Origin of the sequence: Isoptericola luteus, assembly GCF_020297055.1 — a bacterium.
GTDB lineage: Bacteria > Actinomycetota > Actinomycetes > Actinomycetales > Cellulomonadaceae > Isoptericola > Isoptericola luteus.
On sequence record NZ_JAIXCQ010000003.1, the window covers coordinates 239,125 to 296,795 of the forward strand.

44 protein-coding genes, 2 tRNA genes and 1 pseudogene (1 of these 47 running past the window's edge) are annotated in these 57,671 nt (G+C 74.0%); 16 read left to right on the top strand and 31 right to left on the bottom strand.

From position 1 onward, the window contains the following. The 3 genes in view from LEP48_RS06075 to LEP48_RS06085 are tightly spaced (at most 29 nt apart) and all read left to right on the top strand, a layout consistent with a single transcriptional unit that may run on beyond the window. A protein-coding gene (locus LEP48_RS06075) for a DUF6623 family protein (protein ID WP_225564680.1) crosses the window boundary here: on the top strand, nucleotides 1-329 show its 3' portion. It extends 625 nt beyond the left edge of the window; only the last 329 of its 954 coding nucleotides appear in the window; its start codon lies beyond the left edge, outside the window; its stop codon occupies nucleotides 327-329. 17 nt (nucleotides 330-346) lie between these two features. Continuing rightward, complete coding sequence (locus LEP48_RS06080; RefSeq protein ID WP_225564681.1) at nucleotides 347-787, top strand: hypothetical protein; 441 nt, start codon at nucleotides 347-349, stop codon at nucleotides 785-787. A gap of 29 nt (nucleotides 788-816) precedes the next feature. Further along, nucleotides 817-1,263, top strand: a complete 447-nt coding sequence (locus LEP48_RS06085) for a DUF6623 family protein (protein ID WP_225564682.1) — start codon at nucleotides 817-819, stop codon at nucleotides 1,261-1,263. A gap of 9 nt (nucleotides 1,264-1,272) precedes the next feature. Here the strand turns inward: LEP48_RS06085 and LEP48_RS06090 are convergent, their stop codons facing one another. Then, on the bottom strand, nucleotides 1,273-3,135 hold the full coding sequence (locus tag LEP48_RS06090) for an ABC-F family ATP-binding cassette domain-containing protein (protein ID WP_225564683.1): 1,863 nt from the start codon (nucleotides 3,133-3,135) through the stop codon (nucleotides 1,273-1,275). Nucleotides 3,136-3,448: 313 nt separating this feature from the next. Here LEP48_RS06090 and LEP48_RS06095 point away from each other — a divergent pair, with 313 nt between their 5' ends. Then, entirely contained in the window at nucleotides 3,449-4,429 is a 981-nt protein-coding gene (locus LEP48_RS06095) for an acetylxylan esterase (RefSeq protein WP_225564684.1), read from the top strand. Nucleotides 4,430-4,469: 40 nt separating this feature from the next. On the opposite strand, the gene LEP48_RS06100 is transcribed toward LEP48_RS06095, so the two are convergent. From LEP48_RS06100 to LEP48_RS06135, 8 genes are all read right to left on the bottom strand, one after another. Beyond that, nucleotides 4,470-5,405: a 4-(cytidine 5'-diphospho)-2-C-methyl-D-erythritol kinase gene (locus tag LEP48_RS06100; protein ID WP_225564685.1), complete on the bottom strand. Its 936-nt coding sequence runs from the start codon at nucleotides 5,403-5,405 to the stop codon at nucleotides 4,470-4,472. Further along, complete coding sequence (gene rsmA, locus LEP48_RS06105; RefSeq protein ID WP_225564686.1) at nucleotides 5,402-6,328, bottom strand: 16S rRNA (adenine(1518)-N(6)/adenine(1519)-N(6))-dimethyltransferase RsmA; 927 nt, start codon at nucleotides 6,326-6,328, stop codon at nucleotides 5,402-5,404. The genes LEP48_RS06100 and rsmA overlap by 4 nt, the downstream gene beginning before the upstream one ends. A 42-nt stretch (nucleotides 6,329-6,370) precedes the next feature. Next, entirely contained in the window at nucleotides 6,371-7,705 is a 1,335-nt protein-coding gene (locus LEP48_RS18740; protein WP_225564687.1) for an aggregation-promoting factor C-terminal-like domain-containing protein, read from the bottom strand. Nucleotides 7,706-8,103: 398 nt separating this feature from the next. Continuing rightward, nucleotides 8,104-9,417, bottom strand: a complete 1,314-nt coding sequence (locus tag LEP48_RS06115) for a resuscitation-promoting factor (protein ID WP_225564688.1) — start codon at nucleotides 9,415-9,417, stop codon at nucleotides 8,104-8,106. Between the two features lie 176 nt (nucleotides 9,418-9,593). Next, nucleotides 9,594-10,787 carry an aggregation-promoting factor C-terminal-like domain-containing protein gene (locus tag LEP48_RS06120; protein WP_225564689.1) on the bottom strand — a complete coding sequence of 398 codons (1,194 nt, stop codon included), beginning with the start codon at nucleotides 10,785-10,787 and terminating at the stop codon, nucleotides 9,594-9,596. Nucleotides 10,788-10,848: 61 nt separating this feature from the next. Continuing rightward, entirely contained in the window at nucleotides 10,849-11,769 is a 921-nt protein-coding gene (locus tag LEP48_RS06125; protein WP_225564690.1) for a TatD family hydrolase, read from the bottom strand. Nucleotides 11,770-11,774: 5 nt separating this feature from the next. After that, a complete protein-coding gene (gene metG, locus LEP48_RS06130; protein ID WP_225564691.1) occupies nucleotides 11,775-13,397 on the bottom strand; it encodes a methionine--tRNA ligase in 1,623 nt (540 codons plus the stop codon). Nucleotides 13,398-13,497: 100 nt separating this feature from the next. Beyond that, nucleotides 13,498-14,709 (bottom strand): PQQ-dependent sugar dehydrogenase, encoded by a 1,212-nt coding sequence (locus tag LEP48_RS06135; RefSeq protein ID WP_225564692.1) that lies wholly within the window; start codon nucleotides 14,707-14,709, stop codon nucleotides 13,498-13,500. A gap of 126 nt (nucleotides 14,710-14,835) precedes the next feature. On the opposite strand from LEP48_RS06135, the gene LEP48_RS06140 reads away from it, so the two are divergent. Then, a complete protein-coding gene (locus LEP48_RS06140; RefSeq protein WP_225564693.1) occupies nucleotides 14,836-15,423 on the top strand; it encodes an isochorismatase family protein in 588 nt (195 codons plus the stop codon). A gap of 104 nt (nucleotides 15,424-15,527) precedes the next feature. Here LEP48_RS06140 and rsmI read toward each other — a convergent pair whose 3' ends face one another. After that, nucleotides 15,528-16,517, bottom strand: coding sequence for a 16S rRNA (cytidine(1402)-2'-O)-methyltransferase (gene rsmI, locus LEP48_RS06145; RefSeq protein WP_225564694.1), 990 nt, complete (start codon nucleotides 16,515-16,517; stop codon nucleotides 15,528-15,530). Between the two features lie 35 nt (nucleotides 16,518-16,552). Here rsmI and LEP48_RS06150 point away from each other — a divergent pair, with 35 nt between their 5' ends. Then, nucleotides 16,553-18,430 carry a dolichyl-phosphate-mannose--protein mannosyltransferase gene (locus LEP48_RS06150; protein ID WP_225564695.1) on the top strand — a complete coding sequence of 626 codons (1,878 nt, stop codon included), beginning with the start codon at nucleotides 16,553-16,555 and terminating at the stop codon, nucleotides 18,428-18,430. An 18-nt stretch (nucleotides 18,431-18,448) separates the two neighbouring features. On the opposite strand, the gene LEP48_RS06155 is transcribed toward LEP48_RS06150, so the two are convergent. From LEP48_RS06155 to LEP48_RS06175, 5 genes are all read right to left on the bottom strand, one after another. Then, nucleotides 18,449-19,990 carry a family 20 glycosylhydrolase gene (locus LEP48_RS06155; protein WP_225564696.1) on the bottom strand — a complete coding sequence of 514 codons (1,542 nt, stop codon included), beginning with the start codon at nucleotides 19,988-19,990 and terminating at the stop codon, nucleotides 18,449-18,451. A gap of 111 nt (nucleotides 19,991-20,101) precedes the next feature. Beyond that, on the bottom strand, nucleotides 20,102-21,715 hold the full coding sequence (locus tag LEP48_RS06160; RefSeq protein ID WP_225564697.1) for a serine/threonine-protein kinase: 1,614 nt from the start codon (nucleotides 21,713-21,715) through the stop codon (nucleotides 20,102-20,104). A 27-nt stretch (nucleotides 21,716-21,742) separates the two neighbouring features. Beyond that, on the bottom strand, nucleotides 21,743-24,268 hold the full coding sequence (locus LEP48_RS06165; protein WP_225564698.1) for a glycosyl hydrolase family 95 catalytic domain-containing protein: 2,526 nt from the start codon (nucleotides 24,266-24,268) through the stop codon (nucleotides 21,743-21,745). 177 nt (nucleotides 24,269-24,445) lie between these two features. Further along, nucleotides 24,446-26,125, bottom strand: coding sequence for a DUF5979 domain-containing protein (locus LEP48_RS06170; RefSeq protein WP_225564699.1), 1,680 nt, complete (start codon nucleotides 26,123-26,125; stop codon nucleotides 24,446-24,448). Nucleotides 26,126-26,362: 237 nt separating this feature from the next. Then, nucleotides 26,363-26,935 (bottom strand): TetR/AcrR family transcriptional regulator, encoded by a 573-nt coding sequence (locus LEP48_RS06175; RefSeq protein WP_225564700.1) that lies wholly within the window; start codon nucleotides 26,933-26,935, stop codon nucleotides 26,363-26,365. Between the two features lie 88 nt (nucleotides 26,936-27,023). Between LEP48_RS06175 and LEP48_RS06180 the strand changes: the two genes are divergently transcribed. Continuing rightward, nucleotides 27,024-27,461, top strand: a complete 438-nt coding sequence (locus LEP48_RS06180) for a DoxX family protein (RefSeq protein WP_225564701.1) — start codon at nucleotides 27,024-27,026, stop codon at nucleotides 27,459-27,461. A gap of 49 nt (nucleotides 27,462-27,510) precedes the next feature. On the opposite strand, the gene LEP48_RS06185 is transcribed toward LEP48_RS06180, so the two are convergent. From LEP48_RS06185 to LEP48_RS06205, 5 genes are all read right to left on the bottom strand, one after another. Further along, nucleotides 27,511-29,160, bottom strand: a complete 1,650-nt coding sequence (locus LEP48_RS06185) for a GH39 family glycosyl hydrolase (protein ID WP_225564702.1) — start codon at nucleotides 29,158-29,160, stop codon at nucleotides 27,511-27,513. After that, nucleotides 29,157-30,020 (bottom strand): carbohydrate ABC transporter permease, encoded by an 864-nt coding sequence (locus LEP48_RS06190; RefSeq protein WP_225564703.1) that lies wholly within the window; start codon nucleotides 30,018-30,020, stop codon nucleotides 29,157-29,159. Before LEP48_RS06190 ends, LEP48_RS06185 begins: the two co-directional genes overlap by 4 nt. Continuing rightward, on the bottom strand, nucleotides 30,017-31,042 hold the full coding sequence (locus LEP48_RS06195; protein ID WP_225564704.1) for a carbohydrate ABC transporter permease: 1,026 nt from the start codon (nucleotides 31,040-31,042) through the stop codon (nucleotides 30,017-30,019). The genes LEP48_RS06190 and LEP48_RS06195 overlap by 4 nt, the downstream gene beginning before the upstream one ends. A gap of 10 nt (nucleotides 31,043-31,052) precedes the next feature. Beyond that, on the bottom strand, nucleotides 31,053-32,372 hold the full coding sequence (locus tag LEP48_RS06200) for an ABC transporter substrate-binding protein (RefSeq protein WP_225564705.1): 1,320 nt from the start codon (nucleotides 32,370-32,372) through the stop codon (nucleotides 31,053-31,055). 106 nt (nucleotides 32,373-32,478) lie between these two features. Continuing rightward, nucleotides 32,479-33,999: an alpha-N-arabinofuranosidase gene (locus LEP48_RS06205; protein ID WP_225564706.1), complete on the bottom strand. Its 1,521-nt coding sequence runs from the start codon at nucleotides 33,997-33,999 to the stop codon at nucleotides 32,479-32,481. Nucleotides 34,000-34,218: 219 nt separating this feature from the next. On the opposite strand from LEP48_RS06205, the gene LEP48_RS06210 reads away from it, so the two are divergent. Then, the gene (locus LEP48_RS06210) at nucleotides 34,219-35,226 is read left to right on the top strand and encodes a LacI family DNA-binding transcriptional regulator (RefSeq protein WP_225564707.1); all 1,008 of its coding nucleotides are present in this window, start codon (nucleotides 34,219-34,221) and stop codon (nucleotides 35,224-35,226) included. A gap of 162 nt (nucleotides 35,227-35,388) precedes the next feature. Here LEP48_RS06210 and LEP48_RS06215 read toward each other — a convergent pair. The 3 genes from LEP48_RS06215 to LEP48_RS06225 all read right to left on the bottom strand — a co-directional run bounded on the left by LEP48_RS06215 (nucleotide 35,389) and on the right by LEP48_RS06225 (nucleotide 37,530). Beyond that, nucleotides 35,389-35,461 (bottom strand) — tRNA-Ala (locus tag LEP48_RS06215). Between the two features lie 65 nt (nucleotides 35,462-35,526). Beyond that, nucleotides 35,527-36,810, bottom strand: a complete 1,284-nt coding sequence (locus LEP48_RS06220) for a hypothetical protein (RefSeq protein ID WP_225564708.1) — start codon at nucleotides 36,808-36,810, stop codon at nucleotides 35,527-35,529. 78 nt (nucleotides 36,811-36,888) lie between these two features. Next, nucleotides 36,889-37,530 (bottom strand): GNAT family N-acetyltransferase, encoded by a 642-nt coding sequence (locus LEP48_RS06225; RefSeq protein WP_225564709.1) that lies wholly within the window; start codon nucleotides 37,528-37,530, stop codon nucleotides 36,889-36,891. 173 nt (nucleotides 37,531-37,703) lie between these two features. On the opposite strand from LEP48_RS06225, the gene LEP48_RS06230 reads away from it, so the two are divergent. Continuing rightward, a complete protein-coding gene (locus tag LEP48_RS06230) occupies nucleotides 37,704-38,306 on the top strand; it encodes a 5-formyltetrahydrofolate cyclo-ligase (protein ID WP_225564710.1) in 603 nt (200 codons plus the stop codon). On the opposite strand, the gene LEP48_RS06235 is transcribed toward LEP48_RS06230, so the two are convergent. Further along, nucleotides 38,296-40,932 carry a penicillin acylase family protein gene (locus LEP48_RS06235; protein WP_422723806.1) on the bottom strand — a complete coding sequence of 879 codons (2,637 nt, stop codon included), beginning with the start codon at nucleotides 40,930-40,932 and terminating at the stop codon, nucleotides 38,296-38,298. The two genes, LEP48_RS06230 and LEP48_RS06235, sit on opposite strands and share 11 nt — an antisense overlap. A gap of 271 nt (nucleotides 40,933-41,203) precedes the next feature. On the opposite strand from LEP48_RS06235, the pseudogene LEP48_RS18745 reads away from it, so the two are divergent. Continuing rightward, nucleotides 41,204-41,344 (top strand): annotated as a pseudogene (locus LEP48_RS18745) (FmdB family zinc ribbon protein); the annotation flags it as partial. A 14-nt stretch (nucleotides 41,345-41,358) separates the two neighbouring features. Here the strand turns inward: LEP48_RS18745 and LEP48_RS18750 are convergent. Then, a complete protein-coding gene (locus tag LEP48_RS18750) occupies nucleotides 41,359-41,526 on the bottom strand; it encodes a hypothetical protein (protein WP_308009988.1) in 168 nt (55 codons plus the stop codon). 120 nt (nucleotides 41,527-41,646) lie between these two features. On the opposite strand from LEP48_RS18750, the gene cpaB reads away from it, so the two are divergent. Beyond that, nucleotides 41,647-42,375, top strand: a complete 729-nt coding sequence (gene cpaB / locus LEP48_RS06245) for a Flp pilus assembly protein CpaB (RefSeq protein ID WP_225564712.1) — start codon at nucleotides 41,647-41,649, stop codon at nucleotides 42,373-42,375. A 105-nt stretch (nucleotides 42,376-42,480) separates the two neighbouring features. Then, a complete protein-coding gene (gene mscL, locus LEP48_RS06250) occupies nucleotides 42,481-42,933 on the top strand; it encodes a large conductance mechanosensitive channel protein MscL (RefSeq protein ID WP_225564713.1) in 453 nt (150 codons plus the stop codon). A 79-nt stretch (nucleotides 42,934-43,012) separates the two neighbouring features. Here mscL and LEP48_RS06255 read toward each other — a convergent pair whose 3' ends face one another. Together LEP48_RS06255 and LEP48_RS06260 are read right to left on the bottom strand one after the other, a co-directional pair. Further along, a complete protein-coding gene (locus LEP48_RS06255) occupies nucleotides 43,013-43,258 on the bottom strand; it encodes a hypothetical protein (RefSeq protein WP_225564714.1) in 246 nt (81 codons plus the stop codon). 29 nt (nucleotides 43,259-43,287) lie between these two features. After that, nucleotides 43,288-47,844 carry a hypothetical protein gene (locus LEP48_RS06260; RefSeq protein WP_422723807.1) on the bottom strand — a complete coding sequence of 1,519 codons (4,557 nt, stop codon included), beginning with the start codon at nucleotides 47,842-47,844 and terminating at the stop codon, nucleotides 43,288-43,290. 675 nt (nucleotides 47,845-48,519) lie between these two features. On the opposite strand from LEP48_RS06260, the gene LEP48_RS06265 reads away from it, so the two are divergent. Continuing rightward, the gene (locus LEP48_RS06265) at nucleotides 48,520-49,731 is read left to right on the top strand and encodes an MFS transporter (RefSeq protein WP_422723808.1); all 1,212 of its coding nucleotides are present in this window, start codon (nucleotides 48,520-48,522) and stop codon (nucleotides 49,729-49,731) included. Nucleotides 49,732-49,736: 5 nt separating this feature from the next. On the opposite strand, the gene LEP48_RS06270 is transcribed toward LEP48_RS06265, so the two are convergent. The 4 genes from LEP48_RS06270 to LEP48_RS06285 form a co-directional block, all read right to left on the bottom strand. Continuing rightward, the gene (locus LEP48_RS06270) at nucleotides 49,737-50,282 is read right to left on the bottom strand and encodes a mycothiol transferase (RefSeq protein WP_225564716.1); all 546 of its coding nucleotides are present in this window, start codon (nucleotides 50,280-50,282) and stop codon (nucleotides 49,737-49,739) included. Between the two features lie 82 nt (nucleotides 50,283-50,364). Then, nucleotides 50,365-51,831: an RNA-guided endonuclease TnpB family protein gene (locus LEP48_RS06275; protein ID WP_225564717.1), complete on the bottom strand. Its 1,467-nt coding sequence runs from the start codon at nucleotides 51,829-51,831 to the stop codon at nucleotides 50,365-50,367. A 36-nt stretch (nucleotides 51,832-51,867) separates the two neighbouring features. After that, nucleotides 51,868-51,940 (bottom strand) — tRNA-Arg (locus LEP48_RS06280). Between the two features lie 94 nt (nucleotides 51,941-52,034). Then, nucleotides 52,035-53,252 carry an ROK family transcriptional regulator gene (locus LEP48_RS06285; RefSeq protein ID WP_225564718.1) on the bottom strand — a complete coding sequence of 406 codons (1,218 nt, stop codon included), beginning with the start codon at nucleotides 53,250-53,252 and terminating at the stop codon, nucleotides 52,035-52,037. 117 nt (nucleotides 53,253-53,369) lie between these two features. Between LEP48_RS06285 and xylA the strand changes: the two genes are divergently transcribed. The 3 genes from xylA (at nucleotide 53,370) to LEP48_RS06300 (ending at nucleotide 57,624) form a co-directional block, all read left to right on the top strand. After that, entirely contained in the window at nucleotides 53,370-54,536 is a 1,167-nt protein-coding gene (gene xylA / locus LEP48_RS06290; protein WP_225564719.1) for a xylose isomerase, read from the top strand. A 173-nt stretch (nucleotides 54,537-54,709) separates the two neighbouring features. Then, a complete protein-coding gene (locus LEP48_RS06295) occupies nucleotides 54,710-56,194 on the top strand; it encodes an FGGY family carbohydrate kinase (protein WP_225564720.1) in 1,485 nt (494 codons plus the stop codon). Nucleotides 56,195-56,199: 5 nt separating this feature from the next. Then, nucleotides 56,200-57,624 (top strand): serine hydrolase domain-containing protein, encoded by a 1,425-nt coding sequence (locus LEP48_RS06300; RefSeq protein ID WP_225564721.1) that lies wholly within the window; start codon nucleotides 56,200-56,202, stop codon nucleotides 57,622-57,624. The last annotated feature ends 47 nt before the right edge of the window (nucleotides 57,625-57,671 follow it).

A 57,671-nucleotide genomic window follows, 5' to 3' on the forward strand; every position in this document is an offset into this window, starting at 1 on the left:
AGTCCACGGCGGAGCAGTCGACGCTCTTCGGGAACCGCAACGGCGCGGGCGGCAACGACGTCGTCGTCTATTTCGTCCGGGCCACCAACCCGCCGCTCAACGGCTGCGCGGCTCATCCGTCGGGCCGGCCCGGGGCGGTCGTCGCGTCGGGCGCCAGCCGGTGGACGCTCGCGCACGAGGTCGGGCACGTGCTCGGCCTGAACCACGTGAGCCCGGCCGACCGCCTGATGATGGGCGGCGGCACCGACAACATCACGAACCCACCGCCGGACCTGGTCGCCTCCGAGGCGTCGACCATGGTGGCGAGCGGGCTCACCCAGGCACCGTGAGCGAGGAAGGACCAGCCATGACCCTCGACGAGCTCCGCCGACTCCTGGACGCCGACGAGACGCAGTACGACGCAATCGCCGCACGGCTCACGCCGGACGACCTGCCGACGGTGCGCGAGCTGGCGCACGACGAGAACCCCCTGCGGGCCAGCAAGGCCGTCTACCTGGCGAGCCTGCTGGGCGGCGCGGACGTCGTGGTGGAGGCCGCGACGGCCGACGACCCGATCCTGCGGGCCGCCTCGGCGTCGGCGCTGACGAACCTGCCGCCCCGTGAACGGGCGGGCATCGCGGAGAAGCTGGTGGGCCGCGGCGACGTCGCCGTCGACAAGCTCGTGATCCGCTCCCTGGAGGGCGCCGTGCCCTCCGCGCTGGCCGACCGGCTGCGCAGGCTGTCCACCGCGAGCCCGTCCGAGCTCGTGCGGTCCCTGTCGGCCGACACGCTCCGCCGCCTCGGGTGACCGGGCGCTCTGAAGAAAGGACGACGACCATGCCTATCAACCACGCGATGTGGGCACACGGCCACTCGATGGCGGTCGAGAACCCGTCGGCTCTGGTGAGCGAGTGGCGCGCCGGCTTCTTCATCCGCACGATCGGCCGCGCCGGGAGCACGAACTGGTTCCACTTCGGCATCCCCACGCCGGTGATCGTGGACGACGACCGCCTCACGATCGACTCGGCCCTCGTGCGGCTGAAGTCCGCCGGGCGGGGGGCGAGGGTCACCCACGTGCACGTGTTCGACGGCGAACGCCGGGTCGCGGCGCACGACGGGCTGTCCGTCGCCCCGACGGGCTGGGAGATGCTGCGGTGGCCGGTCCCGGGCCGACCCGAGGTGCTCTGGGGCGTGGGCGTCACGCTGGGTGTGGCGTTCAGCGGGGCGTCGGACGCCGAGAACACGCTGGAGCTCGCCTCCGCGGGGGTCGACTTCTTCGGGTGATCCGGGTGGTCAGCCGGCGACCTCGGCGGCCTCGAGCCACGCCATCTCCAGCTCCTCCTTCTCCGCGGCGAGCTCGCGCAGCCGCGCGTCGAGGGTCGCGACGCCCTCGTAGTCCGTGGGGTCGGCCGCCATCTTCTCGTGCAGCCGCTTCTCCTCGTCGGCCACCTTGGCCAGCCGCCGCTCGACGCGCGCGATCTCCTTGCGCGCCGCCCGCACCTCCGCTGCGGAAGCCGCCGGCTCCTGAGCCGGGCCGGACGAGGAGGCGTCCTCCGTGGCGGTCACGGACGGGCCCCGCGACGCGACGTCACCGCCCCGCGAGGAGGCGGCCTGGTCCGCACGACGCAACGACAGGTACTGCTCGACGCCGCCGGGCAGGTCACGCAGCGCGCCGTCTCCCAGCAACGCCCACTGCCGGTCGCACACCCGTTCCAGCAGGTAACGGTCGTGGGAGACGACGATCAGCGTGCCCGGCCACCCGTCGAGCAGGTCCTCGACCGCCGCGAGCGTGTCGGTGTCGAGGTCGTTGGTGGGCTCGTCGAGGAGCAGCACGTTGGGCTCGGAGACGAGCAGCCGCAGGAGCTGGAGCCGACGCCGCTCCCCTCCCGACAGGTCGCGCACGATGGTGTGCGCGCGCTCGCGGGTGAACCCGAGGCGCTCGGTGAGCTGGCCGGCGGTGAGCTCCTTGCCGTCGATGACGACGGTGCGCTTCTCGCGGTCGACCACCTGGACGGCGGTGAGGTGCGCGACGTCGTCCAGCTCGCCGACGTCCTGGGTGAGCTCGGCGACGTGCACCGTCTTGCCCCGCCGCACGCGGCCGGAGTCCGGCTGGCGACGGCCGGCGAGGAGGGCCAGGAGCGTCGTCTTGCCGGAGCCGTTGACGCCGACGACGCCGTACCGGTCGCCGGGGCCGAGCCGCCAGGTGACGTCGTCGAGGAGCACGCGGCGTGCGCCGGCGTCGTCACGGGCCGGGACGGTGACGGTGACGTCCTCGAGATCGAGCACGTCCTTGCCGAGCCGGCGCGTGGCCATCTGCGTGAGCTCGAGCGTGTCGCGCGGCGGCGGCTCGTCGTCGATGAGCGCGGCGGCGGCGTCGAGCCGGAACTTCGGCTTGGAGGTGCGCGCCGGGGCGCCGCGCTTGAGCCACGCGAGCTCCTTGCGCAGCAGGTTGTTGCGCTTCTCTGCGGCGGTGGCGGCCTGCCGGGACCGCTCGGCACGCGCCAGGATGTAGGCCGCGTACCCGCCGTCGTACCCGTCGACGGCGCCGGTGCCGTCGCCACGCACCTCCCAGGTGCGGGAGCAGACGGCGTCGAGGAACCAGCGGTCGTGCGTGACGACGACGAGCGCGCCGCTCGCACCGGGGCGTCCGTAGCGCGCCTGCAGGTGCTCGGCGAGCCAGGCGACGCCCTCGACGTCCAGGTGGTTGGTGGGCTCGTCGAGGAGCAGCACGTCGGGGTCCTCGACGAGCAGCGCGGCGAGCGCGACGCGGCGGCGCTGGCCGCCGGAGAGGGTGGTGGCGGGCTGGTCCAGGTCGAGGTCGGACAGCAGCCCGGCGTGCACGGTGCGGATCCGTGCGTCGGAGGCCCAGGCGTGGGTGGCGTCGTCGCCGTGGACGAGGTCGCGGATCGTCGCCGCGTCGTCGGCGTCGTCCCGCTGGACGAGCATGCCGAGCCGCGACCCGCCCACCCGCGTGACGCGGCCCGCGTCGGGCGCCTGGGTGCCGGCCAGCAGGCGCAGCAGGGTGGACTTGCCGGCCCCGTTGGGGCCGACGACGCCGATACGGTCGCCGTCGTCCAGGCCGAGGGAGACGTCGGACAGGAGGGTGCGGGTGCCGATCGTCAGTGCGATGCCGTCAGCCCCGAGAAGATGTGCCACTCCCCGAGGGTAGACAACGCGCGGAGGTGGCGGTCACCGCAGCGCTCGCAACGGCCGAGGGCTCGCAACGGCCGAGCGCACGAGCGGGACGGCTTCTCCAGGGCCGGCGGCAGCCCCGACGTTGTCGTCCCGACACCTGTCGCCCGAGCAGGACTGGCAACCTCTCAGCGGTCGACGGTCCGCCCGTCCGGGACCCTCCCGCTGACCGGGAAGAACCCGCTGAGCGGGAACAGCCCGGACCGCCCCCGACGCACCGCAGGCCGGTCCCGCGCCGCTAGAGTTCCGTCGGAGCGACCGACGACCCGGAGGACCGATGGCCCAGTTCGACCTGTCCCGCGCCGAGCTCGAGGCGTACCAGCCCTCGATCGACGAGCCCACCGACTTCGACACGTTCTGGTCGGAGACGCTCGCCGAGGCGCGCGGCTACGGCGGTGCGCCGGTGCTGGAGCGGGTGGACGCCGGCCTGACCGAGCTCGTGGTGGACGACGTGACCTTCCCCGGCTTCGGCGGCCACCCGATCAAGGGCTGGCTGGTGCGCCCCGCCCGCGCGCAGGGACCGCTGCCCGTCGCCGTCGAGTACGTGGGCTACGGCGGCGGCCGCGGGCTGCCGCACGAGCAGCTCGGCCTCGCCGCCGCCGGGTACGCGCACCTCGTCATGGACACGCGCGGCCAGGGCGCGGGCTGGGGCTCCGGCGGCCACACCCCCGACCCGGTGGGCAGCGGCCCCGCGACGCCGGGGTTCATGACGCGCGGCATCGCGGACCCGCACGACCACTACTACCGCCGTGTCATCACCGACGGCGTGCGCGCCGTGGACGCCGTGCGGCAGGTCGACGGCATCGACCCCGGGCGGGTCGCCGTCATGGGCACCAGCCAGGGTGGCGGCATCGCCGTCGCCGTCTCGGGCCTCGTGCCCGACGTCGTGGCGTCCGTGCCGAACGTCCCGTTCCTGTGCCACTACCGCCGGGCCGTGGAGATCACGGACGCCTTCCCCTACGGGGAGATCACCCAGTACCTCTCGGTGCACCGCGGCCAGGAGGACGTCGTGTGGCGCACGCTGTCGTACCTGGACGGCGTCTCGTTCGCGCGGCGTGCCCGCGCGGCCGGGCTGTTCTCGGTCGCGCTCATGGACGGCGTCTGCCCGCCGTCGACCGTCTACGCCGCGTACAACGCCTGGGGTTCCCTGGCGGGCGGCGCCGAGCGGACGATCGACGTGTACCCGTACAACCAGCACGAGGGCGGTCAGGCCTACCGGTTCGCGCCCACGCTCGCCTGGCTGGCCAAGCACCTGTAGCCCAGGCTCTCGCAACGTGCGTGAGCAGGGCGCGGCGGGCTCAGGGCAGGAGGCGGGCTCCGTGAGCGGGCCCCGAGGTGCACCACACCGAGTCGGCGGCGCCCTCCGCCGTCCACGACGCCGCGACGGCCAGCGCGTGCTGTCGCGAGCGCGCCAGCGCGGCGACGGTCGGGCCGGAGCCCGAGACCAGCACGCCCAGCGCGCCCGCGTCGCGGGCCACGTCCTGGGTCCGCTCGAGGTCGGGCCGCAGGGACAGGGCCGCCGGCTCCAGGTCGTTGTGCAGCGCCGCGCCGAGCGCGTGCGCGTCGCCCGCGCGCAGGGCCTGCATGAGGCCCGTGTCCTCCGCGAGCTCGACGTCGTGGCCCGACCCGGCGGTGAGCTCGTCGAACCGGCGATAGACCGCAGGCGTGGACAGGCCCTCGTCGCGCACCGCGAACGCCCAGTGGAACTCGCCGCGCGTCATCGCCGGAGTGAGCAGGTGCCCACGCCCCGTACCGACGGCGGTGTGCCCGAGCAGGGCGAACGCGACGTCGGCGCCGAGCTCTGCGGCGAGACCGCTCAGCTCCTCGCGCGACAGCCCGGTGTCCCACAGCGCGTCGCAGGCCACGAGCGTCGCGGCGGCGTCGGCCGACCCGCCGGCCATCCCGCCCGCGACCGGCACGCCCTTGACCAGGTGCAGTGCCACGTCCGGCTCGACGCCGACGAGCCGGGCGAGCGACTCGGCGGCGCGCCAGGCGAGGTTCGTCTCGTCGCACGGCACGAGCTCCGCGTGCGGGCCGTCCACCGTGACGGACACGCCCGAGCCCGCCGCGACCTGCCGAGCGGTGACCTCCTCGTACAGGGCCACGGCCTGGAAGATCGTGACGAGCGGGTGGTACCCGTCCTCCTGCACCGGCCCGACCCGCAACGACAGGTTGACCTTGCCCGGGGCCCGCACCCGCACGGACGGCAAGGGCGCGGCGGCGAGGTGCGTCATGCGTCCACCGTCCCGTCCACGCTGCCCGCCGTGGCCCCACCCCCGGAGCCGGCAGCCGGCACGTGACCGGGCGCGCGGTGGAGCTGCTCGGCGATGCGCGCGAAGTCCGCGACGCCCAGCCGCTCGCCCCGCAGCGACGGGTCGACGCCCGCCGCGCGCAGGGCCTCCTCCGCGACGACGCCTGACCCGAACAGGCCCGACAGCGCGGCACGCAGCGTCTTGCGGCGCTGCGCGAACGCGGTGTCGACCACGGTGAACACCTCGCGGCGCGTGGCCGTCGTCGGCGGCGGATCACGACGCTCCAGGGCGACGAGGGCCGAGTCCACGTTCGGCACGGGCCAGAAGACGTTGCGGCTGACGTTGAGCGACCGGCGCGTGTCGGCGTACCAGGCCGCCTTCACCGACGGGATGCCGTACGTGCGCGAGCCCGGCTCCGCGGCGAGCCGGTCCGCCACCTCGGCCTGCACCATGACGAGGACCGTGGCGAGCGAGTCGAACCGCTCCAGGAACGTCAGCAGCACGGGCACGGCCACGTTGTAGGGCAGGTTCGCCACGAGCGCCGTGGGCGGCTCGCCGGGCAGCTCCGTCACGTCGAGCGCGTCGGAGAGCACCACCTCGAAGTCCGCCTGCGGGGCGTGCCGCCGCACGGTCTCGGTGATCTCCCCGGCGAGCACCGGGTCGATCTCGACGGCGACGACGGAGCAGCCCGCCTCGAGCAGGCCGAGCGTGAGCGACCCGAGGCCCGGCCCGATCTCGACGACGCGCTGCCCCGGCTCGACGCCGGCGGCGCGCACGATCTTGCGCACCGTGCCGCCGTCGTGCACGAAGTTCTGGCCGAGCGTCTTGGTGGGCCGGACGCCGAGACGCCCTGCCAGCTCGCGGATCTCCGCAGGGCCGAGCAGGGCGCCAGGGGTGGGATTCATACCCAGGATGCTACTTCCCGTGGTGCCGGGGCGATCGACGACTCAGTACCAGCCGACGGACTGCGAGTGGCCCCACGCGGCGCACGGCGTGCCGTAGCGCCCGGAGATGTAGCCGAGGCCCCACTCGATCTGCGTGGCGGGGTTCGTCTGCCAGTCGGCGCCGGCTGTCGCCATCTTCGAGCCCGGCAGCGACTGCGGGATGCCGTAGGCGCCGGACGAGGGGTTCTGCGCCGAGGCGTCCCAGCCGGACTCCTTGGTCCACAGGGACTCGAGGCACGACCACTGCGAGCCGGACCAGCCGCGGGCGGCCGCCATCTGGCGACCGATGTCTCGCGTGGAGCCCGAAGAGGTCGGCGTGGACGGCCGCTTCTTGGTGCCCTTGACGCGCACCTCTGTGACGGGCTTCTTCGTGACCTCGTCGGAGACCTTCGACTTCTTGACGACCTTGCCGTCGACCGTGGTCACCTCGTGCACCACGGTCCGCACGCCGTCGGAGCCCTTGCGGGTCACCTTCGCGTCCAGGTCGGCGTAGCGGCCCGAGTCCTTCTTCGTCGTCGTCTTGTGCTCGACGTCGACCTTCCGGGTGACGTCCTTCGTCTCCACGCGCTGCACGACGACGGCGACCTCGGGAGCCTCGGTCTGCGCGGCGGCCTGGGTCGCGGCCCCGTCGGCCTTGTCGGCCTCGTCGGCCTCGTCGGCCTCGTCGGCCTTCTTCTGCGCGGCGGCGACGTCCTTCGCGACGTCCTTCGCGGCGGCGTCGGCCACGTGCACGCGGTCGTCCCGGTCGAGCTCGACGTCGGCCGCGTCCAGCGCGGTGGCGACGTCGGCGACGTCGGTACCGTCGCCGACGACGTGCGCGGTGCCGTCGTGCACGACGGCGACGGGGCCGTCGACGTCCAGGTCCACCGGGAGGCTGGCACGGTCGCCCGAGCGGGACGCGACGATGCGCACGTCGCTGCCGCGGGCGGAGAGCACGTCGAGGGCCTCGTCGGCGTCGAGGGCGGTCACCCAGGTGTCGGTCCGCTCGCCGTCGACCTGCAGCGCGAGCTGCTTGCCGGAGCGCACGACGACGTCGGAGCCGTCCCGGAGCGCGCTGTCCGCTCCGGGGGTCACCTCGTCGCGGGTGTCCACGACGACGCCCTGCGCCTCGAGGAGACCGTCGACGGAGCCGGCGGTGGTGGTCACGGTGCGCAGCTCGCCGTCGACGTCGAGCGTCACGGACTTGAGGGAGCCTGCGTAGGCGGCCGCGCCGCCGCCTGCGACGACGGCTGCCGCGGTGATCCCCGCGACGAGGAGGCGGCGCGGGCGGCGGGCGGGGGTCTCGGGCCGGGCCTGGTCGGTCGGCGTGGGCTCGAAGAGGTCAGGGCTTGTGGTCACGAAGGTCCGTCTCGTCGTGGTCTCCGGGCACGACGATCGAGCGTGGGCTCCTGGCCACCGTGCGGCACCGGTCCGACGACTCGGGTGCTCGACCCCCGAGCCGCGACGTCTCGTGGACGACGCGGGGCTCCGGGGTCCCGTCACGGTCTCGACCGTCCGATCCGGCGGTCAGACTCCGCGCGCATACACCTGATCGGCACCTGCCGCTCGCGGGACACTCCACCGTAACTGATTCGTTATTCAACTTCCTGCCTCAGGGCGCGATCGTGAGGAACGCCACCACACCTTCACGGACCGCTTCCACCCGGGCGCGCGACCTGCGAAGCCCTCTCAGGACGCACGGACGCCCGGGCCCGACCAAGGTCGGACCCGGGCGTCCGGGTGCTGTGCGGGACCGCTCAGAGGAGGCCGAGCTTGGCCGCGCAGGCCGGCCACTGACCCCAGCCGGACTGCGCCTGCAGCTTCTGCGCGAGGCGCGTCTGCTCGGCGGCCGACGCCTCGGACGGGAGGCCGGAGCCGCCCATCGCCTGCCAGGTCGGCAGCGAGAACTGGTACAGGCCGTAGTAGCCGTTGCCCGTGTTCGTCGCGGGGTTGCCGCCGGACTCGCACTGCGCGAGCTGTGCCCACACGCCGGCCGGCGCGGAGCCGCCGGACGAGGAGTCGGAGGAACCGCTGGACGAGCTCGACGAGCTCGAGGAGGACGACGAGCTGGACGAGGTGTCCGCCGCGGGCTCCGGCTCGGGCTCGGGGCGCTCCTTGGTGCCCTTCACCACGACCTCGGTGACCGGCTTCGTGGTCACCTTGTCCGAGAGCTTCTTCTTGGTGACGACCTCGCCGTCGACCGTCGTGACGCGGTAGACGACCGTACGCTTGCCGTCCTTGCCCTTCGTGGCCACGTAGCTGCCCTCGTCGGCGTACCGGTCGTCGTCGGTCTTCGTCTTCGACTTGTGCTCGACGTCGACCTTCTTGGTGACCTTCTTGGTGTCGACGCGCTCCACGACGACCCGCACCGCGGGCTCGCCTGCGGCAGCGGGCTGCCGCTCGACGAGGACGCGGTCGTCGCCGTCGACGGTGATGTCGAGCCCGGCGAGGATCGCCTCGAGCCCGACGCTGCCGTCGTCGATCACCGTGGTGGTGCCGTCCGCCACGAGGGCGACCGGCTCGTCGGCGTCGAGCCGCAGCGGGAGCGAGGCGCGGTCGCCGGAGCGGGAGGCGACGAGCGCGACGTCGGATCCGCGGGCGGCGAGCCCGCTCAGCGCCTCGTCGGCGTCGAGGGCGGTCACCCAGACGTCGTCCCGCTCGCCGTCCACGTCCACGGTGAGCTCGCGCCCGTAGCGGACCACGATCTCGGAGCCGTCGCGCAGCGCGGAGTCGGCCCCCGGGGTCACGGCGTCGCGGCCGCTCACACGCACGCCCTCGGCCTCCAGGAGGCCGGCGACCGAGCCGGAGTAGGTGTCGACGGTGCTGATCGCGCCGTCGATGTCGAGCGTCACGGTCTTGTGCGCCTGACCGTAGGCGGCCGCGGCACCTCCGGCGAGGACGACCGCGCCTGCCGTGAGGCCGGCGATCAGGGGCCACCGGCGACGGGCCGGCGCCTCGGCCACGGCGGTGCCGGACTGGGTGGCGGGCTCGTCCGGCACAGGTGCGGTCGGCGGGGTCGGGTTCTCGTTCGAGGGGTTCACTCGGGTCCAGTCGTCGTGCGTCCCGGTCACGACGAACGGAGGTCCCGGCTGGCTGTCAGGTCCCGCGTCGATCCGGCGGCTCCCAAGACCGTAACCGCATCGTTACCTGCAACCAACCCCCGCTGTGGTAAGTATGCCCGGCTCTGTCACCGCATGTCCCGAAAGTCACAGCAGTGACCTTGCTCGCCCCGGTGGTGTGACGCCGGTCAGTAGAAGCCCTTCGCCACCGAGTGCGCCCACGCGTCGCACGGCGTGCCGTATCGGCCCGAGATGTACCCCAGCCCCCACGTGATCTGCGTCGACGGGTTGGTCTCCCAGTCCGCACCGGCCGACGACATCTTCGAACCCGGCAGCGCCTGCGGGATGCCATAGGCGGTGCTGTTTGGGTTGTCCGCGTTCCAGCGCCAGCCGGACTCCTTGGTCCACAGCTTGTCGAGACACACGAACTGGTCGTCGCCCCAGCCCCGCTCCGCCGCCAACGCCTTGCCGATCGCCCTGGCCGACCCCGGGTCGACGCTGACGGTCGAGACATCGAGCGTGCCGACGACGACCACCTCGGTGACCGGCTCGCGCGTCACCTCTTCCGACTTCACCGACCGTTCCACCTCGACGCCGTCGAGGGTGCGGATCTTGTACGTCGTGACGCGCTCCCCCGGCACGCCCGCCGTGCGGACCTTCTCGTAACCCTGCGGCAGGTCGGCCGACTCGACGGTCTCGGTCTCGAACGGGATGACCTCCGTGACCGTGTCGGACGCCGCCTTGCCGCGGCTGATCAGCACGACCATGCCGTCGACCGCCGCCGCCCCGGGCGGCACGGACGTCTTGTCGTGCTTGCCGAGCCTGATGCCCGCCGTCGCGAGGACGTCGCCCACCGTCGAGGCCGACGTGCGGATGGGCAGCACCGACCCGTCGACCGCCACCTGCACCGTCTTGAGGGTGGACACCCGCAGCGGGGCACGGTCGAGCAGGGTGGACCGCGACGCGGACGTGACCGCCTCGGTACCGCGCGGGCCGAGGGCGGCCAGGAGCTCGCCGACGGTGTGCGCCGTCGTCGCGAACGTGGTCGTCTCGCCGTCGATCTCGACCGTGACGTCGCGGCTGGTGCGGACCACGACCTCGCCGCCGTCGCGCGCCGTCGCCGACGCCGCCGGCTGCACCAGGTCGTCGGGCCCGACGGCGATGTGGTGGTACGCCAGCAGGTCGCCGACGGAACGGCCGTACGCGTCGACCGTGCGCACCTGGCCGTCGAAGTCGATCGTGACCGACTTGTGCGTCTGGACCACGCCCACGGCACCACCCGCCAGGGCGAGCAGCACGACGCCGTGCACGGCGTTCCGGGCTCCGGCGGACAACGGCTGACGACGCCGCCGCGCCGTCTCACGCTGCGCTGACCTGCTCACACTCCGCACGAGCACCAGACCGTAGCCGAATCGTGACGGGCGAGGAAGGGACGCCCAGGGATCACCACGGCCCGTAGACCTGCTCCGACGTCGCCGACACCGTCGCGCACACCTCGTCCAGCGGCCGGGACAGCACCTCCGCCATCGCCCGCACCGTGTGCGCGACGACGTACGGCGCGTTCGGGCGGCCCCGGTACGGGTGCGGCGGCAAGTACGGCGCGTCCGTCTCGACCAGCACCAGGCCGAGCGGCACCGCGCGCAGCGCCGCCCGCAGGTGGTCGTTCTTCGGGTACGTCACCGGGCCGGCGAACGACAGGTACCAGCCGTGCTCCGCGGCGAGCGCCGCCATCTCCTCGTCGCCCGAGTAGCAGTGGAAGACGGTGCGCTCCGGGGCGCCGTCCGCCAGCAGCACGTCGATCACCTCCGCGTGCGCGTCCCGGTCGTGGATCTGCAGCGCGAGGCCGAGCTCCTTGGCCAGGGCGACGTGCGCGCGGAAGGCGGCGCGCTGCGCCTGCGCGCCCCGAGGGCCGGTGCGGAACAGGTCCATGCCCGTCTCCCCGACGGCCCGCACGCGCGGGTTCCTCCGGGCCACCTCCGCCACACGGGCGATCGCGTCGTCGAGCCCGACGGCGTGGTGCGACGCCGGGTCGGGCTCCAGCCCGTCCGGCCCCACCTCGCGCACGCCCGCGTGGAGCACCGCCTCGTTCGGATGGATCGCCACCGCCCCGAGCACGCCCGCCGGCCCGCCGACGTCGCTCAGGAGCCGGTCGGTCCAGTCGATCGCGGGCAGGTCGCAGCCCACCTGGACGACGCGATCGACGCCGGAAGCCGCCGCGCGCGCCAGGTGCTCCGCCACGCCCGGCACCGGGACGTCGTCGGGCAGGATCCCGGCGATCGCGTCCAGGTGCGTGTGGTTGTCCACGACCGGGACGGGCAGCGGCTCCGGGTCCGGCGGGAACCCGCGGTCGCGCTGGCGTGCCACGCGGGTCAGGCGTCGTCGGGCAGGCGGGGGAACAGCACGGCGCCCTTGGTCACGACCGTGCCCGCCGGGAGGACGCCGAACGTGCCGGCACCCGCCATCGGCTGCGCGTCGAGCGTACCGAGGGCCTGCTCGCCACCCAGCGACTCCCACAGCGCCGCCGTCGCCTTCGGCATCACCGGGTGCAGCAGCACCGCGAGCGAACGCAGCGCCTCCGCGGCGGTGACGAGCGACGTCGCGAGCCGGCCGCCGTCCACCCCGTGCCCCTCGGCGTCCGTCTCCCCCGGCTGCTTGGCGACCTTCCACGGCTGGGTCTCGGTGATGTAGACGTTCGTCGCGTCGACGAGCGTCCACGCCGCCGCGATCGCGTCGTGGATCGCGAGCCGGTCCATCGCCGCCTCGGCCTCCGCGACCGCCCGCGCCGCGACGTCGGCCAGCCCCGTCTCGAGCGACGTGAGCTCGCCGGCGCGCGGCAGCGAGCCGCCGAAGTACTTGCCGATCATCGCGGCCGTGCGCGAGGCGAGGTTCCCGAACCCGTTCGCAAGCTCACCGTGGTAGCGCGCCGCCATGTCCTCCCAGGAGAACGAGCCGTCGCCGCCGAACGCGATGGTGCGCAGGAAGTAGTACCGGAACGCGTCCGAGCCGAACGTGTCGATGATGTCCGACGGCGCGATGCCCGTGAGCTTGGACTTGCTCATCTTCTCGCCGCCCACCAGCAGCCAGCCGTGCGCGAACACCGTCTTCGGCAGCGGCAGGCCCGCGGCCATGAGCATGGCCGGCCAGATCACCGCGTGGAACCGCAGGATGTCCTTGCCGATGAGGTGGACGTCCGCGGGCCAGGTGCGCTCGAACTTCTCCCGGTCCGCCGCGTCGTCGCTGCCGTACCCGATGGCCGTCGCGTAGTTGAGCAGCGCGTCGAACCACACGTACAGCACGTGCTTGGAGTCCCACGGGATTGGGATGCCCCAGTCGAACGTGGAACGGGAGATCGACAGGTCCTGCAGGCCCTGCTTGACGAAGCCGATGACCTCGTTGCGGGCGCTCGCCGGCTGCACGAACTCCGGGTGCTCCTCGTACAGGGCCAGGAGACGGTCCGCATAAGCGCTCATCCGGAAGAAGTAGTTCTCCTCCGAGAGCATCTCGACCGGCTTGCCGTGGATCGGGCACACCTTCTGGCCCTCGTGCTCCCCCATGCCGTCGAGCAGGTCGCCCGGGAGCTTGTACTCCTCGCAGCCCACGCAGTACGGGCCCTCGTACGCCCCGGCGTAGATCTCGCCGTCGTCGTAGAGCCCCTGCAGGAACCTCTGCGCCCGCTGCGTGTGCCGGTCCTGCGTGGTGCGGATGAAGTCGTCGTTGCGCGCGTCGATCGTCTTCAGCACCGGCTCCCAGGAGTCCGCGACCAGACGGTCGGCCCACTCCTGCGGCGTGACGCCGTTCGCCTCGGCGGTGCGCAGCACCTTCTGCCCGTGCTCGTCGGTGCCGGTGAGGAACCAGACGTCCTCCTGCCGCTGCCGGTGCCACCGGGTGATGACGTCCGCCGCGACCGTCGTGTACGCGTGCCCGATGTGCGGTGCGTCGTTCACGTAGTAGATCGGCGTGGTCAGGTAGAAGGACTGAGCAGGCTCGGGCATGGGGACATCGTAGTTGTGCCGTGCCCGGCACCACACGCGCATTCCGTCAGCCGGCCACCGGTGGCCGCCGGTGGCCGCCGGTGGCCGCCGGTCGGTCCGCTCACCCCACCGGTGCCAGGGACACGTGCACCAGCCGGTCGTCGCCGGCGCGCGGTGACCCGCGGCCGTCCGTGTTGTTCGTGAGCACCCACAACCCGTCGGCGTCGTCCCCCGTGACCGCCGCGACGGCGCGCAGCCGGCCCAGCTCGCCCGCGAGCAGCGGCTGCGGCTCGCCCAGGCCCGCGTCGCCGGCCCCGCCGTCGTCGGCCCCGCCGTCGTCGGCCCCGGGCGCAGGCTCGAGCGGGACCCGCCACAGCGTCTGGCCGCGCAGCCCGGCCAGGTAGACGGCGCCGTCGGTGACGGCGAGGCCCGACGGCGACGCCTGGTCCGTCGTCCACCACGCGACCGGGTCCACGAACCCGTCGTCACCATCGTCACCGTCGCCCGGACCCTCCGCGTCGGGCCAGCCGTAGTTGCCGCCGGGCGTGATCACGTTGAGCTCGTCGTAGGTGTTCTGGCCGAACTCGCTGGCGAACATGCGGCCGCCGTCGTCCCAGCCGAGGCCCTGCACGTTGCGGTGCCCGAGCGACCAGAGGGCCGACGCCGGGTCCGGGTTGCCGGGAGCGGGCTCGCCGTCAGCGGTCAGGCGCAGGATCTTGCCGCCCAGCGAGCCCGGGTCCTGGGAGCGCGCCGGGTCCGACGCGTCGCCCGTGCTCACGTAGAGGAAGCCGTCCGGGCCGAACGCGAGGCGCCCGCCGTCGTGGTTGCCGGCCCGGGGGATGCCGGCGACGACGGTCGTCAGGTCGCCCAGCTCGGTGCCCTCCAGCGTGGCGCGCAGCACCGCGTTGTCCTCGGCTCCCGTGCGGTAGACGAACACCTCGCCCGGCCGCTCGGCGTCCCCGGGAGCGACGGCGACGCCGAGCAGGCCCGCCTCGCCGCCCGGCACCGTCTGCACGGCGAGCTGGTCCGCCCCTGGCCCCGTGACGTCCGTCGTGGTGCCCGCGTCCGGGTCCACGACGACGAGGCGGGCCGCGTCACGCAGGCTGACGAGCAGCGTGCCGTCGGCCAGGGGCGCCAGGCCCCACGGCGCCTCGAGGCCGTCGACGACGGTGGTGACCTCGGTCGCCGGCACCGGGGCCGGCGTCGGCGCGGTACCGGACGCGGCGGACGAGCCCGGCGCGGACGGTGTCGCGGGACCGCCGTCCGCTCCGGCGGTGCAACCGGCCAGGAGCACGGCCGCGAGCCCGATCGTCGTCATCCTCGGTGTGCGCATGGGTCGATCATGACGCGTTCCACGATCAGCGCGGCAGTTCGGGATCAGGTCGGCAGTTCGAACTGCCGACCTGATCCCGAACTGCCGCGCTGATCACGCGGGTGCGGACAGTGGCAGAGTGGACACATGAACGAGAACCCGGCCACGCGTGCCCTGATCGTCGTCGACGTCCAGCCGACGTTCTGCGAGGGCGGCGAGCTCGCCGTCGACGGCGGCGACAAGGTGGCCCGCGACATCGCCGCGTACGTCGCGGCGCACCGCGACCGGTACGCCGTCGTCGCGACGACGCAGGACTGGCACATCGACCCGGGCGACCACTTCAGCGACACCCCCGACTTCGTCGACTCGTGGCCGCCGCACGGCATCGCGGAGTCGCCGAACGCCGAGCTGCATCCGGCGCTCGCCGACCTGCACGCCGACGTCACGGTGAAGAAGGGCCAGTACGCGCACGGCTACTCCGGCTTCGAGGGTACGGACTCCGACGGCCGCACCCTCGCCCAGGCGCTGCAGGACGCCCGCGTCGACGCGGTCGACGTCGTCGGGCTCGTGGAGTCGCACTGCGTCAAGCGCACCGCCCTGGACGCCGTCGGGCTCGGGCTCGCGACGCGAGTGCTCACCGACCTCACCATCCCGGTGAGCGCCGAGCAGGGCGAGCAGGCCCGCGCCGAGCTCGCCGCCGCCGGGGTCTCCCTCGCGCCCTCCACCGCGAGATAGAGAGGGCCCCCACGCGAGATAGAGAGCCCGGACCGGCGAGATAGAGAGCCCGGACCCTCTCTATCTCGCCGGTCCGGGCTCCCTATCTCGCGGGGCGGGGTGCTCTATCTCGCGGCGAGCGCGGCGGCGTAGAGGTCACGCTTGGGCACGCCCGCCGCGGTGGCGACCTCGGCGACGACGGCCTTGAGCCGCTCGCCCGCCTGGACGCGCGCGAGCACCTCGCCCACGAGGTCCTCGACGCTGGGTGCCGCCCCCGCCGGCGCGCCGCCGACGACGACGCAGATCTCGCCGCGCAGCCCGGCGCCGTCGGCGGCACGGGCGTCGGCCTCGGCGGCCAGGTCGGCGAGGGGCCCGCGCAGCGTCTCCTCGTACGTCTTGGTCAGCTCGCGGCAGACGGCGGCCGGCCGGTCGTCGCCGAACGCGTCGGCCATCGCCCGCAACGTCTCGGTGATCCGGTGGGGCGCCTCGAAGAAGACCATGGTGCGGGGCTCGGCGGCGAGCGCCCCGAGCCACCGTGCGCGCTCCCCCGCCTTGCGCGGCACGAAGCCGTCGAACGTGAACCGGTCGGTGGGCAGCCCGGACAGCGCCAGCGCGGTGAGCACGGCCGACGGCCCGGGTGCCGCCGTCACGCGCAGCCCGCGCTCGACGGCCCGTGCGACGACGCGGTAGCCCGGGTCGGAGACGGCCGGCATCCCGGCATCGGAGACCACGACGACGGTGCCGCCGCCGTCGACGACGTCGAGCAGCTCGTCGGCGCGCGCCGCCTCGTTGTGCTCGTGGTACGAGGTGACCTTGCCGCCCACGGCGACGCCGAGCCGCGCGGCCAGGCCGTGCAGGCGGCGGGTGTCCTCGGCGGCGACGACGTCGGCCTCGGCCAGCAGCCGCCGCAGGCGCGGGGAGGCGTCCTCGACGTTGCCGATGGGCGTCGCCGCCAGCACCACCGCGCCCTGCTCGGGGCGCGCCCGACCGGGTACGGGCAGGGGTGCGGCCTCGGGCACTGAGGCGGGCACTGAGTCGGACACGGAGTCGGCGCCGGGCGCGGGGACGGACGCGCTGACGGCGTCGGCGTGCGCGCCGTCGGGGTGCGGGGTCATGGTGACCAGCGTCCCACGGCCCTACGATGGCGCGGGTGACCGAGCCCGACGCCACCGCAGCCGGAGAGCCGCTGCCCCAGGGACGCCACGCCGCCGACTACGGCCCCGGCGAGGTGCCGGAGATCAGGGTCCGGGGCGCCGAGCCCGAGCCCGACCTTGCGCACGACCCCACACACGGCCCCGCGCACGACGCCGAGCGCGACCCGGGGCACGACGCGTTCGCGCCGCCGGGCGGCACGATCGCCGTCGTCCGCCCCCCGGACCCGTTCGTTAGGCCGCGGCCGGAGTTCACGGCCACGGCGGAGGTCCCCGCCGACGAACGGTCCACCGAGAACCGGCTGCTGGCCCGGCTGCTGGGCGAGCGCCGCCTCACCCTCGACCTGCGCCGCCGCGACCGCTTCTGGGCATGGACCGGCACGTTCGTGGTGACGCTGCTCGCGGCCGTCGCCCGGCTGTGGAACCTCGGCCGCCCTTCCACCCTCGTCTTCGACGAGACGTACTACGTCAAGGACGGCTTCACCCTGGGCGAGCTCGGCTATGCCGCCCAGTGGCCCGAGGACCCGAACGCGGCGTTCGAGGCGGGCGACGTCCTCACGTACCTGGAGAAGGCCGCGTACGTCGTCCACCCACCCGTCGGCAAGTGGATGATCTGGCTGGGCATGGAGGCCGGCGGGGGCGCGACCAGTGCGTTCGCGTGGCGGCTCGGGAGTGCCGTCGTCGGCGTGCTCGCGGTGTTCCTCCTGGTGCGGATCGCGCGCCGGCTGTTCAGCTCGTCGCTCATGGGCGTGGTCGCGGGCCTGCTGCTGGCCGTGGACGGCGAGGCGATCGTGCACTCGCGCACCGCGCTGCTCGACCAGTTCCTCATGTTCTGGGTGCTCGTCGCGTTCGGCTGCCTGGTCCTGGACCGGGAGCAGGCACGACGGCGCCTCGCGTCCCGGGTGGGCGCGATCCTCGACGCCGGGGGCGCGGTCGGACTGTACGGGCCACGGCTCGGCTTCCGCTGGTGGCGGGTCGGCGCCGGGGTGAGCCTGGGCCTCGCGTGCGGCACCAAGTGGTCCGGGCTGTGGTTCGTCGCCGTCTTCGGCATCGTCACGGTGCTGTGGGACGTGTCGGCGCGCAAGCGTGCGGGCATCGGCCGCTGGTGGGAGGACGCCCTGACGGCCGACGCCGTGCGAGGGTTCCTGGCGATCGTCCCGACGGCGGTCGTCGTCTACGTGGCGACGTGGTGGTCGTGGTTCCGCAGCCCGGGCGCCTACCTGCGCCAGTGGGCGGCCGATCACCCCGGCGAGGGGGTCACGTGGCTGCCCGACCCGCTGCGCAGCCTCGTCGAGTACCACCGGCAGATGTGGGAGTTCCACACGGGGCTGTCCTCCGAGCACAACTACGCCTCGCACCCGCTGGGGTGGATCATCCAGTGGCGGCCGACGTCGTTCTACTGGGAGAAGCACGCCGCCGGCGAGGGCGGCTGCCCGGCGGACACCGTCCACGGCTGCGCCGAGGCCGTCACCTCGCTGGGCAACCCGCTGCTGTGGTTCCTCGGTGCCGTCGCGATCCTGGTCACCGTCTCCCTGGGGATCCGCCTGCGCGACGGGCGGGCGCTCGCCGTCCTGAGCGGCACCGTCGCCGGGTGGCTGCCCTGGTTCCTGTACGCCCCGCCGGTCGCGGACCGCACGATCTTCACGTTCTACTCGATCGTGTTCACGCCGTTCGTGGTGCTCACGCTCGTGTACCCGATGGTCGTGGCGCTGGAACGCACGGAGCACCGGCCCGGGCGGTCGCGCGCCGTCGCGGCGATCACCGTGGTGGTGACGCTCGTCGTCGCCGTCTCCGTCGCGTTCTACCCGCTGTGGTCGGGCATGCAGGTCCCGTACGACTACTGGCGCTCGATCATGCGCCTCGACTCGTGGGTCTGAGCGTGTGAGCTCCCGGGGTCAGGACCAGTCGACCTGCGGGGTCTGGTGGAAGGCCCAGCCTCGGGTGCGCCAGGCGGGTGCCTGGGCGCTGACACGCGCGCGGAACGACTCCCAGTCCTTGCCCGACGGCGCGGTCCACGCCACCTCGGCGACGGCGCCCAGGCGCGGCAGCAGCATGGAGAACAGCTCGTCGCGGGTGCTGAGGGTCTCGGTCCACACCGCGCCCTCGACACCCTCGACCGCGCCGGCGGGCAGGCCCGAGATGACCTCGGTCGGCTCCCAGTCGTAGGAGTCGCGCAGCTCGACGTGCCCCGCCCAGGCGAGGCCGAGCGCGTGCTCCGGCGTGTACTTCATGTCCAGGTAGGCGTGGTTGCCGGGCGACATGATGAACCGCGCACCCGCACGGGCCGCCGCGACGAACCGGTCGAACTCCTCGCCCTTCGGCTCCCAGTACTGCAACAGCGTGCCCGGCTCGACGGGGCCGCGCGCGCCCTCCTGCCAGAACACCGGCGTCTTGCCGTGCTCGCGCACGATCCGCCCGGCCAGCTCGACGAACCGCGCGAACTCGTCGTACTCCATGGTGTGGACCTCGTCGCCGCCCACGTGCACCCACTCGCCGTCGGTCATGCGTGCCAGGTCGCCGATGACGTCGCGCAGGAACGGCTCGGTGGCGGGGTTGTCGAACCACAGCCGCGAGAAGCCGACCTCGATGCCGTCGTAGGCGTCGGTCGCCACGCCGTCCTTCGTGAGCGCGCCGTAGACGTGCGTCGCGGCGTTGATGTGCCCCGGCATGTCGAACTCCGGCACGATCGTGACGAACCGGGCGGCGGCGTACGCCTGGAGCTCCCGGTAGTCGTCCACCGTGAGGAACCCGGCCGTGCCGCCGCCCACCTGGTTGTCGGACGCCTTCTCCAGCTCCGGGCGCGACGGGATCTCGATGCGCCAGCCCTGGTCGTCCGTGAGGTGCAGGTGCAGCACGCGCAGCTTGAACGCGGCGACCAGGTCGACGACGGCGCGGATGTCGTCCCGGTCGAACCAGTGCCGCACGACGTCGAAGGAGAGCCCGCGCCACCGGTACCGGGGGGCGTCGTGCACGACGACGGCGGGCACGGTCCGCGGCCCGGGTGCCCCGGCCGCGTCTCCCGGCTCGTCCCCGGTCTCGGCACCGGTCTCAGAGACGGGCACGAGCTGGCGCAGGGTCCGCACGGCGTGCAGCAGCCCGACGCGCTCGGGGGCGAGCGCCTCGATTCCGCCCGCCGCCACCCGCAGGGTGTACCGCTCGGCGTTGTCGGAGCCGGCCGGGCCGGCAGCCTCGTCGATCCGCAGCGCGAAGACGACGGCGCTGCCGTCGGTGCCGTCCGTGTTCACCGCACCGTCCGCGTTCACCGCGACGTCCGCGTCCTGCGAGCCGTACGCGACGACGAGGCCCACCGCGGAGAGCTGCTCGGCGGCCAGCGCGGCCAGCTCGTCGTCAGGGGCCACGACGCGCACCGCGGGCAGGTCCACCTGCACGCCCTCGGGCGCCTCGACGACGGTGGGCCAAGGGATCAACGGCAGCAACGCGATCAGTCTCCAGTCGGGGTCGGCCCCGGTCGCCGACGACGGCGGGGCGGCAAGATCAAAACGTTAGTGATCCTGCTGAACTCCGTCAACGCCGTACCGGGCGAGCCCTCAGAGCGCGCCGACGACGACCGGCGACGGGTCCGTCGGCACCAGCCCTGGCGCGGACGACGTCGGGAAGCCCGGCCCCGACCAGCCCAGGTGCACGCCGTCGGGGACGCCCGCCGACACCTCGTTCCACACCCACTCGCCGGTGGTCCCCCCGCCCGTGCGGTCGGCCGCCACGACCACCTCGACCTGCGCCACCGAGCGCAGCTCCTGCCGGTCCGGCACGGAGTCCGGGCGCGTCTGGTGCACCACGAGCATGGTGGGCGGCAGCCCCTCGCGCGTCATGAGGTCGGCGAGGTAGGTGACCACGTCCTGCACCTCGGCGGCGTCGGCCCGGTGGGAGGACGCCGGGTCGTCGGAGAGCCGGCGCTCCGGGTGCACCGCGACGCCCACGCCGGACTGCTGCAGGAGGGCCTCGACCTCACGCACCTCCTCGACCAGAGGCGCCGTCCCCGACCCCACGTCGAGCAGCACGTACACCCCGGCCTCGCGTGCCGCGTCCACGAGGGGACGCAGCGCCTCCGGGTCCTCCTCGGTGACCCAGTCGCCGTCGTCGCCGGCGGCAGTGGCCGGCTCGCCGGCGGCGATCCGCAGCGTCGGGACGACGGGCCCCGCCTCCTGCGCCGACCCCTCGCCACCCTCGGCCGTCTCGTCCGCGTCGGCCGCCTCGTCGCCGGCCGGGGCGACGTCGTACACCGCCGCGACCTCCTGCGCGCGCGCGACCATCGTCGCCGGGTCGTCCCAGCGGTCCGCGCTCGTCGTGACGTACCGCCCGGGCAGCAGGTGCTGCGTCCCCGACGGCAGGAGAGCGCCGCCCTCGGCAGCCGCGACCCGCCATGCGAAGTCCTCCGGCTCACCGAAGGTCGGCCCGACCCCGAGCACTGTCAGCGCCTGCGCCTCGTCGACCGTCCGCACGGCGCGGGCGGCCCCGAGGTCGCCCCCCGGGACGTCCGCGGCGACGGCACCCACCGCACGCAGCGACGCGATCGCGGCCTCCTGGCCGGGCTCAGGGTCGACGACGGCGAGCACCTCGCGCAGCAGCCTGGGCGCGTCCTGCGCCGACGGCGCGGTTCCGCCCGCGCCCACGACGTCCGCCAGCAGCGCGCCGAGGTCGTCGTCCTCGATCACGGGGAACCCGTCCTCGCCCTCGACCACGTCGGGCGTGGCCCGGACCACCTGGACGCCGGCGGCGGAGGCCACGTCCTGCGCGGCCGCTCCCTCCTCGCCCACGACCACGGCCACCCGGGCACCCAGGCGGTTCAGCTCGTCCCGCAGCCCGGTGTCGGAGCTGCCGCCGCGCGCGAGCAGCGCCGGCGCCCGCACCCCGACGGCGGCCGCCGCGAGCGATGCCATGGCCTCGTCGTCCGCGGCGTCCGCCAGCACCACGGTCTCGGCGCGCGCGTAGACCGTCTGGCTCGCCGTGAGCGCCAGCTCGACCGGGTCGGCGGTGTCGAGCAGCAGCGCGTGCTGCTCGATCTCGCGGACCGCGACCGACGGAGCGGACTCCTGAGGGCTCGCGACGTCGTCGGGCTGCGTGACGCTGCAGCCGGCGAGCGCCAGCGCGCCGCTCACGACGACGGCGACGGGCAGGACGAATCGGGCGTTCCGGGAGGGCACAGCCTCATCCTCGCGCATCGGAGGGGCTCAGGTCGACGGCCTGGCCCGATCCGGTGCCACGACGACCCGCCGGCCGGCGTCGAGCCGCACCTCGACTTCCCCTCCGGGCCACCGCACCCGTGTCCGCACCGCGGCCCGGCCCTCGCCGGCGCTCTCGGCCCCGCCCTTGCCGGCGCCCGCGCGGGCGTCCTCCGCCCCGCCCTCGGCGACGGTGCCGTCCGCCGTCAGCGCGGCCTCGACGAGCCGGCCGTCGGCCCAGACCACGTCCACCGTGACGCCGCCCCGCGCCCGCAGGCCCCGGACGCTGCCGGCCGGCCAGTCCGGCGGCAGCGCCGGGAGCAGGTCGACCGTCCCGCCGTGGGACTGCACGAGCAGCTCGGCGATCCCGGCCGTCGCCCCGAGGTTGCCGTCGACCTGGAACGGCGGGTGCGCGCTGAACAGGTTCGGGTAGACCCCGCCGCGATGCCCTCCCCCGCCGGCGGCGACGCGCAGCGCGAGCCGCAGCACCCGCTGGGCGGCCGCGCCGTCGTGCAGCCGTGCCCACAGCGACAGCCGCCAGGCGAGCGCCCAGCCCGTGGACTCGGGGCCGCGCAGCTCGAGCGTGCGGCGGGCCGCCGCCGCGAGGTGGCCCATGGTCTCGGTGTCCCACAGGCCCAGCGGGTACAGCCCCACCAGGTGCGAGGTGTGCCGGTGCTCCGGCTCGGCCTCGGGCAGGTCGCGCGCCCACTCGAGCAGCTCTCCTCGTGCCCCGACGGCGGGGTCGGGCAGCGCGGCGACGGCGTCCTCCAGCTCGGCGAGCCAGGGGGCGGGCGCGCCCAGGCGGTCGCGCAGCGCCCGGGCCGTGCGCGCCAGGTCGCGCAGCAGCGCGACGTCCATCGTGGACGACTCGGTCACCGCCGCGGGGGCGCCGTCGGGCGCGACGAACCGGTTCTCGGGCGACGTGGACGGCGCGGTGGACGCCCGCCCGTGCGGGTCGCGGCGCACCCAGTCCAGGGCGAACAGGCACGCCCCCTCGACCACGGGCCAGGACCGGCGCGCGCGCCCCGTGTCGCCGGTGAACGCCAGGTGGTCGGCCACAGCACGGGTCAGCCAGACGCCGCCCATCGGCCAGCAGGCCCACGACGCGTCACCCGTCCCCGCCCCCACCGCGTAGGGGTGGCCCCACGGGTCGGTGTTGTGGTGGACCGCCCAGCCGCGCGCGCCGTAGAGGCCGGCCGCAGCGCGGCCCGTGACGGCGAGCGTGTCCAGCAGGTCGAGCAGCGGGTCGAGGCACTCGTCGAGCCCCGTCGGGAGCGCCGGCCAGTAGTTCATCTCGGTGTTGATGTTGGTCGTGTAGTTGCCGCTCCACGGTGCGGGGAGCTCCTCGTTCCAGATCCCCTGGAGGTTCGCGGGGAACCCTCCCGGGCGCGACGACGCGACGAGCAGGTACCGCCCGTGGTGGAACAGCAGCGCGACCAGCGACGGGTCCGCGGCGCCGGCGTCGTGCGCGGCGACACGCTCGTCGGTGGGCAGGGCGTGACCTGCACCCGCGTCCGACGGGGTGAGGTCGAGCGCGGCCCGGTCGAACAGCGCCGCATGGTCGGCCACGTGCGCCCCGAGCAGGTCGGGGGCGTCGAGCGCGGCGTCGACGCGCGCGGCCAGGAGTGCGCGCAGGTCCGCCGACGTCGCGGCGGCGTTCGCGTGGTCCGGACGCCCGGGCGCGGGCGCCAGGACGGTTCCCGTGGCGAGCACCAGCCGCACCTGGCGGGCGCCGCGCACCCGGACGAGCGTGCCGTCGACGCTGACCGCACCGTCGGAGACCACGGCGAGCCGCGCCGCCCCGGCGCGCGAGCAGGCGTCGTACCGCACGTGCTCGTCGGTGTCCTCGTGCCCGGGGGCGACGTCGCCCGGCAACGTGAGGCTCAGGTCGAGCACGGCCGCGCCGTCGGCCTCCCACGCGTCCCGACCGACCTCGCGGAGCCGGTCCGGCCCGAGCGCCACGTCGACGTCGACGGGGGCGTCGGCCGCCACCTCGTGGACCAGCACGCGCGCCGGGTACGACGCGTACGTGCGGTGCCCGACCGTCGTCGCGCCGAGGCGGTAGCGGTGGCCGGCCGTGGCCGTGGCCAGGTCGAGCCAGCGGTGCGGGGCGCCCGGCACCGGCTCCGCCGCGGGCCCGTGCTGGGCGCCGGGCGGGCGCACCTCGACGTCGACGACGGCGAACGGCAGGTACGCCTGCGAGTGCGGGCTCTGGAACCCGCGGAGCAGGTCCTCGGCGGCGCGCACGTCGCCGGCGTCGAGCGCGGCGCGCGCCCGGGCGAGCAGCCGCGGGCCATCTGATGCCGACAGGTCGGGGGCGTCGTGGGCCGCCGGCCCGGACCACGCCGAGCCCTCGTTCACCTGCAGACGCTCGCCGGCGACGAGGCCGCGCACCGTCGCACCCTGCAGGCCGTTGCCCACCGGCAGGGACTCGACGAACGACGTCGCTTCGCCGCGATACCACAGCACCGTCGCGGGGTCGTGCGCCGGCGGCAGGATCGGGACGACGGGGGCGACGCGCGACGACGCGGTCATGGCTGCTCCGTTCCGGGCGGCATCGCCCTCGCTGGTCCTCACGGCATCGTGCCCGACGTCTGCCGCCGGCCGGCGCGTCGTCCGGCCGTCGAGAGCCCCGCTCGGGCGCGCTCCCGGGACGACGAGGGCCGCGCCGCCGATGATCGTGTCGTCGGCAGCGCGGCCCGGGCCGGGGGGCTACGCCGTCGCGCGCCTGCGGCGGCACGCCACCAGCAGCGTCGCGCCCCCGAGCAGCAGCAGGACCGCCACGACGGCCGAGACCACGACGGCCGCCCCGGCGCCGGTCACCGGAAGGGCGCGGACCTGCTCGTCGTCCTGGGCGGTGTCCGTCACCAGCTCCCGGGTCTCGACCGGCCCGCCCTCCGACGTGTCGTCGTCGACGGGCGTCGACTCCTGCGGCTCGTCGGCCCCGCCGTCGACGGGGACGACCTCGGGGTGGGCGGTGTTCGTCAGCACCACCTGGGTGGTCGCGTCGTCGACGATCATGAACGTCGCCGTCGGACCCTGCTCGACGCCGTCCACCACGAACGACGGCTCGGACCAGGTCACGCCGACCACCTGCGGCAGGTCGACCTCGCTCATCGTCACCGACGCCCCTGCCGGCAGACCGGAGACCACGGAGCCGGCCTCGTCCAGCGGCACCTCCAGCTCCACCGGCGCCGCGTCTCCGGCCGCGAACTCCACCGTGAACTCGGCATCGGCGGGCACGCTCGACGCACCGTCGCCCGCGATCTCCTTGACCACGCGGAACCCGCCGGTCGCGGTGACGTCGAACCGGGCGGACGTCGCGATGCGGTGGGCCTCGCCCCGGACCGTGTACGCATAGACCTGGCACGTGATGTCGGCGGTGCCCGGGGACTGCACCCAGCTCACCGTGTCGGGGCCGACCGGCTCGGCCGACGCGGCGACCTGAGCCTCCCCGGCCGCACCGGACGTGACGCACAGGTCGACGTCGACGTGGTCGTGCCCGTCGTCGCCGTCGACGACGAGCCTCGACCCGTCGATCGTCCCCTCGGTCGGGTCGCACAGCTCCACGGTGTCGACGGGGCCACCGGTCGCCAGGGTAATGCTCTGGCGGAACAGGTTCGTCGACAGCGTGAGCCGCGCGGTGTCGCCCATGCGGACGCCGCTGGGGGCGGGCTCGAGGGAGAGCTTGGGCTCGGCCGGGATCAGGTCGAGGATGCGCTTCCCGTCGGTACCGACGTTGTCGTCGCACCAGCCGCCGAACGGGCCGGCGATCGCGGCCCGGTCGGAGACGCACCAGACGAGGTACTGCCGGGCGGTCCTGGTGTTGGTGGTGTCGTTCGACGCCGTGGTGGCTACCCCGCCGTTCGGCATGGGGGCGGTGAGCTCGAGGTCGTGGTGGACGATGAAGTTGATCGCCAGCTCCTGCTCCTCGCTGAGCCGGGCGTTCCCGTCCAGGTCCTCGAGCGAACCGACCTTCTTCCCACGCTGGGTCACCTCGCCGGTCCCGGCCACAGCCGTGCAGTACTCGCTCGCGAAGTCGGTGCAGTACATCCACTCCAGGACGTTCCCGTCGCCCTCGACGTAGCGCAGCCCGCAGCTGGGCGCACCCCCCTGGCCACCGCTGTTGCCGTAGAGCGGGACGCTGCCGCCGGCGTTGTAGTCCGTCAGCCGCTGCCCGAACACCCGCGTCAGGTCACTGATGGCGCCACCGGTCGCCCGCGGGTCGGAGTTCGTCGTCCCCTCGCACAACCCGGCCGAGAACGGCACGGTCGCCTCGACGGCCGGGACGTCGGCCTGCGCCGGCGCGGCCAGCAGGGCCGCACCCAGCCCGCCGAGGAGCATGACGGCGCCGAGCAGGAGTGCCAGACGGAACCTGGACCTAGAGATCATCGGACGTGCCTCTCGTGCGCGCCGACGAGCGCGCGAACAAGTGAGTTTCGCGGTGGCCGACGGGTCCGGTCGTCGCACACGGACTCCCTTCTGCCCCGGGAGCACGATGGACGATCGCCGCGGGCATCGCTGCGGCGATCGTCACACCTCGCCGAAGTTCACCCCCGCCCTCGACCGCACGACGCGCGGCCGCGCGACGGTCGTGCGCTGGCCGCCAGGATCGCGCCGCCGAGGCCGTCAGGTGAAGGTCAGCCGGTCCACGACCCGGCGGGCGAGGACCTCCGGGTCGGCGGCGCCGTCCAGCAGGTCGGAACGCTCGAACGCCCCCTCCCGCCACAGCGAGGCGAACCCGTGCACGATCGACCAGGCGGCGAGCTGCACCGTCGCGGGATCCTCCACGTCGCCGAGCGCGCCGACGCCCCCGCTCAGGACGGCGCCCGCCCGGCCTCGCGCTGCCAGCAGGTCCGGGTCGTCGGCCCGGACCAGGTCGGACCGGAACATCACCGCGAAGTGGCCGGGGTGCGCGAGGGCGAACCGGACGTAGGCCACGGCCGCGTCCCGCAGGTCGGGGCCGGCGGCTCCCAGCTCGTCGCCGAGCAGCGTGTAGCCCTCGGCGGCGAGCGCGGTGAACAGGCCGCGCCGGTCACCGAAGTGGTGCGCCGGGGCTGCGTGCGACACCCCGGCGAGCCGGGCGAGCACCCGCAGGGAGATGCCGTCGACACCCTCGCTCGCGACCTGCTCGGCCGCGCGCCGCAGCACCGTCGCCCGCAGGTCGCCGTGGTGATAGCCGTCCGTCTCTCGGGTCGCCATGCCCACCTCCATCTAGTCATTGACTAGTCTACGCCGGTGGCCTAACTTGTCAGCGTCAAGATTGTCCCGTCGCACCAGGAGTCTGCTCATGGCACCACCGCTGATCCTGCTCGTCGCCGTCACCCTCGCGGCGCGTGTCGCCGGCGCCCTCGGGCTCGCGGCCCTCGACACCTGGCCCGCTGCGATCACCGCGGGGCTCGCCGCGATGCTGCTGCTCACCGGCGGCGCGCACTTCGTGCAGCCCCTCCGAGGAGAGCTCGTCGCGATGGTCCCGCCCCGGCTCCCGCGCCCGGAGACCCTGGTCACGGTGACCGGCGTCCTCGAGGTCGCGGGCGCGGTCGGCCTCCTCGTGCCGGCCACCCGCGTCGCCGCCGCGATCTGCCTCGCCCTGCTGCTCGTGGTGATGTTCCCCGCGAACGTCCACGCCGCACGGGCCGAGCGCGGCATGAGGTCGATGCCGCTGCCGGCCCGTGCTGCGCTGCAGGTGGTCTTCGTCGGTGCGTGCGCCGTCGCCGCCTTCGCCTAGGAGCACCGGGCCGGGCCTCAGCCACCTGAAGGGCCGGGCCTCATCCGCCTCAGGGCCCCGGGCACGCGGTGAGGGACGCCACCGCCCAGGCGGGCAGCGTGACGTCCACGTCGAGCACCCCGTCCGGCGACACGGTGATCACCTCGCGCCGCAGGGCGTCGGCCTCGGTGCGCAGCCACGCGGTCTCGTCCCTGGTGAGGTTGAGCGGTGCACCGATCCGGTACCAGGACTCCGCCACGTTGCCGTGCTCCAGGTCGAGGGTCTCGACCTGGAACCGGGCCCCCGGGGCCAGCCCTTCGACCCGGTGCCGGATCCGCCGGGCCGGGCCGACGTCGGCCAGCGGGCGGGTCGCGGCGAACGTGTCCTGGGAGCCGACGGAGGCGAGGCCCATCTCCTCGGGGTAGTTGAAGAACAGCCCGGACAGTGCGCCGGTGTCGCCGCACCGGGTCAGCACGCCGTGCGGCGCCGACAGCAGCAGCCGGTCCCCGAGGCGAGCGAGCATCGCCATCGCGTGGAAGGTCGGCTTGTGGATGCCCTGCTCGTTGACCAGGCCGAACCCGCCGTGGAACGGCCCGATACCCGCTCCGCCCTCCTCGAACACGTCCGTGAACGTCCAGTAGGAGATCGAGTCGGCCAGCTCGGCGCACCGCAGGTAGGTCCGCGTGATCGACGTCGCCGCGTACACGGTGTCGTGGACGGCGTCCCGGCTCGACGGCGACGTCGACCACTCCGTGATGTGGACGGCCGCCCCGGGGAACGCGCTGCGCGCGACGAGCTCACGCAGGACGACCAGGTCGTCGCCGGTGGCGTCGGCGTACCGGCTGATGGCGTGCCCCTCGCCGTCGGCGCCGAACGCGTAGTCGGTCGGGTACAGGTGCGTCGTCACGAAGTCCACGGGGACGTCGTGCGCGGCGCACCAGTCGAGGAACTCCTCGATCCACACGGGACGCCAGTCGAGCGAGTCGACGTCGTCGGCCTCGACCGTCGCGTGCTCCTGCGAGCGGTCCTCGGTCTCGCCGCGATACCGGTCGTCCGGCACGAACACGCTGGTGGACGGCCCGCCCACCCGCAGCTCCGGGTCGATCGCCTTGATCGCCCGGGCCGTCGCCCCGTAGAGCTCGAAGTACTCCGTGCGGGTGCCCGTCCAGAAGTGGGGCACCAGGTTCGGCTCGTTCCAGATCTCGAACGGCCAGCGCCGCACCTCCTCGATCCCGTACCGGCCGATCCAGTGCCGCACGGTGGTGGTCACGAGCTCCACCCAGCGGTCCATGTCGGTGGGCGGGCTGGCGTGCGCCTTCCACCAGAACACCGTCTCCGTGGTGGAGGCCAGCTCACGTGGCATGAACCCGAGCTCCACGAACGGCCGGGCACCGGTGTCGAGGACGGCGTCGAAGACCTTGTCGACGTACGCGAAGGTGTACACGGGCTCCGGCAGCGGGTTCCCCGGGCCGAACCCGCCGCCGTTCGCGGTGCGCAGCACGAACATGTCGTCGTGGAACACGCCGTGGAAGCGGACGTACCGGGCGCCCAGCACCTGGACGGCCTCCCGGAAGTGCTCCTGCCAGTCGGCCCGGAGCGCCTCGTGCGCCCGGCCCGCCCCGACGCACTCGTTCCAGACGTGCCGCAGCACGCGCTCCGACGGCACCTCGCCGTCGACCCGCAGCGCCTCCGGCGTCGTGCCGTCGGACGACCCGCTCACCCCTTCACCGCCCCGGTCAGACCGCCCACGATCCGGCGCTCGAACGCCGAGAAGAAGACCAGCGCCGGGATCATCGACAACGAGACGAAGGCCAGCACCCGCGCGGTGTCCACCGAGTACTGCGACGCGAACGCCTGCACCCCCAGCGGCAGCGTGTACAGCGCCGTGTCGTTGAGGAGGAAGAGCGGCAGCAGGTAGCTGTTCCAGCTCGCGACGAAGGCCAGGATCCCCACGGTGATGACGCCAGGGAGCGAGAGCGGCACCACCATCCGCGCGAAGAACCCGAGCCTGCTCGCGCCGTCGATGAACGCCGCCTCCTCCAGCTCGCGTGGGATGGCCCGCAGGAACGGGACCAGGATGATCACCGTGGTCGGCAGGGCGAACGCGATCTGCGGCAGGATGATCCCGGCCATCGTGTTCGTCATCCCCAGGTCGCGGACCAGGATGTACAGCGGCGTGATCGCCACCGTGATGGGGAACATGAGGCCCGCGGCGAACAGCGAGTACATCGCGTGCTTGGCCCGGAACGGGTAGCGCGCGATCACGTAGCTGGTCATGAGGCCGAGGACGACGACGCCGAGCGTGGTCCCCAGGGCCGCGACGAGCGAGTTCACGAGCTGCTGCCAGAACACGCTGCCGGTCAGCACCGACAGGTAGTTCCCGATCTCCCAGGGGTCCGGCAGGCCGGCCGGCGACTGGATGATCTGGGAGTTCGTTCGGAACCCGCCCAGCACGATGTACACGGCGGGCGCCAGGCACAGCCCGACCAGGGCGAACGCCACCAGGTAGGCGGCCAGGCCGCCGTGGCCGGCGACCGGGTCCCGGCGGGTGCGCCGGGTCGTCGTGGCAGCGGTCGTCATGCCGCACCTCCTGTCAGGGCGCCTTCGGTGTCGCGTCGCAGCAGGAACCGCTGGTAGACCAGCGCGACCGCGAGGGAGATGAGGAAGATGACGACGGCGACGGCGCTGCCGTAGCCGTACGCGCCGGAGATCCGGCCGTTCGCGACCATGTAGGTCGCCATGGTCGACGTCCCCGCGGTGTTGGCCACGTACTGGCCCCAGATGACGTACACGAGGTCGAACACCTGCAGCGAGCCGATGATCGACAGGAAGGCCCAGATGCGCACGGTCGGCCCGAGCAGCGGCAGCGTGATGTACCACTGCGTCTTCCAGTACGACGCTCCGTCGATCGCGGCCGCCTCGCGCACCTCGTCGGGAACCCCCTGCAGGCCCGCGAGCATGAGGATGACCGCGAAGCCGATGTACTTCCAGACCAGGATGAGCACCAGGGTCCAGATCGCGACGTCCGGGTCGGCGAGCCAGTCCTGGCGCAGGCCGCCCAGCCCGACGCGCTCGAGCACGTCGTTGACCGCGCCCGTGGTGTGCAGCATGAGGCTGAAGCCGATGGCGACGATGACCTCCGACAGCACGTACGGCACGAAGATCAGCACCCGGATGAGCGAGCGCCCACGCATCCTCCGGTTCAGCAGCAAGGCGATCGCGATGGCCACGGGGCCCTGCAGCACCAGCGACGACACGAGGATGAACGCGTTGTGGCCCAGGGCTTCCAGGAAGGCGCCGTCGGTGAGGATCAGCTGGTAGTTGCGCAGGCCCACGAACTCGGTCGGCGGGCCGTAGCCGCTCCACCGGAAGAACCCGTAGTAGGCGGCCATGACGACGGGCAGGATCACGAACGTGACGAAGACGGCCGTCCCCGGGCCGGCCAGCAGGACGATCTCCAGCCAGCGCCGCCACGGGCGCGGCCTGCGCGGGACCGTCCCGCGGACCGCCGCGGCGGCCGGGGACGGCGCCTGGACGGCGCCGTCCCCGGCCGCGGGCGGGCCCGCAGACACGTCGAGCCTCACGTGCTCGGGCGTACTCATGGTTCTCGCCTCAGCCCCGTGCGGCGGCGTCGGACACCGCCGAGACGAACCCGGCGGAGTCGATGCTGCCCGTGAGCAGCTCCACGACCGCCTGGTTGAGCGCCGTGCCGACCTGCTGGCCGTAGTTGGTGTCCAGGAAGTCGGACACGTAGCTGGCGCCGGCGAGGGCGTCGAGCATCTGCTCGTCGTACTCGTGGGTCACGACGTCCTTCGCGTCGTCGTGCAGCGGGATCGTGCCGAAGGCCTCGTAGAAGCCCTCCTGGTTCTCCTCGGAGTTCATGAACGCGAGGAACTCCCCGCACAGCTCCTTCGGCGCCGAGGCGGAGCAGGAGAACCCGCCCTGGCCGCCCATGACGGCCGCGGCGTCGCCCTCACCGGACGCCACCTGCGGGAACGGGAACCAGCCGAGGTCCGGCAGGGGCTTCTGGTCCGGTGTGAGGTTCATGACCACGCCCGGCTGCCAGGCACCCATGAGCTCCATCGCGGCCTTGTGGTTCGCGAGCAGGCCTGCCGAGCTGCTGGCGCCCTGCTGCGCTGTGGTGGTCAGGAAGCCCTCGTTGAACGGCTCCAGCGCGGTGAGGTCGGCGACGTCCTGAGCCGCTCGCTCGTAGCACTCGGCGGAGAAGTCGAGCGACTCGTTCGTCGCCTCGAGCGTCTCGGTGGAGCACTCGCGCAGGGCGAAGAAGTAGTACCAGTGGGCGGCGGGCCAGGCGTCCTTGCCGCCGAGGGCGATGGGAGTGATCCCGGCGTCCTGGAGCTTGCCGATCGCAGCCTCGAGGTCTTCGACCGTCTCAGGAAGCTCGGTGATCCCTGCCTCGTCGAACAGGTCCTTGCTGTACCAGATGCCGCCGGGCTGGATCAGCTGCGGGGCGGCCAGCAGCTTGCCGTCGATGCTGAGCGCCTCGTACGACGCGTCGCCGAGCTTCTCGCGCATCTCGGGGGCATCGACGGCGGTGCCCGTGAGGTCGAGGAGCTGGCCCGCGGCGGCCATGTCCTTCATCTTGCCGCCGCCACGCTGCAGGAAGACGTCGGGGGCGTCACCTGAGTTCATGGCGGTCTGGAGCTTGCCGTCGAGCTCCTCGTTCTGGACGTGCTGGGCCTCGACGGTGATGTTCTCGTGCTCCGCCATGAAGTCGGCGGCCAGCCCCTCGAACCAGTCCTGGCCCGGGCCAGTGGTGTAGTTGGTCCAGACGGTCAGGGTGTACGGCTCCCCCTCGTCGAGGGTCGTCCCCTCGGGGGTGGAGCCCCCCGAGCACGCGGAGAGCGCGAGCGCCCCGGCCAGTGCGCAGGCAGCGGCCGTGTAGGCCCTGCGGCGGTTGCTTCCGGTCATCGTGGGTATCTCCTTCGGTCGGCCGCGGCGGCGTCGGTGCCGAGCCGCGGCGGACGGGGCGTGCCCGTCGGTTCGGGGTGAGGAAGGCGAGGGGTGCGGCGTCCCCTCAGGTGAGTCGCAGCTCGGCGGTGACGTACGAGTGCGCGGGCAGCTCGACGACGAGGCCGCGCGGGTGCTCGCGCACGCCCTCGAACGGCGTGGGCGCGACGGCCGCCGGGTCCTGCGGGGTGTTGTGCGACTGGAGCGCCGGGGCGGTGAGGATCCGCGCGCCCTGGCACTCGACGGTGCGGCCGCGCAGGTCCAGCACGACCTCTCGGGGCTCGCTCGCGTCCAGGTTGCTGAGCGAGACCAGCGCTCCCTGGCCCTTGACCGACGCCGTGACGGACACGAGGGCGAGCGTGCGCCCGTCCACCTCCGCCGTCGGGGCGTCGCGCAGGTGGACCTCCAGCGACGCCGCGTCATGGTGCCCGGTGTTCATCTCGAAGACGTGGTACGTGGGCGTGAGCACCAGCGCACCGGAGTCCGGGTCGGTGAGCAGCATCGCCTGGAGCACGTTGACCGTCTGGGCGATGTTCGCCATGACCACGCGGTCCGCGTGCCGGTGGAACGCGTCGAGGTGGGTGCTGGCGACGAGCGCGTCGCGCAGCGTGTTCTGCTGGTACAGGAACCCCGGTTCGGTCCCGGGCTCCACGTTCCACCACGTGCCCCACTCGTCGACGACGAGGCCGACCTTGCGGTGCGGGTCGTAGCGGTCCATGACCGTGCTGTGCCGGGCGAGGAACTCCTCCATCCGGGACGCGCGGGACAGCGCGAGGTACCACTCGTCCTCGGTGAACTCGGTCGCCGCACCCTTGTCCGACCACGAGCCCGTCATCGTGTAGTAGTGCAGCGAGATCGCCTGGAACGGGTCGGCGGGGGCGGCCGGGTCCGCGGCCAGGTCGTCGAACGACCGCATCATGGTCTCGGTCCAGCCGTACTGGTCGTCGTGCGGCCCGACGGCGATCCGGTAGACGTGGTTGCCGCCCTGGTCGCGCACGAACGTGGAGTAGTGGCGGGCGAGCGAGGCGTACTGCTCGGCACGCATGTTGCCGCCGCATCCCCAGGTCTCGTTGCCGATGCCCCAGAACGGCACCCGCCACGGCTGGTCGCGGCCGTGCTCGCGGCGCAGCGCCGCCATCGGCGAGTCGTCGGCCCGGGTGACGTACTCGACCCACTCAGCCATCTCCTGCACGGAGCCCGACCCGACGTTCCCGGACACGTAAGGCTCGGCGTCGAGCATCTCGCAGAGGTCGAGGAACTCGTGCGTGCCGAAGGCGTTGTCCTCCACGACGTCGCCCCAGTGGCTGTTCACCACCCGGGGGCGGTCCTGGCGCGGCCCGACGCCGTCCCGCCAGTGGTACGTGTCGGCGAAGCAGCCTCCCGGCCACCGCAGGTTGGGGATCCGCAGAGCCCGCAGGGCCGCCACGACGTCAGACCGGATGCCGCGGACGTGGGGGACGTCCGAGTCTTCCCCCACCCAGAAGCCGCCGTAGATGCACCGGCCGAGGTGCTCGGCGAAATGCCCGTAGACGTGGCGCGAGATGACCGGACCCGGCAGGTCCAGGTCGATGATGGCTGTGGTGCTCATGTCGCCTTCCGGTACGACGGCGTCCCTGCCGTCTCGAACTCCGATGTCCGCGAGATGTATCGTTAAATCTCGTGGCAGGAGTCGACCACCGCTCCCCTCCGCCGTCAACCCGGGGCCCTCGGATCGTCACCTTTTCGTGACCGACGGCGAGGGCGGTGGCGACGCCAGGAGCTCGGACTGGCAGAGTGACCCGCCGTGGGGAGAAGACCAGTGATCACGATGAGCGACGTCGCCCGGGCGGCCGGCGTCTCGGTCATGACCGTCTCGAACGTGCTCAACGAGCGGACGAACGTCGGGGCGGACACGCGGCTGCGCGTGCTCGAGGTGGTGGAGGAGCTCGGGTACGAGATCAACCTGACCGCCCGGCGGCTCCGGTCCGGGCGGACCGGCACGATCGGGCTCATCGTGCCGCAGTTCGACCTGCACTACTACGGCGAGCTGGCCTCCCGGATCTCCGAGGCGCTGGCCCCCGAGGGGATGCACCTCGTCGTGGAGCAGTCGGGGGCGAGCCGCGAGCGCGAGCTCTCCGCGCTCTCGCTCGCCAGGCTCCAGCAGTACGACGGCGTGCTGCTCAGCGCCGTCGGGCTCGACATGGCGGACCTCGACCGCATCCACCCGGACGTGCCGATCGTGCTCCTCGGCGAGCAGGCGGTCCCCGAGCGGTACCACCGCGTCCGGATGGGGAACGTCGAGGGTGCGCGGCTCGCGACGGAGCACCTCGTCGGCTGCGGGGCGCGCCGCGTCGCCGTGCTGGGCGGCAAGACGTCCGCACCGCACCCCGAGATGGCGACCTACCGCACCGACGGCTGGTCCCAGGCACTCGACCAGGCGGGACTCCCTCACGATCCGGCCCTCGTGATACCGCTGACCACCTACTCGATCGCCGAGGCCCGCTCCGCGATCTCCGCGGCGGTCGACGGCGGCCTGGAGGTCGACGCCATCTTCGCGGTCACCGACGAGGTGGCGATCGGCGCGCTGGCGGGCCTGCACGACGCCGGGCTGCGGGTGCCGGAAGACGTCCAGCTCGCCGGGTTCGACAACCTCGGCATCTCCGCGCACCTGGTGCCCGGCCTCACGACGATCGACCCCGACCACCCCACCCTTGTCACCGAGGCGCTGAGGCTCCTACGACGGCAGCTGAAGGACCGGACCGCCGACCCGGAGCACGTCGTCAGCGGCGCACGCCTCGTCGCCCGCGGGACGACCCGCGGGCGAAGTGCCCCGTAGCGACCACGCCCGCAGGCCCTCACCCACGGCGCGGTCGCGCCGGGAAGACGGCCGCCCGCACCGACAGTGCGGCACCGGCCTGACGTCGCGACCCGAGCACGTCGTCGGGGAACGTCAAAGGCCGCCGACCAGGACTTTGTCCTGACCAGCGGCCTTTACGGGTGGAGCTAGGGGGATTCGAACCCCCGACCTTCTCATTGCGAACGAGACGCGCTACCAACTGCGCCATAGCCCCAGGAGCGAGGTCAACATTAACCTCCGCCCCCGTCGGGCGCCAAATCGAGGCCCGACGATCCGGCGTCAGCCCGCGGCGCGACGCCGCGCGAGGATCTGCTCCAGCGGCAGGCCGAGGGTCTCGGTCCGTGGCCGGGGCTCGTCCCCCGCGGTGGAGTACGTCGTGGAGCCCGGCGCGCGACCGGCGACGGCACCGCCGTCTGCCGGCCCCGGCTCTGTGGTCGAGGGTACCGGCGTGGTCGAGGGGACCGGAGGCTTCGGGAGCGCCGCCGCCCTGGACGCGGCCGACGTCGCGGACGCGGCGGCCGCCGCGCGGAGCGACTGCACCGCCCGGCGGGGCGCCTCGGCCTTGGTCACGTACGTGGGCAGCGGCACGGGCACCGGGTCCCAGGGCTCGCCTCCGACGGGCGTCTGCGGCTCCTCGACCACGACGCCGTCGGACGACATGACGATGACTCGCTCGGGCTCGGCGCCGTCGGCCTCGGGGCCCGTGGCGGCCGCGGCCGTCTGGTGCTCCCGCCCGGCACCGGGGCCAGGCGACGCGACCGTGCCGACCGGGACCGACGCGGCGGCGGCAGCGCGTGCACGGGACCGCGCCGTCGACCCCGCGGCCGGTGCGGACGGCGCAGGGACACGGGGGATCATCTGCGTGTGGGCGCTGGACGGCCGGACGGCGTGCCCGGTGACGCGGGCCCGGTTGCGCGGCGCGTACGGCCCGCCGTTGGCGAGCGCCCGCGCCTGCGTGGCCTCCCGCTGCGCGGTACGGCGCTCCTCGAACCAGCGCGCGTCGGCGCGCCGCGCCGAGACCACGGCCAGCCGGCCGAGCACGAGGACGAGCGCGAGCAGCGCACTCGGCACGGCCGCGGCATACCAGTGGACATACCCGAGTCCCACCACGGTCCAGGCGGCCGCCGTCGCGAGCACCAGGACGAGGGTCAGCAGCAGGCGACGCCGCGCCCGCGCGGCACGACGCTCGAGCTGGGCCGTCCGGGACGCCCGGGCCGCGGGCGAGACCGTCGGGGTCGCCCCGCTGCCCGCGCGCGCGGCCGGACCACCCGACGTGCCCCTGTCATCGCCGAGCGCCATCGGCCTCTCCTCCCCTGCAACCTGAGCGACGACCGTGGTCCCGGAAGTCAAGAGCGGCGGCGAGCCGCCCACCGGGCTCACCGCTGCCGGCACGGGGCCGGCGGCAGCGACGGCGAGGACGCGCAGGCCGCCCGAGAACCTGTCATCCACGCGCGCTTCGGCGAGCTGCTGCCGGAGCCGCAGGCGGTGCGGCACCCAGAAACCCAGGCACAGGACGCACACGGCAAGCACCGCGAGCCCCGCTGCCGACGTCTCTGGTTCCACGTCACGACCGTAGGGGACGCGCCCGCCTCCGGGAGACCACCGGCTGCGGCGTGTCCGGTGTCGGCGGCGTGTCCGGCGTCAGATGCCGTCCCGCGTGGCCTGCCAGCGGGCGAGGAGGCCCTCTGGCACGTCCTCCGTCGTGAGCGCGAACGAGCGGTGGTCCCGCCACTGCCCCTGGATGTGCAGGTACCGCTCGCGCAGCCCCTCGTCGCGGAACCCGAGCTTGGCCACGACCCGCAGGCTCGCCGCGTTCTCGGGCCGGATGTTGATCTCGATCCGGTGCAGGCCCAGCACGGCGAGGCAGTAGTCCCCCGCCATCGCGACCGCCGTCGGGATGATCCCCTTGCCGGCGACGTGCTCGGAGACCCAGTAGCCGATGGTCGCCGAGCACAACGAGCCGTGCACGATCTGCGACACCGTGAGCTGACCCACCAGAGCGCCGTCGAGCTCGACCGCGAACGGCAGCGCCGTGCCCGCCCGCGCCTGCGCCGACAGCGCGCGCACGTACTCGGGGTAGGTGGCACCCTCGTGCCACGGGCCGGGGGTGGTGGCCTCCCACGGCTCCAGCCAGGCGGCGTTCGCCCCGCGCAGCCGCAGCCACTCGGCCCCGTCCCGGCGCCGCAGGGGGCGCAGCACGACGGCACCCGTCGGGCCGTCCTCACGCAGCGTGACCGGCCATGGGCGGTTCACGGCCCAGCCGCGGGCGTGCTTGTGCGTCATGCCACCTCGTTCCGGCCCGGAGGGCCCTGTCGGGGCCGCACCGTGATCCAGGCCACGTCGGCGTGGTCCCGGCGCGGACCGGGGCTCCCCCGACGGGACCCTGCCACAATGAGCCCATGCGCGGCGACCGCAAAGAGACCAGAGCCCACCAGCCGTACCCCCTCGTTGCGGGGATGGAGCCCTCCGACGCGAAGGACGCGCTGCGCAGGGCGATCCGCGCGCACCGCACCGAGCGATCCCCCCGCCTCCGCGAGCAGGCGGCCGTCGCCTTCGCCGACGTGCTGGACACCCTGCCGGCCGTGCGGGACGCGAACGTCGTCGCCACCTACGTCTCCCGGCCCGCCGAGCCCGGCACCGGCGAGCTGCTGGAGCGGCTCGCAGCCCGCGGCGCGCGCGTGCTGCTGCCCGTCCTCGGGGCCGGCCTCGCGCGCGACTGGGCAGAGTACGCCGGCGCCGACGACCTGCGGGAGCGCGCTCCCGGCCGCCCGCCGGAACCGTCCGGCCCCCCGCTGGGGGCGGACGCGATCACCCACGCCGATGTCGTCGTGGCGCCCGCGCTCGCAGTGGACAGCCACGGCGTCCGGCTCGGCCAGGGGGGCGGCTGGTACGACCGCCTCCTCAAGATGGCGCGACCGGAGATCACCGTCGTCGCCCTCGTGTTCCCCGAGGAGGTCTACGACGGCGACGTGCAGCCCCTGCCGGTCGAGGACCACGACGTCCCGGTGCACGTCGTCGTGACCCCCGACGGCTGGCAGGAGCTCCCGGTCAGGGCGTGAGCGTCGCCCGCTCCTCGGTCGCCCCCTCGACGGCGGCCCTGGTGAACGGCCAGGCGAACGTCTCGCCGGCCGCCCACTCGTCGAGCTGGTCGTCGTAGTGCGATGACGCCGGGTGCCCGGAGGTCCCCGCGGCCACCACCCAGGTCGAGGCGTCGAGGTCGGCCATGTCGACCACCATCCGCATCGTCGGGCCCGTCGTGACGGCGAAGCTGCCCGTGCCCGCGTCCCAGCCCGTCGCGTTGACGATGGACGGCCCGCCGGGCATCTTCACCGGGTCCGGGTTGACGAAGTCGCGCACCAGGCTCGGCACCGACGACCCGCCGAGCACCGGGTGCTCCAGGCTCAACGTGTGCAGGGTGCCCCAGGACCAGTCCTCGGGCTCCTTCGACAGCTCGACCGTGAGGTCCCGGCGCGCCGACGTCAGCGCCTGCGTGAGGATCTCGTCGCGGGACTCGACGACGTTCACCGTCGTCCGGTCGTCCCAGAAGCGGTCGTCCGAACGCTCCAGCATCGAGCTCACCACCTGCAGCCAGCGCGAGTCGCCGGACGGCCGCATGCTCTGGGGCAGGTCGTCCCAGAACGTCTCCGCCAGCAGGTTGCGCCACACGGCCGCGAAGTACGCCGCGGCCGGCGAGTCCACGTCCGTCCGGTAGTCCCAGTCCGCCAGGAGGTCCTGGCCGACGCGGTCGAACGGGTCGTCGACGTCGAGCTCGAGCAGCGTGGGCACCAGCATCGCGGCGAACGGCGACCAGTCGTCGTTCTGGATGCGGTTCATGTCCGCGGCGTCGAACGGCCGACCCGTGTCGATCTGCTCCTTGAGGAGCGTGCGGATCCGCTCGGACCGGAACCCGTAGTCCCAGTCCTCGGTGAGGTACGGCTTCGCTCCCCCGGGCAGCACCGCCTGGTTCGCGGCCACGACGAAGCCCGCCTTCGGGTCGAGCGCGCGCGGCATCCGCTCGGACTTCACCCAGCCGTCCCAGTCGTAGCGCGAGTCCCAGCCGGGCCGCGGCCACGTGCCGTCGGACGGCACCGGCCCGTCGACCTCGTCACGCACCGGGATCCGGCCGGGCGCCTGGTAGCCGATGTGACCGTCGGTCGTCGCGAAGACGATGCTCTGCGCGGGGACGTCGAACAGTGCCGCGGCGTCCTGGATGTCCTGCGCGTCCTGCGCGGCGTCGAAGGCGAAGACCGCGTCCGCGGTGCGCCCGGGCTCCAGCGCCGTCCACTGCAGCGCGACGTCGTACTCGCCGAACTCCGTGCCCGTCTCCGTGGGCGAGCCGACGACGTCCTCGACGCCGAGCACCGACGACACCAGCGGTCCGTGGGCGGTGCTGCGCACCGTGAGGTCGACCGGGCTGGCGCCCGCCACGCGGATGATCTCCGTGCGGACCTCCAGGGGCTCCCACTCCTCCTCCTGCGCGTCACGCAGCCACGTGTCGGCGCGCACCCGCTCCACGAAGAAGTCCGTGACGTCCGCGCCCATGTTCGTCAGTCCCCACGCCACGTCACCGTTGTGCCCGATGACGACGCCGGGGAAGCCTGCGAAGGAGAAGCCCGCGACGTCGAACGGGCAGGTGTCGGTCACCTCGTTGCAGTGCAGCCCGACCTGCGCCCAGATCCCCGGCGCACCGAGCGCCAGGTGCGGGTCGTTGGCCAGCATGGGCTGGCCCGAGGCAGTGTGCTCGCCCGACACGACCCACGAGTTCGAGCCCGACGCCTCGCCACGGCCCACGAGCACCGGGACGGCGTCCAGCGCCGTGCGGGTGGCGTCGAGCGCGGACTCGAGGTCGGCGACGGCGAACCCGCCGCCCGAGCCCGCGATGTCGGTCTCGGTGCCGTCGGAGGTCTCGGTGCCGTCGGCGGTCTCGGCGCCGCCATCGGTGGACTCGTCGGTGTCGGACGACCCGTCGGTGTCGGACGACCCGTCGGACGACGCCTTGTCGTCGGAGGCGCGGCGGTTCGCCAGGTCCTTCGTGCGCAGGATCGGCTGGTTGCCGCTGTCGTCGTACGCGGGGAAGAGCCTGTCGACCAGGTCGACGTCGTCCAGCGTGCTGTACGCGAGCGCACGGTCCAGCTCGGCGTCGTAGTTGCCGCGCAGGTCCCAGGCCATCGCCTTGAGCCACGCCAGGGAGTCGATCGGCTCCCAGGGCTCGATCGTGCCGACGTCGACGCTGGCACCCAGCACCGTGTACTCGACGGCGAGCTCCTCCGGGTCGCGATCCTCCAGGTAGGAGTTCACGCCCTGGGCGTACGCCTGGAGGTACTCCCGGGTCTCGTCCGAGATGAGGTGCCACTCCTCCTCGGCGACCTGCCGCCACCCGAAGGTGCGTGTCACCTTGTCCGCGTCGATCGCCTCGGGGACGTCGCCGACCAGCTCGGCCAGGCGACCCGACGTCACGTGACGCCGGTAGTCCATCTCGAAGAACCGGTCCTGCGCCTGCAGGTAGCCCTGCGCGCGGAAGAGGTCCTCGGTGGAGTCGGCGTAGACGTGCGGCACGCCCTGCGCGTCCCGGCGGACCTCGACCGCCGAGGTCAGCCCCGGCAGCGCCTGGGTGCCCTCCTGGTCCGGCAGCGGGCGCCGGACGGTGACGACGGTGAAGACCGTCGCGGCCACCAGCGCCAGCACGACGACGACGGCGATGCCGACGACCGCGCTGCGCAGCCGGGAGCGGCGGCGGGGCGGCCGTGCGGCGGGACGGCTCTCCGTTTCGGTGGCGGTCTCGATCACGTCCGAGGGGTCGTCCTGGCCAGGTGCTGCAGAGGGGTCGGTCGCTGACACGCAGGCGAGACTACAGGCCAGCGTATGATTGGCACTCGGATCTTCTGAGTGCCAGCGGCCGGTCCGAGGTCGCGGCGTCAGCCCTTCGTCCGTCCGCTCGTCCGTCAGAGGAGAGAACGTGCCCACCTACGCGTACCGGTGCGCCGACTGCGGCCACGTGTTCGACGTCCACCAGTCGTTCACCGACGACTCGCTGACCGTCTGCCCCGAGTGCGGCGGCCGGTTGCGCAAGCAGTTCGGCTCCGTCGGTGTGACGTTCAAGGGCTCGGGCTTCTACCGCACCGACTCGCGCAAGAGCTCGTCGGCGACCGCGCCGTCGTCCTCCTCGTCCTCGGCGCCGGCGTCCTCATCGTCGAGCACGTCATCGAGCACGTCGACCTCGGGCTCGTCAGGCTCGTCCTCGTCAGGCTCGTCGTCATCGGGCTCGTCGAGCTCAAGCAAGGCCGCGGCCTCCTGAGCGTGCGGGCCTGAGGCCGTCCCCAAGCCGCTGCCGCGCGACGCCGTCCACAGGCCTCGCCGCACCCGGGACAGCAGGAGGCGCGGGTCCGTAACGTGCCGGCCATGCCGGACCGCACCGCCCGCCGCTCCCCCGCCCTGAGCGGGGCCGCGCCTCGCGACCTCGCCCGCCGCCGCGCACGACGGCGCTGGCGCACCCTCGCCTGGCGGTCGCGCCACGTCGCCGCCGCCGTCTGCTGCGGCCTGGCGGCGGCCGTCGTCGTCCAGGCGCTGCGGCCCGCACCGCCCACCACCGTCGACGTCGTCGTCCCCGCCCACCGGCTCGCCGCCGGCGAGTCCCTCCGCCCCGACGACCTCACCACCCGCACCGTCCCGGCGGCGCTCGTCCCGGCCGACGTGCTGACCGACGCCGACGACGCCGTCGGGCGTGCGCCGGCCGTCGCCCTCCCCGCGGGGCTGCCCCTGCACCCGGACCTCCTGCCCGGGGGCGGCGCCGTGGCCCAGGCGCCCGACGGGACCGTCGTCGTGCCCGTCCGCCTGGACCAGGCGTCGGCGGGCTGGCTGCGGCCCGGCGACCGGGTGGACCTGCTCGCCCTCGGCGACGGCAGCGCCGAGGACACGGGCGGCGACGACGCCTACCTGGCCCGGCGCGCGCTCGTCCTGCCCGGCCCGGGCACGGATGACCACGACGCGCAGGGCGTCGGCGGGCTGCTCGGCGCGGGCAGCAGCGCCGGGGCCGTCGAGGTCACCCTCGTCGCCGTGTCGCCCGACGACGCGCCGCGCCTGTCGACGGCGTCCGGCTGGGGCACGATCGGGGCGGTCCTGGTGCGCTGAGGGCGGCAACCCCGTTGCGCCGCCGCCCGCGCGGGGCGAGAATCGCCCCCGGCACCACACCGCCGGCCCGCGGCGGGTCGCGAGGCCATCTCCCTGGGGGAAGACATGAAGAGCTTGATGTCCGGGTTCAAGGAATTCGTCATGCGGGGCAACGTCGTCGACCTCGCCGTCGGCATCGTCATCGGCACCGCGTTCACCGCCGTCGTCAGCGGTCTGCTCGACGGCATCATCAACCCGCTCATCGCGGCGATCTTCGGCCAGCCGGACATCTCGAACGTCATGACGTTCCCGATCAACAACGCGGTGTTCAGCATCGGGCTGTTTCTCAACGCCGTGCTGAACTTCCTCATCGTCGCCGCGGCGCTGTACTTCATCGTCGTCGCCCCGCTCAACCACCTCGCCGAGCGCCGGGCGCGCGGTCAGGAGGAGGAGCCGGAGCCGATGGACCAGAACGTCATCCTGCTGCAGGAGATCCGCGACCTGCTCGCCGCGCAGTCCACCGGCGGCCCGGGGGCCACCGGCTACACCGGAGGCTCCGGGCTCCCGCCGCGGCAGTAGCCCACTCCCGGCGAGACGAGCACCCGCCGGGCAGCCGGCCGGTGTCGCCCCGAGACGGCGGGGCGGCCCGGCCGCACCGTCACCAGTGCGGGGGCACGTCGCGTCGTAGCCGCTCGTCGTTGGAGCCGTGGCCGCCGCGCTCGTCCCTGGCCACGCCGGGCACCGACTCGCGCTCGGTGCCCTTGCGCACCGCGCGACGAGGGCCACGGCGCCGGGCGCCCACCGGTGTGGTGGCGGCCGTGCCCGCGTCCGACGGCGTCGGGGTCACCGGAGCGCGACGCTCCTCGGAAGACTGCTCGGGGGTACCCGCGTCGTGCTCGCTCACCCCGTCATTCTGCCCCCTGCGAGCCGCCCTCAGCGTGCGGCGGGCCCCGCCTCGTCCCCGTCCGTGACGGGCTCACCCTCCGGAGCCGACGGGGCGTCCGCCGTCCCGGCGACGGGTGCGTCGTTCGAGGGCCCGACGTCGAACAGCACGTTCTCGGGCTCGTCGCCAGGCACGTCCGGGTCGAGACCGTCCGTCGCCACCGACCCGCCCGCCGCGGGCGCGGCCACGGACGTGCCGACGTCCGTCGTCTCGCTCTCGAGCGCCAGGTCCAGCTCGGGCTGTGTCTCGGGCTGAGGCTCGGGGTCGAACTCGGGCTCCGGCTGAGTCGTCGGCTCCGGCTGGGTCACGGGTTCCGGCTGAGTCCCCGGTTCGGGCTGGTTCCCCGGCTCCGGTCGGGTCCCCGGCTCAGGCGCCGTGGAGCTCAGCGGCCCGGGCCTGTCCTCGGCCACGGGCGTCGCGTCGTCCGGCGCGACGACGTCCGGCGCGACGACGTCCGGCGCGATCGTGACGTCGTCGAGCGGGGTGTCGTCGACGTCGTCCTCGTCGGACAGCACGGGGACCACGACCTCCCGCGGAGGCACCACGCCGCCCGAGGTGCCGACGCGCTCGTCACGCACCCGCTGCACCAGCGTGCGCACCCGGTCCGCCTCGCCGTCCGGGTCGAGGAATGCCGCGGCGGACCAGACCTGCGTCACGACCCAGCCCAGCCGTTCGAGCCGCTCCGAGAGCTGGCGGTCGCGCACCCGCACGGACGGCTCGGCGACGTAGGCGGCGTCGTCGGTGAGCACCGCCACCAGCAGCTCGCCCGGGAGGTCCGGGTGCCCGACGACCAGCGGGATGTGCTCGCCGTCGGCGGTGCCGTAGTCCGTCTCGACGAGGTAGCCGAGCTTCCACAGCCGCTCCCCGAGGTCCACGAGGAGCCGGTCAGGAGCCCGCCCGACGTCGACCCCGTTGCCGAGCAGCACCTGGTCTGCGGCGCCCGACCGGCGTTCGGCGAGGTCGAGCACCTCGGCGAGCAGGCGAGGCCCCGCGCCGCGCAGCCGCTCGGGGTCGAGCACCTCGGCGCGGAAGCAGGAGACCACGTGCAGCCGGCGCCGGGTCGCGCCGAGCGCACCCAGGAGCATCGCCTCGCCGCCTGCCTCCCCGAGCACGCCGAAGCGGTGCAGCACGCGGCCGTGGGGCGTCCGGCCGAAGCCCACCGACAGCAGGATCGTGTCGCGCGACAGGCCGGCCACCCCGGTGATGTCCGCGACGACCACGGGCTCCGCGCGGGAACCGGAGAAGAACGGCGCGAGCGCGGGGTTCGTCCGCACCTCGGCGAGCAGCGCCTCGCGGACCCGGTCGGCGTGCGCGGCGGTCACCGTGACGACGGCGAACGTCTCCTCGGGGCGGGTGAGCGCGTGCTCGATCGACGCCTCGACGACGCGGTCCACCTCGGCCTGCGTGCTCTCGACCGTGCCGGACGCCGGATCGGGCATCCCGGTCCCGTCGACGACGTCGAGCCGCACCAGCTCTTCCGCACGGGGCAGCGGTGCCGGGCGCAGCAGGCCGTCGTACCCGTGGGCGGCGAGCAGCCGGGTCAGCTCCGGGTCACGACGGTTGTCGTGCGGCAGGAGCGTCACCATCGGCAGCAGCCCCGCCAGCTCCTGCACGCTCGACCCCGACGCGGAGCGCGGGTCCCCCACCACGACGACCTGGCGCCCGCGGGCGATCGCCGGCACCACGGAGGCCGCGGGCACGTGCTGGATCGCGTCGAGCACGACGAGGTCGACGGTGCGGTGCGCGGGCAGCAGGTGCGGCACGAGGGTCGGCGTCGCCATGAGTGCGGGCCGCAGCCGGCGCAGGACGGCGCCGTGCCGTTCGGAGAGCTCCCGCAGCGTCGTCATCCGACCCTCGATGAGCTCGGTGAACAGCGCCTCGGCCTCGTCCCGGTCCTCCCGCATCACCGTGCCCAGGTGGGCGCGCGCCGCGACCCGGACCGGCTGCGACAGCGCGGCCAGGTGCCGTCGGTCGAGGTCGCGGAACCGGCGGGCGAGCGCGTCGAGCCCCGCGCCGTCCTGCCCGACGAGCGCCGGGTCGGCCGCCAGGAGCTGCTCGAACACCGAGGACCACCAGGAGAGCTCGAGCTCCGCCGTGACGAGGTCTGCGGGGGCGCGACGGTCCGCGAGGTCGTCGACGAGGCCCCCGACGCCCAGCGCCCGGGCCCGCCTCACCAGGGCGGTGCGCTCGGGGAGCGTCTCCAGGGCATCCCGGTCGGTGGCGAGGCGCTGCAGCCGTTCGGCGAGCCCGTCGAGGTCGAGGTCGAGCAGGTGCCCCCCGAGCGTCGTCGGCGCCAGCACGGGCTCGAGCGCCTCGAGGTCGATGCGGACGGCCTCGTAGGTGTCCTCGATCGAGGCGAGCCCTTCCGGCAGCGTCGGCCAGCCGCCACGCTGTGCGTGCTCGGCCCAGACCTCCCGCTGCTCCGCGACCTGGACGAGCGCGGCGTGCAGGTCCGGCACGCGCACGCCGGGGCGCACCATGTCCTTCGCGCGCCGTCGCAGCCGGCGCCGCGCGACCCAGCCCATCTCGACGCCGCGCTCGGCGCGCCAGCGGCGCGACGCCGTCGCCTGCACCAGGTCGGTGGCCGTGCGCTCGAAGACCATCGGGTGGAACTGGTCGAGCGTGCCGCGCATCCCGCCGAGCATCGCGAGCTGTTCGCCCCACCCGCGCACGGTCGTCGGCGCCGTGAGCCCGGTGACCTCGGCCGTGTAGGCCAGCTGGCGGCGCAGCTGCGGCACGGTGATGTCGCGGAGCCGCTGCACGCGGACCATCGCCTGGCGCGCGTCGTCGTGGGTGAGCAGGTGCGCGCCGAACCACGGGGTCGACGACGGGCGCAGGGTGAACGCCCCAAGCTCCGCCGCCCGCACCAGGTCCGCCGCAACCTCGCGCCGGCGCTCGGCGTCCAGGGCGAGCACGGCCTCCGAGGGCAGGCGCACCGTCGTCGACGGTGCCGGCCGCTCCGACGTCAGCCGGGCGAGCGCCTGGAGCGCGTCGTAGGCGGAGACCTGCCACGGCGCCCGCCGCTCGTGCAGCGCGGTGATGTAGCCCGTGAGCTGGGACCGGGTGCCGATGAGGGCGTCGCGCACGCTCGCCGTGGCGTCCGCGTCGATGTGCTCGGGCTCGCTCGCCATCGCCGCCAGGAGACGGCGGGTGACGTCCTCGCGCCAGGTCGGCTGCGGCGGGACGTCGAGCAGCAGCGAGTCCAGACCCAGGTCGCCGAGCCGGAGCGCGAGCCGGTCGGCGGCCCGTCGGTGGCCCGTCACGTACAGCACCGAACGCCCGGCGGAAGCGGCCTCGCCGACGACGGCGGCGAGCGTCCCCGCGACGTCGGAACCGACCGGGGCGTCGACGAAGAAGTGACCACCCGTCGCCAGCGCGTCCAGCACGTGCCGCTGCTGCGGGTCGAGGTCGCCGACCCCACGCTCGCGGGTCGGGTCCGCGTCCCCGCGGCGCGCGGCCGGGATCTCGAGCCCGGCCAGCTCCTCGACGGCAGAGTCCACGCCGGCGAGCGCCGCGACCACCTCGTGCCGGTGCAGCGACGGGCCGAGCTCGTCGAGATCGTCCACCAGCACCTGGCCGGGGTGCACGAACGTGCCCACGAGCACGCGGCGGTCGAGGCCGAACCCGTCGAGGACCGCCTCCCCGAGGGCCGTGACCCGTGCGAGCACGTCCGTGGGGTCGAAGCCGGCGAGCGTGAACGTCGCCTTCGCGAGCGCCGCCGGGTCGAGGAGCGCACCGTGGGCACGCAGGGTGCGCGCCACCACCGGGTTGATCTCGACCGTCGGCTCGAGCGTCAGGTCGTAGTCCGCGCCGCCGTCCCCGCGCGGGGTGAGCGTGACCGGCCGGAGGACGACGGGCGCGTGGACGACCCGTCCCCGTGCCGGCTGGTCGCCGGCGTCCACGTCCACCGGCCGTGCCGGGACGGCGGGACGCGGCGCGGCGCCGCTCGGGTCGGGCGAGGACATGGAGACGACGGGGATGGACGTCGTGAGGGCGGGACCTTCGTCGTCGGGGGCCTGACCTCCGGGCTTCGCGGTGACCTGCGGCTCTCCGGTCCCGGACGCCTCCTGGCCGACGGCCGTGCCGCCCTCCCCGGCGCCGGTCGCAGGAGCAACGACCTCGGCGTCCGGGGCCGCGGTCAGGTCGTCCGCCGCGTCGGGCGCGCCGACGACCGCGGCGTCGGGGGGCGTCGTGCCGCGGCCGGGACCGGACGCGACGCGAGCGAGCGCCGCGACGTCGTTCCGCTGCGGGCCACCGCCACCGAACGGCACCTCGGGACCGTCCTCGTGCTCCACCCAGGTGGCCACACCGATCGCGAGGTACGTGGGCGCCAGTCCGTAGCGCGACGCGTGCTCGGCGGCTCGCGCGGCGACGGCGCGCGCCCGGCGGCGGGCGGCAGGGAGCGCGTCGGGCTCCCGCACCAGGTTGGACAGCCGGGTGGGACGACCTGCGAAGAGCTGTGCGACGCCCGACGGGTGCGCCGCCGACAGGTCGACGACCGCCTCGCCGAGCAGACCGACGTCCGACAACGACGACCCGCCGACCATCTCCACCAGCGAGGCACGCCAGCGGCGGGTGGCCGACTCGACGACGTCCGCCGGCGACGGCGCGCGGTGCGGTCCGGTCCCGGCACCCCGGGCGCCGGAGGACGGCCGCTGCCCGTTCCCGCCGCGCTCCGCCGGCTCGCCCTCGCGCACGACTCCCCCGCGCACGTCCCCCTCGGACACGTGCGAGGTCCCGTCCTCGGCACTGCCTCCGGCCACGGGGCCGGCGTGGTCGTCGGACGGGTCCGGGGCGGGGTGGACCGCTGTCGTGGCGGTAGATCGTCGGGCGGCTCTCACGCCAGCACGGTAGAACGCGGCGGGGCCCGCGCCGGGACGGCACGCCGAGGGCAACGAGAGCGGTCGGAGCCGCGCGGGTCCCGCGAACGGGCCGCAGAGCGCCGTCAGGACGAGTCGACGCCCCCTCGGCGGGGGGTCCGAAGGGGCGTCGCGACCGGGACGAACCCGGGAGTGGGCAGCGCGCACCGCGCAGGGGGCGGGCGATGCGCGCTGCCATCGTGAGTGTGCCCCCACGCCGGGTTCACGTCAATACCCGCGAGCGGGCTATCTCGCAACCCGAAGTGAAGGATCGTCATTTCCCTTGGTGAGCCCGGGCATCTAACCTCGATCCCTGTGCGTCGCCCCCTGAACCGACTGGTCGAAGCGGTCGCCCCCGCGCGCATGGGCGTCGGCTTCCGCTGGCTCGTGTCGGCAGCCTGGACCAGCAACATCGGCGACGGCATCGCCCTCGCGGCCGGCCCCCTGCTCGTGGCCTCCCAGACCGACTCGGCGTTCCTCGTCGCCCTCGCGGCCATGCTGCAACGGCTGCCCTGGCTGGTGTTCGGGCTCTGGGCCGGCGTGCTGGCCGACCGCCTGGACCGACGTCGGCTCATGATCGTGGCCAACCTGCTGCGGGCGGCCGTCGTGGGCGCCCTGACCGTCGTGATCGCCACGGGCCACGTGAACATCACCCTCGTGCTGGCGGCGATGCTGCTCATGGGCGTCGCCGAGGTGTTCGCCGACACCACCTCCCAGACGCTCCTGCCGATGCTGGTCCGCCCCGCCGACCTGGGCACCGGCAACGCCCGGTTCCAGGCCGGGTTCCTCACCGCCAACCAGCTGGTCGGGCCGCCGGTGGGCGCGTTCCTCTTCGCCGCAGGGATGGCGTGGCCGTTCGTCGTGCAGCTCGTGAGCGTGCTGCTCGCGGTGCTGCTCGTGAGCCGCATCGTGCTGCCTGCGCTGCCCGACGCCGGCCAGGTCGCCGGGGCTCGCGTCCGCGACGACATCACCGAGGGCCTGCGATGGATCTGGCGCAACCCGCCCGTGCGCACGCTCGCGCTGGTCGTGCTCGTGTTCAACCTGACCTGGGCCGCCCCGTGGGCGATCCTCGTGGTCTACTCCCTGGACCACCTGCACATGGGGCCTGTGGGGTACGGCCTGCTGACGACGGCGTCGGCGGTCGGGGGCCTTCTCGCCACCTTCTTCTACGGGCGGCTCGAGCGCCGGTTCTCCATGGCGACGCTGATGAAGGTCTGCCTCTCCCTCGAGGTGGTGTTCCACCTGGCGCTGGCCCTCGCCCCCTCGGGCTGGGCCGCCATCGTGATCATGTTCGTCTTCGGCGTCTACGCGTTCGTGTGGGGCACCGTGGCGAACACGGTGCGGCAGCGCGCCGTGCCCACGCGGTTCCAGGGCCGCGTCGGGTCGGTGTACATGATGTGCGTGTTCGGCGGCATCGTCGCGGGCAACGCGATCGGCGGGGTCCTCGCCGAGCAGTTCGGCCTGACGGCGCCCATGTGGTTCGGGTTCGTGGGCGCGGGGATCACGCTGCTGCTCGTCTGGAAGCAGCTCGCGCACATCGCGCACGCCAGGCCCACGGACGACCCGGCCGCCTGACGGCGCTACTCCCCCGTCGCGCCGTCGGCGAGCTCCCGTGCGACGTCGAGGTGCCCGGCGTGCCGCGCGTACTCCTGGAGCACGTGGAAGCAGATCCACGCCAGCGTGGGCGGGGCGCCGGCTTCATCACCGGAGGCTTCGGCGCCTGCGAACCGGCCCCCGACGGCGCCGCGCGCGGCCAGGTCGTGCGCCACCAGGATCTCGTGCGTCCGCTCGCCGCCCGCGAGCAGCGCGTCGACGAGCTCGTCGCGCCCGACGCCGTCCGGCACGTGCCACGCGGCGTGCGGGTCTCCGTCGACGTGGTCACGCCACGGCTCCTCGACCTGCTCGCCCAGGAACCCCCACACGAACCAGCGGCGCTCCATGTGCACCAGGTGCATCAGCAGCTCCAGCGGCGTCCAGCCCGACGGGAGCAGGCTCGTGGTGAGCTGGTCCGGCGTCAGCCCGTCCGTCTTGCGCACCACGGCGGAGCGGTAGAAGTCCAGGTACGCGGCGAACTGCGCCGCCGGGTCCGCGGAGTCCAGGCGAGGTTCGACGTCGGAGAGCGGCATGCCGGCAAACGTACCCGCGACCTTTCCTTTGCAGCATGCGCACGGCGAGCCGTGTGCACCACCCTCCTCGGGCGTCCTTCGATCAGGCGGCGGGCGCCCGACCTCCGGTTCCCACGTCGTCTGGGACCGTTTCACCGTCGCGGAGGCGACGGCCAGGGCGTTCCCATCGGTGGGCGTTGGTGACCGGGCCTTCTGCTTGACGGTCCCGGGCCTGGGCGTCCGCACCGTGGTGCGCCTCGGCCCAGGCGGCGAGGTTGGCCGCGGCGTTGCGGTCGCGGTCGATGACGAGCCCGCACGAGCGGCAGTCGTACGTCCGGACTGCCACCCCGCCCATGTGCTGTACCGAGCCACAGGCGGAGCACGTCTTGGACGACGGGAACCAGCGGTCCACCACCACCAGCTCTCCCCCGCGCCAGGCCTGCTTGTACGCCAGCTGGCGCCGGATGATCCCCCATCCGACGTCGTGGATGGCTTTGGCGAGGTGGGGGCTGCGCTCGAGCATCCCGGCGACGTTGAGGTCCTCGATCACCAGCCGGTCGTGTGTCTTGACCAGCCGGTTCGAGACCTCGTGCGCGTGCCGACGCCGGATCTCCGCGGTGCGGAAGTAATACTTGTTGAGGCGGTCAGCCGCCGCACGCCGGTTCTTGGAACCCTTGCGCTTGCGCGTCACGGCTCGGTGCAGCCACCTGCCCCGGCGTGCCGTCACGGTGAGCGTGCGCGGCCACTCCTCGATGCGGTCGACCTCCGTACCGTCGCTGCGGGCAGCGACGGCGAGTGCCTTGAGGCCGAGGTCGACGCCCACCCACGGTCCGGAAGCTTGGCCTTCGGGGTACCGACGCCCGGGGTGCAGGTCGGCGGCCTCGACGTTGAGCGACACCCACCACCGCCCCCTGCCGCGGCTCACGGTTGCGAAGAGGATCCTCGCCCGCCCCTTGCCCACCATGCGCCGCAGCCGGCGCGTGTCCTCCCGGACGCGGAGGTTCCCGACTCCCGGGATCCGCACGGTGCGCGGATGCTCGTCACCGAGCCGGATCGCCGGCCGGCCGCTCTTGGGGAACTGGTTGCGGATGCGGAACGACGGCCGCGCCGAGGACTTCTTCTTGAATCGAGGATGGCCGACCGGAGACCCGGCCCGCTCGCCCCGCCGGGACTCCGACCATGCGGCGAGCCCGCGGCCGAGATCGACCGCCGCCTCCTCGAAGACCTGCTGGTAGACCTCACGGCGCCAGACCAGGCCGGTCTGGACGACCTCGACCTCGCCCGACGGGTCGACGTTGAACACCCGTCCGGCGGCCTCAGACGCCTTCCATCGGTTGAAGGTCTTGATGAGGTCGAACCCCGTCCACGGCACCTTGGTCGCCGGATCGCGCTTCCATGCCTGCCGAGCATCGAGAACCAGACGCAGGCTCTGGTTGTAGGCGAACCGGGACGCGCCCACGTGCCGTTCGAGCACGCCGACCTGCTCGACCGTGGGGTCGAGGCAGAAGCGGAACGTCGTGAAGCGGACCATCGCGACGAACCATGCCAGGAGCCACTGACACTCCCACACCGACGACGTGCAGATTTTACTGATTATTGGCGAAGGTGCGCCTGGGCAGACTCGAACTGCCGACACCCGCTTTAGGAGAGCGGTGCTCTATCCGCTGAGCTACAGGCGCTCGCACCACTCAGACCAGGGCGCGAGCCGTTGCCGAGCTCGGGCCCGACAACAGACGCCGTACAGACTAGCGGCCCCGGCCGCGCAACCAGGAATCACACCCACGCCGCGGGGTCGGCGACGACGGACCGCAGCACCTCCCGCGCCCCACCGGTGAGCGCGGCCCGCTCCCCTGCCTGCGCGGCCCGCACGTCCAGCTCGACGAACGGCGCGGCGAGGACCCGCTCTCCCAGGGTCGCGACGACGTCGTCGCGCAACCAGGGCTCGAGGGTCGCGAACGCCCCACCCAGCACGACCGTCGGCACGCCGACGAGGTTGATGAAGTCCGCGAGCGCCGACCCCAGCGCGCGCGCCGCGCGCCGCGCCGCGCCGTTGGCCCCGCCGTCGTGCCCGAGCAGGAGCTCGACGAGCTCGGCGAGCGGGGCGTCGTCGGGCAGGTGCGCGGCCCGCATGACGGCTTCCTTGCCGGCGTACTGCTCGAGGCAGCCGAGCGCGCCGCAGGTGCAGCGCGGGCCGGCGGGGTCGACGACGACGTGCCCGATCTCGCCGTTCCAGCCGCGGTCGCCGAGGAAGAGCTGGCGGTCGACGACGATCGCGGCACCGACGCCGACGTCGCCGGAGACGTAGAGGAACGACGACGGCACGTCGCCGGCGAGCTCGGCGAGGGCGGCGAGCTTGGCCTCGTTGGCGACCTCGAGGGCGAGCGGCGTGCCGTCGGTGGCCCGCAGGTCGAGCAGGTCGCGCGGGTCGAGGGACGACCAGCCCAGGTTGGGCGCGACCTCGAGCCGCCCGTCGTGCGAGTCGACCAGGCCGGGCAGCGCGAGCCGCGCGCCCACGGCGCGCATCCCTGCCCCCTCGACGTCCGAGACGACGCCGTGCGCGATCTCGCGGAGCCGTCCGAGCACGTGACCCGGGTCGGAGTCGTGGAACGACCCCCGCTCGACGCGGTCGGCCACGACGTCGCCGGCGAGGTCGAGCACGCGCACGCCGAGGTAGTCGACGTTGACCTCGAGCCCGACCCCGACGACGGTCCGCCGGGCGGGCACCAGGGGGACGGCCGGGCGCCCGGCCCGCTGCGCGGCGACCGGGGGCAGCTCGGCGACGAGCCCGCCGGCGACGAGGCGGTCGACGAGGGTCGAGACGGTCGCGCGGGTCAGGCCGGTCGCGGCGGCGACGTCGGCGCGCGATGGTGGGACGGTGGCTTCGACGACGGCGGCCGCGACGAGTCGCAGGTTGCGCTCCCGCAGCGTGTGCTGGCGGGAGGCGGAGGGCGCGGGGCGCCCGGTCGGCGACGTCGTCGAGGTGGCTGGCACGTCTTGACTCTAGACCAGTCCCGCTGCAATAGTTCAGCCGTACAACAAAACGCCGCGGGGACGCGGCTCGAGCCCACGACGGGCACCGCACCTGCACGACTCGACGAGGAGAATCCCGTGAGCGACATCAAGTACTCCTTCGGCCTCTGGACCGTGGGCTGGCCCGCGAACGACCCGTTCGGCACCGCCACCCGCCCGGAGCTCGACCCCGCGGAGTCCATCCGCAAGCTCGCCGACCTGGGCGCGTGGGGCTTCACGTTCCACGACAACGACGCCTTCCCGTTCGGCGCCGAGGGTGCCGAGCGCCAGAAGCACATCGACGCGGTGAAGAAGGCCTCGCAGGAGACCGGCCTCGTCTGCGAGATGGTCACCACCAACACGTTCACGCACCCGATCTTCAAGGACGGCGCGTTCACGTCGAACAACCGCGCGGTGCGCCGCTACGGCCTGCGCAAGGTGCTGACGAACGTCGACCTCGCTGCCGAGATGGGCGCCTCGACGTTCGTCATGTGGGGCGGTCGCGAAGGCACGGAGTACGACAACTCCAAGGACCTGCACGCCGCCCACGCCCGCTACGCCGAGGGCATCGACACCGTCGCCGCGTACATCAAGGACAAGGGCTACGACCTGCGCGTCGCCCTCGAGCCCAAGCCGAACGAGCCCCGCGGCGACATCTTCCTGCCGAGCATCGGCCACGCGATCGCCCTCATCGACACGCTCGACAACGGCGACATCGTGGGCCTCAACCCGGAGACGGGCCACGAGCAGATGGCGGGCCTCAACTACACGCACGGCCTCGCGCTGGCGCTGTACGCGGGCAAGCTGTTCCACATCGACCTCAACGGTCAGCACGGTCCCAAGTACGACCAGGACCTCGTGTTCGGCCACGGCGACCTGCTGAGCGCGTTCTTCACGGTCGACATGCTCGAGAACGGCTTCCCGAACGGCGGCCCCCGCTACGAGGGTCCCCGCCACTTCGACTACAAGCCGAGCCGCACCGAGCACCTCGACGGCGTGTGGGAGTCGGCCAAGGCGAACATGGCCACCTACGACATGCTCGCCGCCAAGTCGAAGGCGTACCGCGAGGACCCCGAGGTGCAGAAGGCGTTCGAGCACGCCGGCATCTTCGAGCTGAACGAGCCGACGCTGGGCGCGGGCGAGTCGTTCGACGACTTCCTCGCGGACCGGTCCGCCTACGAGGACGTCGACGTCGACGCGGTCGCCGAGCGCGACTACGGTCTGGTGCGACTGCACCAGCTCGCGCTGACGCACCTCATCGGCTGACCAACCCCCCAGCGGTGAGCGGGCGTCTGGCCCTGTTCGTGCCCACGGACAGGGCCAGACGCCCCGCCCCCCCCCCCCCCGGGGGGGGGGGGGGGGGGGGGCGGGGGGCCCCCCCCCCCCCCCCCCCCCCCCCCCCGCCCACCACACTGAACGAGCCCGAGAAGGAAGCAACGATGCCCCTCGTCGCCGGCGTGGACACCTCCACGCAGTCCTGCAAGATCGTCGTCCGCGACGCCGAGACCGGCCGGCTCGTGCGCTCCGGCAGCGCGAAGCACCCGGACGGCACCGAGATCGACCCCCGGCACTGGTGGGACGCCTTCGACGCCGCAGCCCGGGACGCCGGCGGGCTGGACGACGTCGCCGCGCTCGCCGTCGGAGGGCAGCAGCACGGACTCGTCGCCCTCGACGCCCAGGGGCGGGTCGTCCGCGACGCCCTCCTGTGGAACGACACCCGCTCCGCCGCGGCCGCCGCAGACCTCGTGCGCGAGCTGGGCGACGGCGACGCGGACGCCGGCGCGCAGGCCTGGGCCGACGCCGTCGGCTCCGTCCTCGTCGCCTCGCTGACCGTCACCAAGCTGCGCTGGCTGCGCGACGCCGAGCCCGAGAACGCGGCGCGCGTCGCGGCCGTCGCGCTCCCCCACGACTGGCTGACGTGGCGCATCGCCGGCTACGGGCCCGAGGGCTCCTCGCCGCTCGGCCCGCAGCTCGACGCGCTCGTCACCGACCGCTCCGACGCGTCCGGCACGGGCTACTACGACGCGCAGGGTGCGGACGGCGCCGGCGAGTACCGCCGCGACCTGCTCCGCCTCGCCCTCGGTCGCGACGACGTCGTCCTGCCCCGGGTGCTCGGCCCGGCCGAGGCAGGCGGGCGGGCGCACCCCTCGGTCGCGGGCGCGGACGTCGACGGCGGCGCGCTGCTCGGCCCCGGCGCCGGGGACAACGCCGGCGCCTCCCTGGGCCTCGGCATGCAGACCGGGGACATCGCGATCTCGCTCGGCACGTCCGGCGTCGTCTCCGCCGTCGCACCTACGCGCACCGCGGACGGCAGCGGCGCGATCAACGGCTTCGCCGACGCCACGGGCAACGCCCTCATGCTGGCGGTCACGCTCAACGCGGCCCGCGTGCTCGACGCCGCCCGAGCGGTCCTCGACGTCGACGTCGACGAGCTGGCCCGCCTCGCCCTCGAGGCTCCCGCCGGGTCGGACGGGCTCGTGCTCGTGCCCTACCTCGAGGGCGAGCGCACCCCGAACCGCCCCGACGCCACCGGCACGCTGCACGGCATCCGCCTCGCGACGTCGACCCGCGCGCACCTCGCCCGCGCCCACGTCGAGGGCATGCTCTGCGGCCTCGCCGACGGCCTGGACGCGCTCCGCGCGCAGGGTGTGCCCGTCGAGCGGGTCATGCTCATCGGCGGCGCGGCCCAGTCCCCCGCCGTCCAGCAGGTCGCGACCCAGGTCTTCGGCCTGCCGATCGGCATCCCAGCGCCCGGCGAGTACGTGGCCGACGGCGCCGCGCGTCAGGCCGCCTGGGTCCTGGCCGCCGCGAGCGCCCCGGGAGCCGACGCGCCCTCGTGGTCCACGACGATCGCCCGGACGCTCGACGCCGACCCGCGGCCGGTGGTGCGCGAGCAGTACGCCGCCGTCCGCGACCTGGTCTGAGCCCGATGGGCCACCGCGACGACGTCGCCTCCGCCGTCGCCGAGCGAGCTCTCGCGGACCTGCAGCGCGACGCCCACTCCTTGGACGTCGCGCTGCACTCCGTCGAGGTGACGGTCGGCCGTGAGCCGGTGCTGCGCGCGGGCTGCGCTCCCGCCGGTCCGGACGCCCCGCACCGCATGTACTCCGTGTCCAAGACGGTCACGGGGCTGGCGGTCGGGCTCCTGGCCGCCGAAGGGGCGCTCGACCTCGACGACCCCGTGCTGAAGCACTTCGGCGACATGGCGCCCGTGCACCCGTGGCTTGAGGCCACCACCCTGCACCACATGCTGTCGATGCGCGGCCCGCACCGCTCGACGACGTTCAAGCGCGTCCCGGGCGGCTGGCTGGAGTCGTACTTCCGCGTGCCCCCGTCGCACGCCCCGGGGACGGTGTTCACCTACGACACGAGCGCCTCGTACACGCTCGCGGCGCTGGTGGAGCGGGTCACGGGCACGACGGTCGCCGACTACCTGCGCCCGCGCGTGCTCGACCCGATCGGGGTCTCGGCCGGGCTGCGGTTCCTGCCGAGCCCGGAGGGTGTCAGCCACGGCGGGTCTGGCCTGGTCTGCAGCCCGCACGACCTGCTCCTGCTCGCGCAGCTCATGCTCGACGGCGGCGTGCACGAGGGGCGATCGCTGCTGCCGGCGGACTACCTGGAGCGTGCCACGACGCCGCAGGCGAGCACCTCCCTGCTGACCTGGGGGTCGTCGCTGCGGCACGCGTACGGGTACCAGCTCTGGCTGCCGCCGCAGGGCGGGTGGGCGATGTTCGGCCTGGGCGGGCAGATCGTCTACGGCGACCCCGCGCGCGACCTCGCCGTCGTGGTCACCGCCGACACCCAGGCGTGCACCGGCGGCGACCAGCGCCTGATCGACCTCGTCCTGGGGGGCCTCCTGCCGGCGCTCACCGGCGCGACGCCGTCCGCGGTTCCCGATACCGCGCACGCGAACCCGTCCGCCACGGCGGCACCGGCTCGCACCGAGCTCGCCTGGCCGGCGCCGTCGCACGACCCGGCCCACGCCGTGGCGGCGTCAGGCCGGTGGGTGCGGCCCACGGGGGGCGTCGGGAACGACGAAGGCCCCGCAGAGATCGTCCTCGAGCTCGGGGACGGCGGCGGCCGGTTGCGCTCGTCGGACGGCTGGGACCTGCCGCTGCGCTTCGGCGAGCCCGCCCCGGCACGCCTGGACGGGGACCCGGCCGTGGTCACGGCGGGCTGGTCCTCGCCGAGCACGCTCGACGTGCGCGTGGCCGGGCTCGGCGACGAGCTCGCCACCGTCCGGGTGCGGTGCGTCCGGGCCGAGGACGGCAGCCTCACCGTGCAGTCCCAGGGGTTCGCGGAGACCATCGGGCCCGGCTGGACCTTCCACGGAACGTACTCCGCGGCGGCATAGCGGATCCTCGTGCCGCGGCGGGGACGCTGCCCGTCCCGGCACGAGGA

Coding starts and splice junctions, on each gene's coding strand:
- LEP48_RS06080 (WP_225564681.1), top strand. CDS start 347: ATGACCCTCGACGAGCTCCGCCGACTCCTGGACGCCGACGAGACGCAG.
- LEP48_RS06085 (WP_225564682.1), top strand. CDS start 817: ATGCCTATCAACCACGCGATGTGGGCACACGGCCACTCGATGGCGGTC.
- LEP48_RS06095 (WP_225564684.1), top strand. CDS start 3,449: ATGGCCCAGTTCGACCTGTCCCGCGCCGAGCTCGAGGCGTACCAGCCC.
- LEP48_RS06100 (WP_225564685.1), bottom strand. CDS start 5,405: ATGACGCACCTCGCCGCCGCGCCCTTGCCGTCCGTGCGGGTGCGGGCC.
- rsmA (WP_225564686.1), bottom strand. CDS start 6,328: ATGAATCCCACCCCTGGCGCCCTGCTCGGCCCTGCGGAGATCCGCGAG.
- metG (WP_225564691.1), bottom strand. CDS start 13,397: ATGCCCGAGCCTGCTCAGTCCTTCTACCTGACCACGCCGATCTACTAC.
- LEP48_RS06135 (WP_225564692.1), bottom strand. CDS start 14,709: ATGCGCACACCGAGGATGACGACGATCGGGCTCGCGGCCGTGCTCCTG.
- LEP48_RS06140 (WP_225564693.1), top strand. CDS start 14,836: ATGAACGAGAACCCGGCCACGCGTGCCCTGATCGTCGTCGACGTCCAG.
- rsmI (WP_225564694.1), bottom strand. CDS start 16,517: ATGACCCCGCACCCCGACGGCGCGCACGCCGACGCCGTCAGCGCGTCC.
- LEP48_RS06165 (WP_225564698.1), bottom strand. CDS start 24,268: ATGACCGCGTCGTCGCGCGTCGCCCCCGTCGTCCCGATCCTGCCGCCG.
- LEP48_RS06170 (WP_225564699.1), bottom strand. CDS start 26,125: ATGATCTCTAGGTCCAGGTTCCGTCTGGCACTCCTGCTCGGCGCCGTC.
- LEP48_RS06175 (WP_225564700.1), bottom strand. CDS start 26,935: ATGGCGACCCGAGAGACGGACGGCTATCACCACGGCGACCTGCGGGCG.
- LEP48_RS06180 (WP_225564701.1), top strand. CDS start 27,024: ATGGCACCACCGCTGATCCTGCTCGTCGCCGTCACCCTCGCGGCGCGT.
- LEP48_RS06190 (WP_225564703.1), bottom strand. CDS start 30,020: ATGACGACCGCTGCCACGACGACCCGGCGCACCCGCCGGGACCCGGTC.
- LEP48_RS06195 (WP_225564704.1), bottom strand. CDS start 31,042: ATGAGTACGCCCGAGCACGTGAGGCTCGACGTGTCTGCGGGCCCGCCC.
- LEP48_RS06200 (WP_225564705.1), bottom strand. CDS start 32,372: ATGACCGGAAGCAACCGCCGCAGGGCCTACACGGCCGCTGCCTGCGCA.
- LEP48_RS06205 (WP_225564706.1), bottom strand. CDS start 33,999: ATGAGCACCACAGCCATCATCGACCTGGACCTGCCGGGTCCGGTCATC.
- LEP48_RS06210 (WP_225564707.1), top strand. CDS start 34,219: ATGAGCGACGTCGCCCGGGCGGCCGGCGTCTCGGTCATGACCGTCTCG.
- LEP48_RS06225 (WP_225564709.1), bottom strand. CDS start 37,530: ATGACGCACAAGCACGCCCGCGGCTGGGCCGTGAACCGCCCATGGCCG.
- LEP48_RS06230 (WP_225564710.1), top strand. CDS start 37,704: ATGGAGCCCTCCGACGCGAAGGACGCGCTGCGCAGGGCGATCCGCGCG.
- cpaB (WP_225564712.1), top strand. CDS start 41,647: ATGCCGGACCGCACCGCCCGCCGCTCCCCCGCCCTGAGCGGGGCCGCG.
- mscL (WP_225564713.1), top strand. CDS start 42,481: ATGAAGAGCTTGATGTCCGGGTTCAAGGAATTCGTCATGCGGGGCAAC.
- LEP48_RS06260 (WP_422723807.1), bottom strand. CDS start 47,844: ATGGTCGGCGGGTCGTCGTTGTCGGACGTCGGTCTGCTCGGCGAGGCG.
- LEP48_RS06265 (WP_422723808.1), top strand. CDS start 48,520: ATGGGCGTCGGCTTCCGCTGGCTCGTGTCGGCAGCCTGGACCAGCAAC.
- LEP48_RS06270 (WP_225564716.1), bottom strand. CDS start 50,282: ATGCCGCTCTCCGACGTCGAACCTCGCCTGGACTCCGCGGACCCGGCG.
- LEP48_RS06295 (WP_225564720.1), top strand. CDS start 54,710: ATGCCCCTCGTCGCCGGCGTGGACACCTCCACGCAGTCCTGCAAGATC.
- LEP48_RS06300 (WP_225564721.1), top strand. CDS start 56,200: ATGGGCCACCGCGACGACGTCGCCTCCGCCGTCGCCGAGCGAGCTCTC.